Origin of the sequence: Brucella sp. TWI432, assembly GCF_039674445.1 — a bacterium.
GTDB classification, from domain to species: domain Bacteria; phylum Pseudomonadota; class Alphaproteobacteria; order Rhizobiales; family Rhizobiaceae; genus Brucella; species Brucella chromiisoli.
In genome coordinates this window covers 1-49067 of record NZ_JBDJNL010000022.1, presented here as the reverse complement: position 1 = coordinate 49067, position 49067 = coordinate 1, and the positions used below count along the sequence as shown (strand labels likewise).

Below are 49067 nucleotides of genomic sequence, written 5' to 3'. Positions count from 1 at the left end.
AAAACGCCGCTTGAACCACCAGGCCAAAGCGGCTTAAATCAACCCCCAAACCGAGCCGGAAACTCCAATCTTCAAAAGCACAAATAGTCTCAAATCATTCGACGACGGACAGTCCGCCAAGGTTGAACCCTGTGCCAGAAGATATACGACAAAGAGTAGAAGAACGGGACAGGTTGGGAATCAATTCAAACGGGCCGGAGCATTACTGGAAATGATGTTATACGGCCTAGGCAGCCAGGTGGTGACTATATAATCACCTTAGGACGTCGTTTTTAATCAATCTGGGAGGGCGTTATGTTTGAAAACGGGTGATGCCTTAATTTGACAAGCATCGTACCCCTCGCCTTGGCGATAAAAGCTATAGATTGTTTATGGTTTGTAAGCTGACCGCGTCGCTGGAATGGGGCGTTTGTCCCTGTGGGCGTTCGGTGCATGAATACCATTTCTGTTTCAGAGTTCCGCAGCATTGGCTTGTAGTGTTGTGACTTGCTGCGAATTTGGGACAAGCCGCAGCCTTTCAAACACAATTCCGCTCGTCGTCACTGGATATCGAAGCAAAAGTTTAAGGTTACAAGCTGGACAGAATATGAAGCAGGTCTTCGACAGCGTGGCTGTGTTACGTTTTGGATCAGTGAAGCCACTATAGTCGGGCCGACTGCGCCCCGGCGCAAGACGCGCCCTGAACAACGTTGTCCCGAGCCATTGTGTTGCGAAGTCCTGAGCCTCTTTTATACTTTCAATGATGTGCTGGTCGAGCCATTCGTGTCGAACAGTTCGGTTACCGCTTGTCACTTCATTGAGAATGACACTCGCAGGCCGCTGTTCTTCAGATTGGCATTACCCGGTGCCACGCCAACGAGTTTCGATGTACCAAGCTCGCCATTGTGACTGTTGAGGATCAGACCGGGCTTGCCGGCATTAAAGTTGCCCTATTTATTATACGACAGTCCCTATCCGCTGGGCGTCACAATATCAACGAGTGGAACACCGCTTGGTGCAGCTCCTATGCCGGACTGATTGCCAATCGGTGCATTGACATCAGGTGTCAGTTGCCGTGATTGCAGTAAGACAGGCTGAAAGACCAACAACCCGCTAAGTAGGCTGCCAACGCCTTTGCTGGCAAATGTGGCAGGATCAAACCAGCGATGTATCCACTTGGTTCCCTTGGGAAAAGCGGATACATGCGAGAAATATTGGCGGCATGCAAAATTCCTCGTGGCCAACCCTGCCTAATAATAACAATTAGATGATTGAAATTATTCTACTTGGCTCTAAGAATGACAAATGCTTCTCCGCCATTTGGGTCATGCATAAAAATCAAAGGAACTCCTTGAATTTCTGCTGTAAAAGGAACCTTGCTTCCGGACATGCCTTTTCCTGTAACCGATGAGACAGTCGCAATAAAGGCCTTACGCAAAGCCAATCTGTTTCCAGAGTATTTGGCTGTCGTCACGGCACATTCGTGGTTGGGCTTTATCTGAGCAGAAAGGGAATTGTCTGCAGACATTCCCGCTTTGCCTTCGCCAAGCTCAATAAAATCCTGAACACCAAAACGCCTAGCAACTGCCACAGCGTTGGAGAATGAGGGGGCAGTATCCAGACATATCGCTTTGAAAGCTTTTAGTCCGGCATAATCCTGAAGCTCTTCCTTTTGAGATGCATTTGCTGGCGCGCCCGAAGAACCAACTGAATTGCACCCCGTTAGACTAGAAGCAATGAGTGCAACCAATGTAAATTGGAAAAACTTCTGAAGAATTAAAGTATATTTTTTTAATATATTTTTCATTTTTCGCATCCTCTTGTGATCTCGAAGCTATTGAAGAAACATTGCATGATTAAACTCTCAAACATCACCTTTTAATCCCTGGATTTTACGGACTGCCCGCTGCCGGGATTGTCGAGTTTTTTGTAAACTTCGGTCAGTTGGGATTTTGGTGCCGCACATTTCTTGGTGCGAGCAATGTCTTCGAGAACCTTGTTGCGATTGCGCAGCGCATCAATCTCCACCTTCTCAGGTGACTTCGGATCCATGAAAAACAATGCGGGAAGGAAGAATACGCCTGCGGCTCCCAGAACGATATTCTTGCCCTGCGCCTGACTGCGTTCTTTCAGCGTAACCGTTATCTGCCGCTCATTTGCAGCAAACTCGCGGGAAATCCCCGCACAATCAAAAGCGCTATCGGTCGGATTGGTTATTGCTATAGGTTTTGCTTCACGACCACCACAGCCTGCAAGGACGACAGATGTTCCAAGCAATGCAAATAACACAGCACGTTTCATTTTGGACTTCCTGATCTAGCATATAATTTTATTGATTAATAAATTTGCTGGCTGATACGTCACTGAGGCGTCAGCCAGACTTTTACTCCCTGCGTGAAGTAAGCAGCTAGCTTCTCCACAAGATGCTGCTGGCTCTTTGTGGTCGCTGCATTCACAGCCATGGCAATAGGAATAGCCAAACCACCTCCCTTGTAGCCAATATCTGCACCACGACTTTTCGGATTAAACGCTATCAGTTGGCGCGTGCGTGCATCTTCCAACCTGACTTCTGCTTCAACAGTGCTATCTGTAGACCTAAGTACGCGCCCTTGCTCGGACGCAAGATCAAGATGGGTGACAGTGACGATCAATCGAGCCGGGCGAGTTCCACCTGGATAGCCGATAAGCTCTCGCTTCAGTTCTGAAATAAGAGCGGCCCGTACCATCTCTGCCTGCCGATCAACCGTCAGTCCATTCATAAGAGGCACCGTACTGACGACTTTGGGTTCAAGCTGCACTTGTACTTCCGATACGCGGATACCTTGCAAAGCAGCTATCAATTGCGGATCACGCTTTGTCGTGACACACCCAGCAACAACAATGCTCAATGCGACCACAGTCATGGTCGCAACAAAAAGCCGTTTAAGTTTATTAATCGTAATTGCCTCAAAATTTGCCATAGTTCCCCCTGATCACACATCACCACTGCTGCGATGTGCTGACGAAAAACAAATCCTTGCCGTTGGTATCGGCCGTACTCTTGATGATGGGTGAATAGCCGATATCGGCATTAATATTGCCATCCGCCAGACGCGTTGCCACAGTCCAACCAGAACCATCGCCACCTTCAATTCTAAATCGCGCCTGTTCAAAACATGGTCATAATCAACGCTCGCTTAGGGCCGCAATTCGCTGAGCCGCTTGGTCAGGAGTTCACTGCCCTTCCAAGGCAACGTGCGCCATGTGATCTCATTGCGGGTGAAGAGGCCGTTAGTTGCCATTCCGCGAGAGCCTTGGTGACGCCCTTCAACAAAAATTTGAGATTGATGTTCTGGCCGTTCATCAGGCGCAGCCGCGCCTCACCTGCAGACCCTTTTTGCAAAGCACTCAGCATTTTCTGATCAAGCTTTTGCTGCGCCCAGCATCCAGCATGATTGCAATTGCGGTAAGGGATCGTGACGACATTTTTGCTATTGGCAGCAAAACCGAAACCAATTGGCAGCACAGCATTCAACGGCACAAGTGCGGTCAATAACAGCTCATTGCCGGAACGCTTCTTGCCGGCTTCGGATGCGGTCTTCGCAATAGCCAGTCTGAGAGCTTTCCCGTCAGCGGCTTTGACTTCAGCGAAACGATAAAACCTTCCATCAAAACGCTTTGACTCAATGGCAGGCGCTTCCTTTTTATCCATGGAGACAGCTGCTTCCTGCGCCTGTACGGGAACGAAGCTCGATATTAAAATTACTACAGCGCCACCCAAGGGAGCCCAATTCATACCAAATTGCATTTCAATACGCCCCCGATTGAACTATGCATACGTTGGTTGCCGAATTGTCAGATGTTTCTCGCGCCCCACACGCAAAACAACAACCTTGCAACCAGAATAATATGATGCCGGATGCGCAATTTCCCCCAACATGTCAAGACGCATCAGAGATATTAACAGGCAGGCTAAACTTTTGTCTAAGAAAGCAGGGGCGTTCGAAGCCCATAAAGCAGCCAGTAAGTGATAATGGCTGTATCAATATGACACGCGTTCCCAATCGTTTAGTCTCAAAATGTCTAGCTATTCGATGCGCACAGCGGCCGCGACAGCGCTGCATGGGTTGATGCTGTCGCCGGAATGCGAGGTAAATACTTCTGACAGATGATCTTTACTTCAGTGGCTGGGGTGTCGTGGGTGCGGGGCAGGCAAAAATGGATTGGGATTTTGCTGGAACACTCGGATACCAGTTCAAGGACAATCTATCTGCCGTTGCAGGTTATCGCGCGCTCGGTGTCGACTATAGTCAAGATAGTTTCGTTTATGATGTGATTCAAAAAGGGCTGATGCTTGGGCTGGCAGTGCATTTCTAATCTGGTATCGAGATTAGAATGAACCATTGAAATCGAAGTCAAACCAACCGTTTATTGACCGCTTTTTATTTATCGGCTGAAAAGCCGTCATTCTCCTTCCGGGACACGCCTCTAATAAAAGTATTTCCCAGCAAACCCGTGCAGCCGTCCCAAGCTTTCAACAGCGTTCAAAGTTCACGCGACCCGAACATTCTCATAAGGCATTGACCTTAAAAGGACCATGCCCCGGCAAGGATGCAGCACATATTTGACAAGGAGGCGTAATTAAAGGGCAGACCAGTTCCTTCCAGCCCAGACAAACCGCCTCAACCACGTTAATCATGGTTTTTTTTGTTTGAGCTCATTCTCATAGCTTAAAGGTCGATAAGTGTTTTAATCGCGTCAGCAACTAACGATAAAGCCGGCCCAAGTGGGTCTACCAGATCAAAATGATCAATGTCCGCAGGTTCCATTAAACGGATGATGTCTCCGCAAGCGCGCGCTTTCTCAGCGTAGACTCGGGTCATTTCCCGTCGCCAATCGTCTTCCAGTGTTCCTGCGATCAATATTTGCGGGATTTTAAACGGCAAGAGACATGCAGGGGACGTTTCTGTGAAAAGCTCAGCAACCTGGCTAGAATGAATCCCTAGCAAATCATGGATATCCGTTCTGCTTCCCCTCGTGAGAGAATGTTCAAGGTCATTCACACCGCCGAGTGAAACGACCCCTTTTAGAGCTATTGGATCAGCAGAAAAAGTCAGTGAATTTAATGGTAAATTGCCCCTCCCCGCCAACCACAGAGCAAGATGACCACCGGTGGAATGGCCTACAGCAATAACCTTATTGATGTTCAAGGCGTATTTAAGTGCGAGATTTCGCAGGTGGTCGGCAGCCAAGCCGACATCTTGGAATGTTCCCGGATATCCACCATTCCGGTTGCCGAGGCGCCGGAACTCGATGTCCCAAGTGGCAACTCCAGTTTCAGTCAGCGCCTCGACGAAAGGCGTTGCGTAATCCTTGCTCCAATCTGCCAGCCATCCGCCGCCGTGCACAAAGATTACAACTGGAAAGCCGCCAGCTGGGGGTGTTTTTTTTGGCAGTCGGAGGTCAGCAAACTGCACCGGGCTTGCTTCTCCATAACGGATCCGGGCGTCCGGAATTTTCCTCGGAAGCGAAGCAGCCAAGAGGTGAGGATGCGGATGGCGAGCAACTGGACGAGAGGTCATTCATCACCTTTTGGCCTAGGGTCGGCGTTAGACGCGTAAAAGCGAACGCGCCGTCGGTGGAAAGAAATTGGTCGAAAGCGAAGCTCTCAAAGAGCACCTTTGTTCGACCGATAACGCGCGAGCCAGTGAGCATACGGGGCGGGCAACGTCCAGGCGGGGTTTTCTTCTCCTAGCGCCATCGCGAGTTGATAGGGGTAGTGAGGGTTCGCAAGCATAGCGCGGGCCATCATGACCACATCAATTTGATCGTCCGCTATTGCTTTTTCGGCATCGCCCGGTGCATCTAGAACCCAAGCCGAGCCGACAGCAATACCTGCTTCGGAGCGTATACGCGAAGCGAACGGAACCAGAAATGCCGGTCCCCATGGCACCTTGCCCACCGGAGCAGAGAAGCCCATGCTCGTGCTTAGAAGATCGAGACCGCCCTGCTTAAACTGCTTTATAAGGCTGATTGACTGAGCGAGCATTTCCTCGTCATGACCATCAAATTCCACGATACCGAAACGCACGGTAAGTGGCAGGTTTTCGGGCCAGACATCGCGAACGGCTGCTAATGTCTCAATAAGGAAACGATTTCTTCCGGCCTGATCTCCACCATAGGCATCTGTCCGCTGGTTTGAATAGGCCGAGTAGAAACTGGAGGCCAGATAGCCGTGCGCGAAGTGAAGTTCGAGCCATTCAAAACCCGCCTCCTTCGCACGCCTTGCAGCAGATACAAAATCCGCTTTAACGCGTTCAATATCCGAAATTGACATCTCTTTCGGCACTTTGGAGAGACCACCACCGAAGGCAATCGGAGATGGTGCGATTGTCTCCCAGCCACGAGGATCGTCAGTTGGAATATGATCGTCACCTTCCCATGGAAGGTTGGCGCTTGCCTTGCGACCCGCATGTCCGATCTGTATCCCGGGAACAGCGCCTGCCGCCTTGATCAGAGCCGCGACCTTTGCCATGCCTTCGGTCTGCTCGTCTTTCCAAAGTCCGGTGCAGCCGGGCGTGATGCGCCCTTCCGGCGATACGGCAGTTGCCTCGACGATGACGAGACCGGCCCCACCACGAGCAAGACTCGCGTAATGTGCAAAATGCCAGTCGTTCACAAAGCCATCGCGTGCCTGATACTGACACATAGGAGCAACGGCGATACGATTGCGCAGGCTGACGTCTTTTAGTTGAAATGCAGAAAATAAAGCTGACACTGTCTTTGACCTTGAGTTCTGCGTGGGCGGTTCCCACGCAGATATGCATAGAGGACAAAGCCCCTGCTTATCACAGAGACTTGCTCCTCGATTTCCGAATTAAGATGAACTTGCCATCAACCCCGTTGAGTTATGCAAGTTTGGCGGCGATTTTCGCCACATGAGCGCCCTGGAACCTAGCGGCTTCCAGTTCAACCTGAGACGGCATGCGCGATCCGTCGCCATCGGTGATCGTCGAAGCTCCATAAGGAGATCCACCCTTCACCTCTTCGACACCCATTTGCCCCTGAAACGCGTATGGCAAGCCTACAACCACCATACCATGGTGAAGCAGCGTTGGTATGAAGCTGAGTATGGTCGATTCCTGTCCGCCGTGTTGGGTCGCGGAAGATGTAAATACCGAGCCTACTTTACCAACGAGCTTACCTTGCGCCCATAGACCACCAGTCTGATCCCAGAAATTACGCATCTGCGAGGCGACTGTTCCAAAGCGCGTACCCGCGCCAACGATGATGGCGTCGTACTCAACCAGTTCCTGGACGGATGCGATCGGGGCTTCCTGGTCAAGTTTGAAATGAGAGGCTTTTGCCACGTCATCAGGAACGAGCTCCGGAACTCTCTTCACAACAGCTTCTGAACCTGCCGAGCGAATACCCTCAGCTACTGCGTAAGCCATCGTTTCAATATGGCCATATGCGGAATAATAAAGAACCAAAACCTTCGACATTGGATTTCCTTTTAAATTGGTAGCGATCAGCGAGGATACAGCACTTTCTGACGATTTATAGCGCTTAAATAGAAACACAGCGTTCAATATTTCATACTCGACGGTTTAGTTAATAATTTCTATACTGGTGAGTACGTTAATTTTTTGAGGACGCCATGCCTGACATAATAGTGCTCATTCTGGAAAATCCCGTCACATTGATTGTCGCCAGAATTCTTCTAACGCTTCTCTTCTGGATGGCTGGGTTATTCGGGGTGTTTAATTTCCCCCTGGTGCTAAAGGAGATGGAAGACGCGGGGCTTAGGTTTCCAAGGACCTGCGCAGTCGCGATGATCATCTGCCAATTGCTCGGATCAGCCTTGATTATCACAAATGTCTATGGTCTAGGATGGCTTGGAGCCGGTGCGCTGGGTGTTTTCACGCTTTTGTCAATTCCTCTCGGACATCCATTCTGGAAGTTCGAGGAGCCCAAAAAGACGCATGAGTTCCAGATCGCACTTGAGCATGTGACCGTTGTGGGCGGTTTGCTGATGGCCGCGATACTCTCCTATTAACGGGATAAAAGCTGGAAATGAAACGCAGTATGAGCAAGCCCAACAGGCAAAGAGGTCGTCCAAAAGACCAGACGAAGCTCACGGCTTTGTTGAATGCTGCGCGTGATTTGTTTCTGGCAAAGGGCCTTGATGTTACGCTTGACGAAATAGCTGGGCTTGCGAATGTATCAAAGGCAACCATTTATTCTCACGTGGCGAGCAAGGAAGACCTCATCGAGGCCGTAATCCGACGAGAGTCGGACCGTACCATCACAGATGAGGAATTCCGAGCTGCCCAAAACCTTCCGATCAAGGAAGCTTTGCTTGCCTTCGGATTGCGCTATGTCAATTTCATCAACGGACGCGAGCTTTATGGATGGGACAGGTTGATTGCCTCTGCATCGGCCGCCCATCCTGAACTTCCTCGCAGGTTTTTTGATATTGGTCCGGGGCGTGGGCAGGAACTGCTTACAAACATTATAGCAAAAGCGTGCTCCCGAAATGAACTATTAGCCATAGAACCTGCAGTCGCTGCGGACAATTTGGCAGGGCTGTGGCTGGGATTTGTCAACCTCGAGATCAAGCTCGGAGTGCGTGAACCGTTGAGTAAGGAAGAGATCAGTCTAAGAGTGTCACACGGCGTCGAGCTGTTTCTCAAACTTTACGGGAACGCGGGCGCAATTGAGCGCTTTTCAGCATTTAAAGTCTGATCACATAGTCCTTACGCGTTGTTTCAATCACTTCCCATGTCCCTTTGAAGCCCGGACGGATAACGAAGCGGTCGCCAGCGATGACTTCGCGGCTCTCCCCGCCCTCTTCTGTGACAATCGAGCGGCCAGACAGGATATAGCAATATTCCCACTCATCATATTCGATGCGCCATTTTCCCGGCGAGCTTTCCCATATGCCGGCAAAGAGTTTGCCATCGGCACTTTCCTCGAAATTCCACGTCAGAAATCGCGGATCGCCCAAAAGAACGCGCTCCGGCAACGGAGCGCTTTCTTCTGGTTCCACACCATCAATATCAAAGCTGAGGAACCGGCTCATCGCATCAGACCTTGGCAAGCGCCTGTTCGATATCAGCGATAATATCATCGGCGTCTTCAATACCAATCGACAGACGAACAACATCCGGGCCAGCACCGGCGGCCACTTTCTGCTCGTCCGTCAACTGACGGTGCGTTGTGGAAGCCGGGCGAATAACCAGCGAACGTGTGTCGCCAATATTGGCCAGAAGTGAAAACAGCTCCAGACTATCGACAAACTTGACGCCAGCTTCATAACCGCTCTTGAGGCCAAAGGTAAAAACAGAACCCGCGCCCTTCGGCGAATATTTTTGTGCAAGTGCGTGATACTTGTCATGCGGGAGTCCTGCATAATTCACCCAGGACACTTTTTCATGGCCATGCAGCCATGTAGCGACCTTCAATGCATTATCCGAATGACGCTGCATACGCAGTGGCAGCGTTTCAACGCCTGTCAGGATCTGGAAGGCATTGAATGGAGAAATGGCCGGGCCGAAATCGCGCAGACCCAGAACGCGCGCGGCAATCGCAAAAGAGATATTGCCAAAGGTCTTATGCAATTCAAGACCTGCATAATCGGGACGCGGTTCGGTCAGAAGCGGATAATTGCCCGACTTGGCCCAATCGAATGTACCAGCATCCACCAGAATACCGCCCATCGAATTGCCATGGCCGCCAATGAACTTGGTCAGCGAATGCACGACAATATCTGCGCCATGTTCAATCGGGCGCACAAGATAAGGTGAAGCCAGCGTATTATCGACAATCAGTGGCAGACCATGCTTGTGGGCGATTTCCGCAATCGCTTCAATGTCAACGACGATACCACCCGGATTGGCGAAGCTTTCAATAAAGATTGCACGCGTGCGATCATCAATCTGCTTTGCGAAATCGGCAGGATTGGTTGCGTCAGCCCAGCGAACCTGCCAGCCGAATGACTTAAATGATTGGCCAAACTGATTGATTGAGCCGCCGTAAAGTTGGCGCGCGGCAACAAAATTGTCACCCGGCTGAAGCAGGGTGTGAAACACTAATAGCTGCGCAGCATGTCCCGAAGCGGTTGCAACTGCCGCTGTGCCGCCTTCAAGCGCTGCAATTCGCTCTTCCAGAACCGCTGTGGTCGGGTTTGTGATGCGCGTGTAAATATTGCCAAACGCCTGAAGACCAAACAAAGATGCTGCATGATCGGCATCATCGAACACAAAGGACGTTGTTTGATAGATCGGCGTGGCACGCGCACCGGTGGTTGGATCAGGCTTTGCACCTGCATGAACGGCGAGTGTTTCGATACCGGGTGAGCGCTTAGACATGAGTTCCTCCTGACAGCCTATGCCAAATAATATGACCGGACGTTAGGCTTTGCTTGAAAGAAAGCAAAGGAAGAATTTGCGCCAAGCGATACAAATACAGAAATTAATTCCGTGGTTTAGGATTAACCAATGAGACGCGGGTATTCGATCGCAGGGCAGCGATCCATAACGACTTTTATACCAGCAGCCTGAGCCTTCTTTGCTGCTTCTTCATGCACCACATCAAGCTGCGTCCAAAGAACCGTTGGCCGATGCTTCAGAGACATCATTTCATCCACAATACCGGGGAGCGCTTCCGACGCGCGGAACACATCCACCATGTCAACCGGTTCGTTGATGTCGGCAAGCTCTGCTACGACTTGCTGCCCGTGGATGGTTTTCCCCACCTGCCCCGGATTAACCGGAATGACGTGATAGCCACGGTTCAGCAGAAACTTCATGACGCCATTGCTTGGCCGCTCGGGCTTTGGGGATGCACCCAGCAACGCAATCGTTTTGACGGACTGAAGAATATCACGAATTTCGTTATCTGAAGATATCTGCATAGCGCGCCTCCAATATCATTCCGGCGTTTATTGTAAGCATACAGAAACACAGGCTTGCAAGAGCAGCCACACTCCCCCTATTCATTATTATAAGGGAGAGAAGATGAGCGACACCACCACATACCAAACGGACTTCAGTCCCGTCATGAGCATTGAAGATTTACAGGCTTTCATGAAGCGCGAATTTCCGCAGCTTGATGAAAGTTTTAAGATCTTCGCGGTCAATGAGGGTGCTGCGACCATGCACCTGCACGCCAATGATCAGCACTTGCGTCCCGGCGGCACTGTTTCCGGCCCGTCTCTCTTTGCTCTCGCAGATGTGGCGGCTTATGCAGCGATATTGGCGCATATCGGACCTGTAGCGCTGGCAGTGACCACAAACCTTAACATCAATTTTCTGCGCAAAGCCGATCCGGGCACTGTGCAAGCCGTGGCGCGAATTCTGAAGCTCGGCAAGCGTTTGGCTGTTCTGGATGTAAGCCTTACAAGCGGTGAAACAAATGACCTCATTGCCCATGCAACGGCAACTTATTCCATTCCACCACGGTAAAAACATAGGGTATTATAATACCTAATGCATAAGTCATTGATTTTAATTTATTTTTACGAAAACCATGCAAAAGAAGCTCTTGACGGCCAGGTAAAACCTGTGTATCGACCCGCCCAGCACATATGGGAGTCTACTTTCATATGCTGTTACGGTTGACGGTCATTACGACTGGTAAGACCAACACAAGCAACAAGAAAAGCCCGGATCGCAAGATCAGGGATTAAGTCAAGGAAGACTTCAATGGCAACTTTTTCTCAGAAGCCAGCCGAAGTGGTGAAGAAGTGGATTCTGATCGACGCAGAAGGTCTCGTCGTCGGTCGTCTCGCATCGCTCGTCGCCAATCGCCTGCGCGGTAAGCACAAAGCAACTTTCACCCCGCACGTTGACGATGGCGACAATGTCATCATCATCAATGCCGACAAGGTTGTTCTGACCGGCAAGAAGTACACCGACAAGGTTTACTACTGGCACACTGGTCACCCAGGTGGCATCAAGGAGCGTACTGCTCGCCAGATTCTCGAAGGCCGTTTCCCGGAACGCGTTCTTGAAAAGGCTATCGAGCGCATGATCCCACGTGGTCCGCTCGGCCGTCGCCAGATGAAGAACCTGCGCGTTTATGCAGGTGCAGAACATCAGCATGAAGCTCAGCAGCCCGAAGTCCTCGACGTCGCAGCGCTGAACCGCAAGAACAAAGGGAATGCATAATCATGGCTGAGCAGCTCAACTCGCTCGAAGAACTCGGCAGCATCGCATCTGCATCTGCAGAAGCCGCTCCAGTTCACGTCCAGAAGATCGACGCTCAGGGCCGCGCTTATGCTACCGGCAAGCGTAAAGACGCGATCGCTCGCGTCTGGGTCAAGCCAGGCTCTGGCAAGATCACAGTCAATGGCAAAGAATTCGCCGCATATTTCGCACGTCCGGTTCTGCAGATGATTTTGCAGCAGCCAATCGTTGCGTCAAACCGCGCTGGTCAGTTCGATGTCATCGCTACCGTTGTTGGTGGTGGTCTTTCCGGTCAGGCCGGTGCTGTTCGTCACGGCATTTCCAAGGCACTCACCTACTACGAACCAGGCCTTCGCACGGTTCTCAAGAAGGGTGGCTTCCTTACCCGTGACAGCCGCGTTGTTGAACGTAAGAAGTACGGTAAGGCTAAGGCTCGCCGTAGCTTCCAGTTCTCGAAGCGTTAATATTTATCGCTTTGGAATTACAGAAAAGCGGGCCTTCGGGTCCGCTTTTTTGCTATTGGTCGCCCGAATATAAAACTGGAATCAGTCAATGTCTTCGCAGCGCTTCGCCAACACACCCCAACCTCCCTACTTCGTTGTTTCATTCTCGTCGCAGCGTTTTCGCGATGATGATGGTTACGGCGAAATGGCCGACCGCATGGTCGAGCTTGCCGCACAGCAGTCCGGATATCTGGGTATTGAAAGTGCGCGCGATATGGAAGGCTTTGGCATCACCAACTCATTCTGGGCTGATGATGACAGCATCCGCGCATGGAAACGCGACGTCGATCATCTTGTGGCGCAAAAGCTGGGCCGTCAGAAGTGGTACGAAACTTATTGCGTTCGTATTGCCCGTGTAGAACGTGCTTACGGGTTTGAAGCGAAAACCGCATAAAGCAATCTCCCCTTTTGCCTCGTGAAGCGCTAAGAGAGTTGAGATGCCATACGGGAGCCGGCTATGCCCTCTAAAACGATTGACCATGCTTTCACCGCTCGCAGCCTGACAAGCGCTGCCACCGACCCCACCCATGCGGGTGTGCTGTCGTTTATGCGGCGTCTTTACAGCAAGTCGCTAAAAGGTGCTGAAGCTGTTGTCTGGGGCATTCCCTTCGATGCTGCGGTTTCAAATCGCCCCGGTGCGCGCTTTGGTCCGCAGGCCATCCGGCGTGCATCAGCGATTTTCGACAATGATCCGCAATATCCTTTTGAACGCGACCTGTTCGAAAATCTTGCTGTCATCGACTATGGCGACTGCCTGCTCGATTACGGCAATCATTACAAAACGCCCGCAACGATTGAGCGGGAAGCCGCGAAAATCCTCAAATCCGATGCGTTTTTGCTCACCCTTGGCGGTGATCATTTTATCACCTGGCCGCTACTCAAGGCCCATGCAGCAAAATATGGTTCGCTGGCGCTCGTTCAGTTCGATGCACATCAAGATACGTGGTTTGACGATGGCAAACGCATTGATCACGGCTCTTTCGTCGCGCGTGCCGTTCGTGACGGAATTATCGATCCGGACCTTTCGATCCAAATCGGCATACGCACACATGCGCCAGAAGATTGCGGTATCAAGATCATCTATGGCCACGAAGTCGAGGATATGTCGGCGCAGGCTATTGCCGATGAAATTCTCAAGCGCACCGCTGGCAAGAAGACTTATCTGACTTTCGACATTGATTGTCTTGATCCGGCCTTTGCGCCCGGAACCGGCACACCTGTTGCGGGTGGCCCGTCTTCGGCAAAGATGCTTTCCGTACTTCGCAAGCTCACGGCACTTGATTTTGTGGGTGCAGATGTTGTTGAGGTTGCACCGGCTTATGATCATGCTGATATAACGGCAATCGCAGGAGCGACCATTGCAATGTATTATCTTGGGCTTCTGGCTGAACAAAAGGCACGACGACGATAAACAAAGCTCAGAAACTGATTCAAGAAGCTCTAAAATCGATTCCGAATATTGGCGTAAATTACTGAAATCTAAAGGCAAAGCGCATGAAACCGAAAATCTTCATCGACGGCGAACACGGCACAACCGGTCTGCAAATCCGCAGCCGCCTTGCCGAACGCGACGATCTTGAAGTGATTTCCATCCCGGAAGCCGAGCGACGCAACAAGGATTTGCGCGCCGACTATCTGCGTGCTGCCGATATTGCGATCCTCTGCCTGCCGGATGATGCTTCAAAAGAAGCTGTTGCGCTGCTTGAAGGTCATAACTCGACGCGTGTCATTGATACCTCGACTGCACATCGTATCCATGCCGACTGGGCCTATGGCTTTGCAGAGCTTGCAAAAGGACAGCGTGAACGCATTGCAGAAGCCCGTCTTGTCGCCAATCCCGGCTGCTATCCAACCGGTGCAATTGCGCTGGTGCGTCCATTGCGCGATGCGGGTCTGCTGGCGGCCGACTATCCGATCAGCGTCAACGCGGTTTCCGGCTATACGGGCGGCGGCAAACAGATGATCGCGCAGATGGAAGACAAGAGCCATCCAGAGCATCTGACGGCCAATAACTTCCTTTATGGCTTATCCTTGCACCACAAGCATGTGCCGGAACTTCAGCTGCATAGTCGTCTGGATCGTCGTCCGATTTTCAGCCCAAGCGTTGGCCGTTTTCCGCAGGGTATGATCGTTCAGGTTCCACTGTTCGTGACAGAGCTTGAAGGCAAGCCATCGCTTAAGGATGTTCATGCGGCTTTGAGCGCACATTATGCCGGTCAGAATATTGTGGACGTGGTTTCGCTTGAAGAAAGCAGCAGGCTTTCACGTATCGATGCGGAAGAGCTTGCGGGCCAGGACGGTATGAAGCTGTTCGTGTTCGGCACCGAAGGCGACAATCAGGTCAATCTCGTGGCACTGCTTGACAATCTTGGCAAGGGTGCATCGGGTGCAGCCGTTCAGAACATGAACCTGATGCTCGGCAAATAATCCGAACATGAAATGAAAAGCCCGGCTTTAATTTAAGCCGGGCTTTTTTTATTCCTGATACGCACCCTTGGTTGCGCGCCAGTGAGCAACAGCAAAGGCCAATACCATAAGTGCGACGAACTGGTGCGTCAGCCCCAGATCAAGCGGGACACTCATCAGAAGCGTTACAATACCAATCGCGGCCTGCACCAGAATGAGGCCCAGCAAAACGATTGCGCGGCGGGCATGCGTGGTTCCGGCTGCATTTTTCCCGACTTGAACCAAGTGCAGAATGGCAAGGACCACAACCGTATATGCAAACATACGATGCACAAACTGGACGGTCTTTGGATTTTCAAACAGATTGATCCACCATGGTGACTGAATAAACAAGTCTGACGGAATGATCGAACCATCCATCAATGGCCATGTGTTGTAGGTCAGACCGGCATGAAGGCCAGCAACCAGACCGCCCAGATAAATCTGCACCAAGACGGCAAAGACAAGCCATCCGGCAAAGCACTGGATCGCCCGCTTGGCCGGGCGTTCGGTATATTTTGCCAGACCGCGCGCGATATAAAACACGGCTGTGATGATGATACAGGCGGTTGTCAGATGGATTGCAAGGCGATACTGGCTCACACTGGTGCGCTCGCTTAAGCCCGATGCCACCATCCACCAGCCAATCGCGCCCTGAAAGCCGCCCAATGCGAGTAGACCGAGCATACGATATTTCAGCGTGGTATTAAGGCGTCCAGTCAGCCAGAAAAATGCGAGTGGAATGGCAACCAGAAAGCCCACGAAGCGCGCAAGCATACGATGTGCCCATTCCCACCAGAAAATGGACTGGAATGCTTCCAGTGACATGCCCTTGTTGATCTGCTGATATTGCGGAATCTGGCGATATTTATCGAATTCCTCCAGCCATTCTGCATGATTGAGCGGTGGAATAACGCCATGAATGGGTTTCCATTCGGTGATCGACAGACCCGAGCCAGTCATGCGGGTTGCACCGCCAACCATGACAATCGCAATCAGCACGACGAAAACCGCATAAAGCCAATAACGGATCAGCCTGCGATTGTTCTCATCGCTTTGTCGAACGGAAACTGCCGTCATGCCATCTCATCCTTAAATTTCAGATCAGGGATACATGCCGCATAGGCGATAGCGTTACAAGACAAGTTCTCGCGACATGCCGACGCGTTTTCGCTTCCTTTGCACCTGCTCACGAGCTAGTGATGACAAATAAAGAGGAGAATGACATGCCCGTTCGGCTGAAAAAACTCATAGGCACGTTTCTGCTGGTCGCCCTTGTGATCGTCTATGCAGTTTTTGCAACAATCATCGCCGTCGCGCAGCTCGCAGAGTCACCCGCGTGGGTTCATCTGCTCTATTTCCTGTTCACAGGCGTTCTCTGGGTGGTGCCTGCCATGGGGATCATCTGGTGGATGGCGCAGCCCCCACGACCAAAGCGCCATTGATTGATAACCGGGACGAAAAAGCAGCCTTCGGCACCGAAAATGCGGCTATACGAAGGAATAATGCGATCTTGGCGTGAAATCAGGTTCGGGAGGCCGCATCCCAATATCTGAGCCGACTGCCTGACGAGAATTATCCATCATAATAATCACATCCTCATAGCCATCCTGATCCATATCAAGGGCTGCGATAATCACGCTGTTATCGTCCGGTTCGACAATATTCATGATGACCACTGCCGGACCATCGGCTATGCGGCGTATCTGGCGTGATGTGGATGGGCCACATTCAATCACCACAAAATCATAGACCGTTTCGAGTGCGTCCAGAATATATGGCAGCCGATCTGCGGACCGCATGGCGTTTTCCGGCCTGACCCTGCCAAGCGGCATGATATGCGCCTGAGAATAATGATCCGCATGGATGACATCGTTGAAGCGGCACTCACCGGCAAGAAGCTCGGTAATTCCAGCGCGATTGTTGCCATCAAGCATAACCAGACCAAGCGTGCCATGGGCGGTCATATCGATCAGAATCGCACGCTTGCCGCGATCTGCAATTTCTCGCACAAGTTTCACCGTTGCAGCCGATGCATTGTCACCTTCGGGTGAAACAGCGATAACACGCTTCAACGTGCCTGCCATAAGGCGATCGGCAACGAATTTCACACTATGTGGATTTTCATCCGCGATAACCGAAGTGCCTGACATGAGAGGCGAAGTCCACCGCTGCACTGGCTGATCCTCCGAAGCAGGAGCAAACGCCATGCCGGTTGCAACCGCAATCACCGGCATGGCAACTTCTTCGACCGTTGCAAAACGACGCTCATCAGCGCTCACCCGAGCACGGGCGTTCAACACTTCACGAAACAGAACGAAGGCCGAGAGCAAAAGCAGCCCCACAACAAAGGTTGCGCTAACAATCGGTAAGGTTTTGGGAGTGTAAGGCGCGGCAGGCACATCAGCGCGGGCTAATATCCGAGCATATGGCGAGGCACCATTGCTGCGCGCGTGTGCCGCGGCTTCGCGATAGCGCGTCTGATAGGTTTCAAGAAGCTGACGCTGGGTGGCCGCTTCAAGCTCAAGAGCGCGACGTTCCACTTTCTGCGTCCCGGCTTGCGCTTCCTGCGCCCTAAGCCGATTTAACGTAGCTGTGAGTTCATCTTCATGCAGTTTTGCAGCATTTATCTCATCGTTGAGGCTTGCAAGCAGTTTGCGTTCTTCCGCCTTGATCTGATGCTCAACATCAACAAGCTGCGATCTCAGGGCTTTAATACGTGGATGCTCCTCAAGCAGCGTCAAAGAGAGATCAGCAATCTGTGAATTGAGTTCAATACGACGTTCTGCCAGCCGTTGCATCGTGCCCGACGTAACATCAACAGGCAAAGCATCACCATCAACCCCGGACGCAATCGCCTGACGCACAGCCTCGGCGCGTGCTTCCAATGCCGCGCGATCAGCGCGCAAATGTGTGAGTTGGCTTCTCACTTCTACGATTTTCTCGGGCGCAATCGAACTGTTGGCCTGCGCTGCCAGCGGCACTTTTGCAGCCCGATAAGCCGCAATCTTTGCTTCTGAAGCGTGGACCTTGCCGCGCAAGCCCTCAATCTCCTGCGCAAGCCAACCCCTTGCGTCATCATAGGATTCGAGCCTTGCTGTATCATGCAGCGCGATATATGCCTCAGCTACAGCGTTGGCGATCTCTGCGGCTTTGTTTGCATTTGAAGACGCATATTGCACAATGATCGCACTTGATCCGGTATCGCTGAAAACCTGCAAGTTCTGACGCAGCTTTTGCAAAACACGTTCGTCCGGCGACTGGTCAGCCGGATCATCGTGCATGCCAAGAAGAATCAACACGCGTGTCCAAGGCTTTATATTTGTTGCGGTAAATGCCGCTTCTTCAGCAAGACCGAGCCTGTCAGAGACCTGTTTGAGCAAGGCACCGGAAGTGAGAACCTCGACCTGAGTTTTCATCCCTTCCGGATCCATGAGCAGCCGCTTGGTCGTTGTTTCACCATTAAGACGCGCAACCCCCGGCTCGCGTGATTCAATCTGTATACGGGCTTGAGCGCGGTAGTCAGGCACAATGAGAAAGCAAACAATCCACGCCAGAATGGCAAGAGCGATCGCACCACCAAAGATCAACAGCCAATTGCGGCGCAAGCTCGCAAAAAGCGCACCAATATCAATGTCTATATGTTTCGACAGGCCATCAATCAGGGACATTTCGGTACTCCGCCCGATACCCGTCTTTGCAGTATCGCGCAATCATCCTCGCCTATTCACAGGAATGAGGCCTATTTCTTTTCTAAAAGTAAACGAACAAGGTAACCAGAGCGTTAAACCGCGAGGTTAGTGGTCTCTGTTTGTAGGCATGTCCTTAACCTGAAACCGGCTCCCGTTTTTGGCAGTTATGCTTTGGAATTCCCCCTGCTTACGACAAGTTTTTTTCACCACAAGTGAGGTTCTTTACCAGCCATTAACGCTAATCAATCGATAACATCATTCACAGCATTTGGATCTTTTGACCCGAATCTGTGATGGGGCAATGCTTTTCGGAAGAAACCGAGGCGAAAATGACGATGCAGAAAACTCATAGACAGCGCGGAGGCCAAATGGCTCTTGTTGCGCTCGGCCTTGCGGCGATGATGCTTTCCGCATGTTCAAGCTATCGCCCTGCCCCGCCAGCCTTTCATGCCGCGCTAACCGAACCCTATCTGCTCAATGCCGGTGATCGTGTGCGCATTACAGTGTTTGAACAAGCAAGCCTGACCAATAATTACAGTGTCGATCAGTCCGGTTATATCGCATTTCCGCTTGTTGGCAGCGTTCCGGCGAGCGGCAAGACCGTCAAGCAGCTTGAAGGAATTATCGCGTCAAAACTGCGCGGTGGTTATTTGCGCGATCCTGATGTGAGCGTTGAAGTTGACCGCTATCGTCCGATCTTCATCATGGGTGAAGTGGGCGGCTCGGGCCAATATTCCTACGTCCCGGGGATGACGGTGCAAAAGGCAATTGCGGCGGCGGGCGGTTTTTCGCCACGCGCCAATCAGGAAAATGTCGATATCACCCGCACAATCAACGAAAAGGTTATTACGGGGCGCGTGTTGATCACTGATCCGGTCCTGCCCGGCGACACAATTTATGTGCGCGAGCGTCTGTTCTGATGGCGATCAATGTCTGATGACGCACGCTTACCGATCACCCACTGTTTTCGCAAATCCGCGGGTCGCTTGCTCCGCCGTGACTGCGATCTCATCGACAAACAGCAATATATCGGCATCGGTGACGTTCGAGCCGCCGACAAAGCCCATCGCATCATCAAGAAATTGCAGCCGGACACCCTGCACGGACGAGGCGCCCAAGGCGGCGTTTTTACCTGCCTGTCCGGCTCAGCTCTACGGGTTTTTAAGTCTCGCGTAGCCCGTATCCATTCACCCCTAGGCGGCCGCCTGCACTTCGACAAAAAACGCCGTAGCCCAGCTGCGTTTTTAATCGAAAAATTGCTGGCATCGCCATGTGGTCGCCCATTCTATAGAATTGGTTTACCGTCTGGCACGATCCTGACACTCTCAGAGCGATCGTGCATTTTTAATCAGTATTTCCTTAGGATTTACGGCTAAATATGCGCAGGCGCTTGGGACCTTGGGAGCAAAACTTTGCGGAATACTGATATGACTTCTCCAGTTGATCCGGAAAAAAACAAGCCCGATCAGCAGGACCGTTCCGGGTCGCAGGAACAGGTCGAGCTCAATCCTATGGCGCGCCAGATGGCTGAGCAATATGCGCGTGACCCACTGTCTCCGAGCATGTTCAGCGGTGTCATACGTCTTATTGAATTCGCGATCATTCTTATAACAGGTATCGTCAGTCTTGCTTCCTATGTCAGCTTCAGCACGCCGCATATCGCCTATTATTTCCTCGTTATGATCGTCAGCGGCGCACTGTTTGTGCTGCTTATGGAAATGAACAATGGATACCAGATCCATATTCTGCGTAGTCCAAGCCGCCATCTGAAACGGGTTTTCATGACATGGGCGACAATATTGGGGCTTGTGGCCGTTACGGGCTTCCTGTTCAAGGTTTCTTCCGACTTCTCGCGTGCGTGGTTCCTGATCTGGGCGCTGAGTGGGCTGATTATCCTCATGATCTCGCGCCTGTTCGTCTCATGGCGTATTCGCCGCTGGGCGCGCAACGGCATTATGGAGCGGCGCGCAGTCATTGTCGGTGGTGGCCCCAATGCCGAAGCGCTGATCCGTTCGCTGGAACAACAAGCCGATAATGATATCCGTATTTGCGGCATTTTTGATGACCGCGATGACAAGCGATCCCCGCCGGTGGTTGCAGGCTATCCCAAGCTTGGCAATATCAAGGAATTGATCGAATTTGCACGTATAGCGCATATCGACATGCTTATTGTGTCGCTGCCTATCAGCGCTGAAGAGCGCATTCTTACGATCCTGAACAAGCTCTGGGTTCTGCCCGTCGATATACGCTTGTCGGCGCTCAACAGTCACATCCGGTTTCGACCGCGCGCCTATTCCTATATTGGCACCGTGCCGATGCTCGATATTTTCGACAAGCCGATCAATGACTGGGATTCGGTCGCCAAGCGCATTTTTGATATCGTATTCAGCCTGCTTGGCATTATCTTTCTTTCTCCCATCATGCTTGCAACAGCGATTGCCATCAAGCTGGACAGCAAAGGCCCCGTGCTTTTCAAGCAAAAGCGCCATGGCTTTAACAATGAAATTATCAATGTCTGGAAATTCCGCTCAATGTATACTGAGCAAACCGATGCGACTGCACGCAATGCTGTGAGCAGAAACGATCCGCGCGTAACGCGGGTGGGTAGATTTATTCGCAAGGCATCCATTGATGAATTACCGCAGTTCTTCAATTCACTGTCCGGTTCGCTATCACTCGTCGGCCCGCGTCCGCATGCGGTCGCAGCGCATTCGCACAATGTGCTTTTTAATGAAGTTGTCGATGGGTATTTCGCCCGCCATCGTGTGAAACCGGGCGTAACAGGCTGGGCACAGATCAATGGCTGGCGCGGTGAAATCGATAATGAAGACAAGATCAGGATGCGCACAGAATTTGATCTCTACTACATCGAAAACTGGTCCCTCTGGTTCGATCTGAAAATCCTGTTTCTCACACCGGTCAGACTTCTCAATACGGAAAACGCCTATTGAGCGCGGCAATTAGAGCATTTCCTGTTTGGATTGAGCCATTGGAAATGCTCTAATTATTTGTCTGTTTTCACGCATTACCCCGCGCAAAACCGCTACGCACTTTTGCTGGAAATGCCTTTCCCTGCTTTCACGCATTATCCCGCGCAAAACCGCTTCGCACTTTTGCTGGAAATGCTCTATTACCGGCGCCGTGGGCGCGCTATATCATGGGCAAATCAGGAAAACTTACTGAATTCTATAACGAAATCACGAACACCGGAGGCCAGAAACTGCACGGCTACACAAGTCAGCAGAAAGCCCATAATTTTCGTTACAGCCTGCATCCCATGCTCACCTAACGCTTTCTCAATCCAGCTTGCAGATGAGAGGGCGACATATGCAATGCCAACGACAATCGCGATGCCAATGGCGATGATAATGTATCCCAGAACGTTATGATCCGTCGGAACCTGAGATGAAAAACTCATCACGACAGCAATTGAGCCCGGACCTGCAAGGCTCGGCATTGCCAGAGGTGAAAACGAGTAATCCAGATCAGCTTTCTTAATATCGACCGGAGCCGCATCCACTTCGGATGATGTGTCCTCGCCTGAAAAAATCATGCGAAGCGCCAGGATCATGATGATAATGCCACCCGCGACACGAATCCCCGGCATAGATATGCTAAAAAGCGAGATAATTCCGTTCCCCAGCAGCATGAACACGATAAGGATCGAAAATGCATAAATGCAGGCTTTTCGTGCTTGCGCTCGCTTATTCTCTGCACTCATTCGCTTTGTCAGCGACATATATATCGGAATTGTCGTCAGAGGATTCATAATAGGCAGCAAGCCAATCACGACAATCGATACATATTTTATGATTTCAACCAATAAGCTCATTTAAGAAGCCTTACATATAAACCGTTTATTGAACAGCGAATTGATGAATTTTTATAACAAGATAGCCATCAATGACATCCGCCATTTTTCAATTTTATTGTGAGCACACAAGTATGATTGAAACACACATGAAAATAAGTTCTAATTACGTTGTTTCAAAAAGCAGGAAATTTTTAAAGTCAGTCTTTAAAAAGAAAGCCAAATATACTTCATCAAAAGGATCGTTAAACACCCCCTTTGCACGATCCTCATCAATTGCATAAAAGTTAAACTGCCCCTGTTACGACAGGGGCATTTTTATTCAACCCGACCGAAGATCAGACTAAGACATACTTGCATTATTAAAGGAAAATGGTCGGAGCGGCGGGATTCGAACCCACGACCCCTTGACCCCCAGTCGGGTAGGCGTTTCAAATAAATAAATAAAAACAATTAATTACACAGACCCAGTTTACTTTTTCGTAATATCACGGCCTAAAACAATCAATATGTTACGTGTCAAGCTGTAAACCAAAAAGGGGCCTCAACTCCCCTTCTTCTGCCCTGAGTCTATCCTTTGAAGGATATCGCGGAAATCTTCACTTCTGTACATGATGTGGAAAGTAATCCGGTGGCATTTCGTTAACTATCAACGGCGCTTTCGCCCTTAGCAATCCAGTGTTGCACAATTGCACTAGCATTCTCATGGCTAAAACGCTTGATTGCAGACTGACTAAAATTTAGGCTAAGGGGTATAAAATGCGTATCATACTAGCAGTTGCAGCCAGCGCAATGCTTTCATCAGCTGCTTTTGCAGCCGATGCTATTGTATATGAAGAGCCAGCTGCTGTTGTCGTTGCTGAACCAACTTTCAGCTGGAGCGGCGTATACGTCGGTGCACACGCCGGTTATGGCTGGGGTAAAACTGAGGATGTTTACAATCCTGTAGCGCCTGAAAAGAAACTGCATGGTGGATTTGGTGGTGTTCAGGCTGGCTATAATTGGCAGCTTGATAACAACGTAGTGCTTGGCGCTGAAGCTGATGTATCTTTCGGCTCTATTAAAAGAAACTGGTACGACAACGCGCAGTACAGCACTTATTACACCAAGGATAAGATTGGTACGCACGGTACCGTTCGCGCCCGCCTCGGCTACGCAGCGGACCGCTTCTTGCCATATGTCACAGGTGGTGTCGCATGGGCTGATCTGAAACATTCAGTCGGCTGTTCTGATAAGAACGGTTTAGACCCGATCCTATTCCCTGCGGGTAGCACTTCTTGCCGTTCTGGAACCGCTCGTCCTAACTTCGAAAATTCGTCATCAAAGGTTTCGGTTGGTTATAGCATCGGCGCTGGCGTCGAATATGCTGTGACAAACAACTGGACACTTAAGACGGAATATCTGTATTCCAACTATGGCAAGAAGACCGTCACTATTACTGACCCGAACTTTCCGAATGCATCGGGTGAACGCCGGTTCAAAACAGATGTTAGTGAAATTCGTGTTGGTGTGAACTACAAGTTCTAAACATTTTTAGAAAAACATCAGAAGCCGCCCAGTCCATTCGGGCGGCTTTTTTTGTTGACTGCATTCAAAAAGACTTCAAACCACCACCGACGACGAAGGCAACAAAGGCTGCGACTAGTCCGCCAATAATCATCCAGTTGATGCGAGATAGCGAAGACAAGATGCTTTTTACCGAGCCTTCCAGCCCCGAAAAGCGCGTATCAATGCGCGCTTCCATCGCCACCCATCTTTCATCATTACGAGCGCTTTCTATCTCTCGCTGACGCTGCCAAGTCTCTAGCGTGGCAAGCCGCTGATTAGTGGTCTGTGTCGCTTGTTCCAGCCCGACGACGCGGGCGCGAAGGTCTGCTTCTGTCTCTGGCATTGGTGAACTCACTGACCCTTGCCCCTCTTATTTCGCATCATGCTTTGCGCATTCGTCTTTCGACCAGACGCCACCGGCGCAGCCTCGGACGATTGTGCGGTCGATCTTTCGCTGATCCGCGTCAGTTGCGCCGCGCGCGCCGAGCAAATCAGTTCCAAGAACGCTACGGACGCCGCTCACATTTGCCGGTCCTGAATGTCCACACCCCGCCAGCGTCAATGCACTCATCATAATTGAGCACAGCACCAAGGGCTTTCTCAGTCGCTTCATTGTTCTGTCTTTCGATTTTGGTTTCGGTGATTGACTTGCCGTCACGCTTGCCGGCCACATACCCAGCGGCCAGACACAAAAAAACCGCCAGAACAGCGGCGGCGGTCATCTTCAACCAGTTCGGGATTAAGGCCCAGATCATGACCGGGTTTTCCTATAAATGCCCCAGAGAGCTAAACCAACGATGACAGCTGCTATCGCAACGCGAACCCACTGACCGCTTGATAGCTCGTCCTGCTGGTTGGAAATGGTGCTGACAATCTCAGGGATGACAGGGCCAACGGTTGCAGCCGCACCAGCAGCGCCAGCGCCGCCTATAGTAGCCACATCAGTTTTGTTCGCCTTCGTGGTGGCTGTGACCGTGTTTGACGATACGAAAGCACCCTTAGCCCATAGACCAGCCTCGGCAGCACGGCGGTTGACAAGGCCCTGAACCTTCTTGCCGCCAGCATTAACCCACTTTGCCAGTTCACCCGGCACTGCGTCATAATCACCTTTGTTGAGCTTTTTGAGCAGCGTGGATTTATGCAGCGCACCGGTATTGAAGTCGAACGACACAAGGACCGCAAACTGATTGTCAGTCAGAGGCACCTTGACCAGACGCTCAACACGCGATTCGAACTTTGCAAGATCGGCTTTCAGAATGCGCTCGGCTTCATTGCCACCAATCGCCATGCCCGGCGTGACCTTTGGAGCGCCTGCCGCGCTTGTGTGGCCGTAGCCGATGGTTAGAACTGAAGCTACGTCACGATAAGCTGTTGTTCTTAGGCCTTCCCACTGTTTGATGAGCGAAAGCCCCGCCGCGTTAATGCGTCGTGTCATTGTGTTTTCCTATTTTTGTGAGATGATGGATTGCGCTTTGATGCCCCCGCATCATGCAAAGCGCGGCCTCGGTATGTACCCCCGTGCTGCCGGGGCTTTTCTTTATTTCCTTTCGGCAATAAAAAACCGCCTTGCGGCGGTGCGGTCGGGTGGGTTGGTGGTGGTGACTTATGGGGCTAAAAGTTCGGAGGCTCGCGCTGCTCCGAATAGATCATGCGCTATCTGCTCAAGCAGCGGCCAAAGCTCATGATCTGATCGGAAGGTCGTGGCGTTGTTGAAAATCTGGACGGTGCGAACCGATTGCGTTTTCATCACCTCGGCCACTTGCTCGGCTTCTGTTTCCGTCAGACGCTCCCAGAGGGTGACGGCAGGGATAACCACGACGACCGGCTGAGGTTCAGGCGCAACGTATGCAGCGATAGGTCCGTACTTACCGGCATTAGCATTTTCCCAGATCAGCAAGCCATGTGCAGTATCAGCATTAACCACTGCCGTGAAAGGTATAAAACCGCTTCCAGTTAACTCGCTAAAATGAACGTCAGCAGTAAACTGTGTGTTCTCTTGATTGTCCCACACTGGGTTGCGCACATCAATAACTGTCCGAACTGCGTTATTACCTTCCGAAGTAGCAACTTCGTTTGTCATTATGCAATCCTCTTCCAAAGACTTAAACGCGCTTGGTTGCTGGCGACCCCTGCTCCAGACATAAGTCGCCATGAACCTTGAGGCGGTGACCCCCAATCGCCACCCGTTCCATCTGTGCGACTGAGGTTTGCGCCTGGTGTTTCAACGCCGGGAGCTGCAACCGTGCTGCCACCCCAACGAAGAAATGCATATGACCCAACCCAATCAGCCCCTAACAATGCTACGGCCTCTTGAACCGATCTACCGCCTACAGTGTTAGCATTAGTGGCATTATTTGCATTGTTGGACCAATTGGCACTGGCTGCATAGCTTACGCTTTTATTTGCATCTGCCGTGTTGTCGACGTTTCCAAGCCCAACATCACCTTTTGTGAGGGAAACGGCCCCTGTTTTTCCGGCAACAGATGTAACCGTATTAACCTGCGCTCCAGCAGCAATTCCGTTTATTTTGGCTTTATCAGTTGATGACATAAGGCCATTCGCAGACGTGCTGGCTATCGCTGTTGAGGGAGCACCTATATTATCGCGGGCTTGCGTCTGCTGCGGAGAAGTAAGTGTCTGAGGCGCGTAAGAAACAGCAGTTGCTGCGGCTACCGTTTGCCATGCCACGTCACCATCAGCTCCGCTATTTTTTGTGAGAACTTGACCCGTTGCCCCGCCCGGTGCCTGAATAGCGGTATCCGCCTTGGAGCCTTGAGACGACGTGGCAAACGATGAGGCACTTTGATAAGCAGCGCTGCCTAGACCGGACGGCTGTACCGCTGTATCAGCTTTACCGCCCTGCAAAGCTGTTGCGAATGCCGTTGAATCTTGCGCAGCTGCCGTTCCAAGTGTCGGACGATTGATCAAGTCAGGATAGCTCCCGGAAATGGCAACTGGAGCTAGGTCGCTAGGCTGTACTGCATTATCAGCGTTTTGACCCTGAGAGGCGGTTGCAAAATCTTCAATGTTTTTTGTCGATGCCGTGCCAAGTGCAGCAGGAACTACGGCTTTATCCGTTGAAACTCCGGCCAAAACATCATCTTTGGTCGCCTGCGGGATTTCAAAAGTATGGGTATGATAAGGAACGGCCATTCTTAGCCCTCCAATGTTTCAATACGGGTTTTGAGAGACGCTATTTCATCAGTCAAAGGCTTGATGAGGTCAGCGAGTGCGATATGGACAAACCGATTATTGGCAAACAAAACAACGCGGATTTTGCCGGGATCGACTGAACCAGATACCGAGAATGGAAGAACTGTGTCAGCCATGGTGTCACGTCTTAATCGCGTAGAATGCGGATAGGTTCACAGGGCGCGATTCATTGCCGCCCGACGAGGAAGATGTGCCACTGAACGAATGAGAATGATCGCCAGAGTAGGACGTTTGCGCGTTTAAAGATGCGCGCGCAGTTCCATTGCTGTGTGTGATACCGGTTCCGATGCTCTGCCCGCCCACATTAGCGTCAAGATATTCATGGCGATGATTCCCGCCAGATGCTGTCGTTCCAGATACTGAATGACTGTGTGACTGATTTTGATTATCTTGCCAGCTTGCAAATGCTCGACCCCCATCCACGCCCCGCCCGTCATCCCATCCGCGAATAAACACGCCGCGATAATCTGGAAGTGCGAATGTTGTTGATCCATCCCCTGCCCCATATCGCGTTCCAATGGCAGAAAACAGCGCCGCATGGGTCGTTCGTGAGACAGTTTGACCATTACAATACAAATACCCGTTGGGGATTATTGGCGCTGCAAGGCAAATTACAGCACCTGTAGGAACATATTGCTGATCGGTTGGGTTGAGCAGAAACCAGCCGCCTGATCCATCGCCCAAACTCGAACTGTATACGAGGTCGTAAATGCCTCCCATCCTAATCTGACCGGCAACGAGTGGAAGTACACCAGACGTTGTGATTGTGAAAATCGTCTTAGAGCCAATTGAATTGACGTTGAGAGACGCTGAACCTGTGTTTGTATTTGCGGCTCTTATTGTGAGGCGGATACCATCAACATAAGACGAGAATGGACTTTTTGCATTGAATGTCAGAACATTCGCTGTGCCTTGAGTTGCTGTTATGCCGCCAAGGTCAGAAACTAATTCCCTCATCCGCTGCATCATAGAGCGAGCCGAGTTGTTCACCGTCGAAGGTGGCTGTCCTTCCTGCCAGTTGATATTATCATCAGAATTAGCATTAGATGCAGCCAGAAGTGACCAGTCATAAATACTGCTCATTAGCGCACCTGCTTTCCATTGTTCAAAAGCTGCAAAACATATCCGGCCAATGCATCGCCTGAATTGCTGCCGTATTGGGGCTGCGCGCTCTGTCCGCTCATACCCGGCGCAGCACCGCCGCCACCACCTCCACCTGCGCCGAGCATCTTGCCGATGCCCTGCACGTCTTGCATTGCCTTGCCGAATCCTGTCAGCCCATTTATTGAACCGTTTGCCAATCCGCTTGTTAAGCCACCCGCAAGACCACTAGATGCGGCACCAGTAGCAGCACCACCAAGTAAACCCATACCGAGACTAACCATTTGATACCTTCTTTCCTAAAAGGGCTTGAACATAATTGGCCAAAGCTGTTGCTTGCTGGCCCGAAGGCCCTTGAACCGGCGCAAGCTGCATTGCAGGAGCCTGCGGAGCCTGTTGCTGCCCACCGCCGGCTGACATTGAACCGAACATCTGACCCACGCCGTCGAGGTAATTGCCGTTTTTGATCTGATCGACACCAGCCATGAAGCTCGGCTGTTGCTGTTGAGGCGGTGGGGCAAATGCTCCCATAATACCGCCCTGCGACTGCGATCCGATGTTTATTGGCTCACCCATTCCCGGGGCTGGCGTTCCTGATGCCTGAGGCGGGGATGCTTGCTGTGACGCGACTTGGCTTGAAATTGAACGTCTGTAGCCAAGAAGCTGAGACGGGTCGTAGTTTGCATAACTAACCGCGTTGCCTTGATTGCCGCCGAGCACGCGGATTTTGCCGTCCAGGGTCATGCTGTCAAAGAATCCGACATGTCCAAAAGGGCCGTTCGGATCACCACGGGTAAACACAGCTAGATCGCCGCGCTGCGGTTCCTGAACGCCCTCACCCCACTTTAGGAAAGATCGAGCCATATTCGATCCGGTTCCTTGCTGCCCTGCTTGCGATAGCGAAGCGTTCACAAATGCAGCGCACCACGCGGTAGTTTTTGGGTCTAGGTTTACCCCGCCGTTCTTCATGTATTCCATGAGGTCAGCGCGATCTGGAGCCTCATTCTTCCCCAGCTTCGTCAGAGCAAAATCATAAGGTGATGTTGCCATTGCTTTCTCCATAGAAAAAGCCGCCCCAAGTGGAGCGGCTCTGATCGATTGAACTTTAGTATGAATCGCTAATGTTGAAAGACTCGGCTTGATTGGTTGAGTTAACAACGGAGGGCTAATTTATGACCGCGACTGATGAAACTCAGCAGCAATCTGATCTAAACGCTCTAGCGTCGGGGGTAGCTGTCCTTGCGACTTGCATCGTAAAAACTCTTGACGAAACAAACGCTGGATTTCAGCAAAGGTTTTTAGAGAATTTAACCACCGCTTATCAGCAGCGGAGACATGAGGCTGACCTACGTGAACTTGAACTTCTGTCATGGACGAGGCAACTCCTTACTGGCTTTAGCCCTGTGTCAGGCCAAGGCGATCCGTTCTTTAAAGATTAAATTGAATGCGGTATGGTGCGCTTGGCGATAGTTAAGGGGTTGGGATGAAGTCGATTGCAGTCATTGCATGCATACTGGCTGTTGCTGGGTGCCAAACTAAACCAATTGAAGCTATGAATTATGCCGAGCTACAAACACTCGGGAAACAGATTGGCGTTAAGTGCGCCAAACAAGGTCTAAAGCCTAACACACAAGCATTCCAACAATGCGTATCGATTGAAGCTAATGCAGAGAATTACAACCGCGCTCGAAATGCGCATATGGTTCAGCAGTATATTGAGCTGCAGAAAGCCTCAGCAGCTAATCGAGCCACATGCGTTCAAACCGGCAACATGGTACAGTGCTATTAAGGGTTTCGATGTCGATAAAACAAGAAGCCGCGATAGTTGGTGCGGTTGCAACTCTTATAGGCGGCGGCGCGCTTGCTTGGTGGCTGAGCAGCCTAAGAGAAACATGGTCGCTCGGATCAGCTGCTATACTTGGCGGAACTATCGTGGCCGTTTGTCTAATATTTGGGTGGTGGCTGGATAGGCAAGACGCGGGGAAATAAATCTACGGATCGCTTCTGACGTTGCCAGTGTCGTAGCGTCAGTTTGATTGAGCTGATTGATTGCATTGTATGCCGATTGCCCCGGCCCACCCTGACGGGTCAAAATCTCCGCAATCTGCGAATAGATTTTATCCGCCTTGGAACGCAGAACATCGTCGGTGTTTCCTGTTGCTGCCTGCGTTGCCTTCTGTAAGGTGTTCTTCACTTCACCACGAGCAAGTGACCCGATAACCCCCGGCTGCGTGTAATCTTTCACACGCTCATCCATGGCCTGACGCGCATATGTCTTTGAGTTCTGCGTGACACCAGCACGAAGTTCGAACGACTTCGTTGCGCGATCAAGCTCTTTAAATAGGTTCTGGCTTTTTTCAGGTCCGATTGTCAGCAGAACCTTTTCGCGGCTTGATGTGCTGGAAAGGTCTTTCAGTGCTTTAATCGCTTCGCGAGCATCAATGTCACCATCAGAAACTGCACGCGTGACGTTTGCAATCCGGTCATCAATGGCTTGACGGATATTCTTCACAAGCTCAGCCTTTTCAGCCTTAGGAAGGCCGGTAAGAAACTGCTGCACTTCCTGACGTTTAACGCCGCTGCCCATCATGTCGTAACCGAATTGAGCGGCCTTTACCTTTCCAATTTCAGTCCCGGCTACATCGAGAGCCTGCCCATACTCCGGTACCAATGACTTAAGGCGGGACCGAATGTCTTTCGACAGATTGCCATATGCGCGGCCCATCTGCGTTGTTCCGCCAAGCTTGCCCATACCGTCAGCCTGATCTGCAATCTCGTTTAGACCGCGAGTAATATAGTCGAGCCGGCGCACGTCTGGCAGTCGTTCAAGGACGACAGAACCATCATCGGCCATCTTTGCAAGGATCTGCTGCGACGGTGGCGCACCCTCAACCCGCATAAGATTGTTTGCAGCATCGATTGCGCTTTTGGGAACCCTATTTTTGATCATTTGCTCAATCTCAATACCCTTGGTTGAGGCATAGTTGATTGGCTTCGTGTAGGCTTGATTATAGAGGCCCGATAGAGCCGCACGTCCTGATGAATTTGCAGTGCCTGGCATCGCCATTGTTGGCGCTCCGAATGCGTCATCCATCGCAGATGTTATAGCTGCGCTATCACGCGATACCCGCTGAGAGATTGCATCACGCGCAACTCGTGCGCCCGAACCACTACGTTGAATGGTCTGGTCAAGCAGGCTTTGAGCAGTTGGACCAGCATCTACAAGCATGGCTTCCTGACCCGCGCGCGCCATATTCTGCCGCCCGACTGCGCCGAGTGTATTATCGGCTTCCAGAACATCACCAATCACACGCAATGCTTCTGGTGTAGCGCCAGCCTGCGACGCGATTGGATTGGCAAGGCGAGAATTCCGGAATGCCTCGTAAGCTTTGGATGCACCGGCTCCAATCGCAGGCATAGCCGCGCCGAGGCTACCACCAATTACCGCACCCCATCCCGCATTTGTCGCGCGATCAGATAAACCTTGACCTTCTCCAGCGCCATAAACGGCTCCGCTGATTAATCCGTCTCCAGTTCCCGCCGCAATCCTGCCCATCAGAGGCGCAGAGGCAAAACGAGTTGAGAGCATGGCAGGAGCCGCCGATGCGGCGACAGCGACACTACCGCCAACTTTGCCAACGGTTGAGGCAATAGGAGAGCGTTCTTCGCGACGACGCTGCAATTCCTCATTCAGCGCCATCTGACGGTTGTATTCCTGCGAGTAATTAAAGCCGTCACCTTTGACCGCATTAATTCCTGCTCGTGCGAGGCCAGTCATAGCTGACACGGCTTCATCACCGAAAGGGATTCCGCCTAGAATGCCGTCGCTGGAATCGCTAAGAGCGTTCGGACCGCGCAAAGCCTCGTATTGATCGGCTTGCTGCTGCACGCTGAAATCGCCAAGATCAGTTGATGCTGCGCGCTCCTGATCGAGTGCTTGATACTTTTCCCACGGAGCAGCTGAGCCTGTTGTGGCTTTCGTTTGGTATTTTTCCCAAGGACCGGCCATCAGTTCACCTTCTCCCAATTCTGTGGGTTTGCTGGGTCGCCACCTTTAAAGCGGTAGCCGTCTTCTACCTGTCCAACCTGTGCACCGGCCTGAGTTGCCGATGCATTGACGGTCTGGGTGTTGGCGAGAGGGTTTTCCAGCTGTGCGAGCCTTTGACGTCCTTGTGTTGGCGTCAGTTCTCGGTTTGCAACCTTTGCCGCAATATCACCCTGCGCTGCTGTGTATTTGGCAATACCACGCATCGTATCAATGATGATCTGGTTGCCTCCGGGAGCGTTTATGATGCGTGGCATAGACTGTTTGAACAGTTCAAGGTCAGCATCAGACATCGGTCCAGAGTCTGCTGGACGCTGGGCAGGCACGAGCTGATTGATAAGTGCTTGTGCAGCCTGCAAATCGTCAACCTCTGGGCCGAGTTTAAGACCATAGTTAGCAGCCAATAGCTTGAAATTAGCGCCTGCACCTGTTGGCGTTGAGTTCAGCAATCCTTCCAGACGGTCAATCTTCATCATAGTGGATCGAGAGTTTGCGCCGTCCTCCAAGAGTGTGCCGAACATATCGGCGCCTTTTTCATCCAGCTTCTTATAGAAGTCTTTGCCTTCACCGTCGCCAATGTTGACATTGGTCTGGGCTGAACCCGCCTTTTTCATATCGATTTGATACTGAGCAAAACTTCCTTGATAGCCCTGACCTTTGGCGAAGTTATATTCTTGTATGTCACTGGTAGGCTTAATCTGCGGATTGCGCAGGTTTTCAACCTCAAGACCAAGCTTCTGCAATTCGAGCATAGCTTTCGGATCGCCGCCCTTGCGCATGTTTTGCAGCACCTGAAAGGTCGCCTGCGGGCTTTGTGCCAATAGTTGCGCTTCACCTTCTGGAATGCCGCGAGAAGTCAGATATTTGACTGTCTGGTTTTCCTGCTTGCGCTCTTGCACGGCGCCAAGGCCACCACCGATCGCAGACAGCAATCCGTTACCTCGGCCTAAACCTTGTAGGAATGCTGAGACGGTCCCCATGTCAAGGCCGCCACCAACCGATTGAGGCTTGGTCTGCGCTTGGCCAGACTGCTGCGGCTGCAAAAGGCTGAGTGAAGCCTGATAGTCCTGTGGCGTAATTGGCGGAGCATTCGCGTCAGGCTGTGGCGGGAAATAGTTCATATCGCCCTGCGGAACCTGCATTGTTTGCTGTGGCTGCGGCTGCGGAATCCCCGCCGTCGCTGTCGGGTCAATCTGCTGTGGCTGCTGCTGACCAGTCATAAGCATATTCTGCGGCATGACCGGCATTTGAGCAGTGAGCATGTTTGGCAGGCCATTAAAGCGATAATCAAACATTATGCGGCCTCCATATCAAAACCGAGCTGTGAATAATCAACACGGTAAAGACCATCTTCGCCTTGCGTGACTGCGCCCGGCTTGTCCGTGAGCAAATCCTGAGCCATGACGCCGCGCCAACGCTTAGTCATGCCGCGATAATTCCACTCATAAAGCTTGAAGCCGTTACGCTCTCCAACAGCCACAATGTTTTCCTTTGTGCGAATGTCAGAAAGCAGGTTGAAGCCTTTTGAGCTACTTTTCTGGCTCCCGGTTGTGGTGCCGTAGTTTCCTGCCGCTCCTGCTGCGGCTGATTGCAAGAGGCCTAGACGCGTCCATCCCTGATTATCTGTTTCCGCGAACTTATCGCGTTCAGCATCGAGTTTGTTCTGTGCGTTCTGGTCAAGCACCTGCCCGCCTGCAAGTTGGTTGCCTGCGGCGTTTGAATAGCCCTGATAGAGCGAGTTGAGGCCTGAGAGCTTGCCGAGATTGGCGCTATCAATCTGACTGTTAGCATTCATCATATTCGACACGTCGGTATTGTACTGATTTGCCATGGCGTTCGTTGCAACTTGCCCCAGCTGGTTAGACATAACGCCAGTGTGCGCGCCGGAGCCGTAGCGGCCAGCGCCTGACATGCTGGAATTGATCGTTGTAGCCGTGTTATTCAGCGTGTTTTGCAGCGCCTCATTGAAAGCGGTGTTGTTGCCGATCATTGAGCCATTAGCCATATTGGCAAGGTTGTTCGCGCTTGATGTGTCGCCAGTTGCCAGTTTATTGACAGCATCTGAATTGTACATACCAGCGGCACCAGTCAGCTTATTGACTGCGCCTGTCGTTGTTCCGTTCAGATCAGTGACACGTTGGCCCTGATAAACATTGCCGCCCTGCCCTGAATTATACAGGTTCAATGCATCCTTGGCAGAAGTCGTAAAGAGCGGCTTTGCCCACGATGGCGGTTCAGAAGTCTGAGTGCTCGATTGTTTGTTGCTACCAAAGCTCATTGCGCCAAATCCTTACGATAACGAAAAACCATCGGCTGAAAGCCGTGCTTTGCCAGTTGTTTCTGCCAGCCAATGCGCCCCATGGCCTGAATTTCTGTAATGCCTTGTGAGAGTGCGAATTTTTCCAATTCCGTCACCAGATCGGCCAGATAAACGCCGCCCTCGCCGCCCAGATCGCACAAGTGCAGGCGTTTTTTGCCTGTTGCCTCTGCGGTATAAATCTCGGTCGTAACAAAGGCTTTGAACACTTCATTCTCATCGAAAATGAGCCAAAGCTGGTTTTTCCCGCTCATAATCCCTGACATGAGGATTTCGACCGTCAGATCATCAGGGTATTTCTCACAGAGCCTGCGCATTGCTGCCGTCAGATCGCGGCCATAAGGTGCAATCTGGTCGATAGTCCAATCTTGCGTGTTGATGATTTTCATCGCCATCCCGCGTCCTCAAACGCCACGTCAAAGCCTGTCAGATGCGACCATTCTTCATCGGCAGGAATGCGGGTCTTAAATCTGTGAAAACGCGCTCTTGAGCGTTTATGAGCAATGCCAGTATTATATGACGGACTTGTTTCAGTGAGCCATTTGACAGGCTCATACTGATTGCGGCGCATCCGAACGCCAACGGACAAGAAAAGCTGGTCTGTATCAACAATCGGGTAGACGCGGCGCGTGCGTTGAATGCGCCCGTCCGTAGCGGCTATCTCCTGAGAGACGAGCGTAGCTTCCATATTACCAGCAGTAAACGAGCCGAGCCGCTTGTTTTTAAACGCTCCTAAGATTGGCGCTCCGCCCTGCCACGCCTTGCTATCAAGAGAAAAAGGCAGCGTATCAAGGTTGGTGCTTATCGAATCCAATCCCTCCAGCGTGTAGCCTGCGGTGTAGAACGGCACGATGTCGGTTGCTGAAATCTCGACCAGTGACCACTGCTGCACACCCCAATCATAAATCAGCATTTCGTTATAAGTGCCGACACCGTTGTAATCCATCGCCCAATAGATGCGAGTATAGAACGGATCGATTACGGCTGACATTTCAGAGAGATTTGAGGCCGCGATACGCGTGAAGACCGTTCTATCAACCTTCTCATACCCGATTGGAAGCAATTCGCCGCCGTCCGCACTGATCTGAAAGAAGCCACCCTCATCAGCGAAGAATGCATATGCACCACGGCAAGCAATCCCCCATGGAGATTTCGCGCCGCGCCTGTCTTGCGCCTTATGGAATGTGAAAATGATGTCTGAACCGGGAACGAACGTACCAGCATAAATTGCAGACTGTAGAAAAATGAGCGGGTTCGTCGCTTCTGTTGATCCTTGAACACGCCCACCGTCTGGAAAGTCTTGATAATCAGAATTGTTTGTGCCTGGTGTCCAAAACTCGCAGTTATTCAAGCCAGACCATTGCACACGATTTGGGTGATCGGGCAACATCATGAGGCAAACAAAATCACCCCAAATCTTGACCAAACCAGCACGCGGCGGATTTCCGCCTAAATCGCGAAATTTGGTATCAACACCTAACTGGTAAACCTGCGGGTCATCATTCTGATTAACCGCAATTACATACTCGCCAAACAGAGCGAACGACCAAGGAGCCTCGTTAGAGGCATGATACCCACCAGTTGCTTTGCTGATCTCATTCCATTCCAGCGTGGTATTATCCAGCAGGTAAAGCCCTGTCGTTGTTCCGCCGAACACATATACCGACTGATCAAGTGAACGAACTGCAAAAACGCCGAGAGGATCTTCGGGGAAAGCCTCAGTTAACGCGCTCCAGTTCTTCATAGGAATATAGCCGTTCGCTGACGGCAGCACATTCAGAAGAAGATCGGTGTATGCAGAATTGATGTCTGCAACGTCAGGCCGGTACTCGGCGGCGGGAATAGCAACCATCAGAATGCCGTCCCAATGATTTTACCGCGTCCATTGCGGCGCGATGTTTCAGCCGATAGCGCGCTGTCTTCCTCGTTGTAGTCGTTCAAAGATGCGCCTGCGAGCGTCGCATCTTTCAGATAGTCCTTATAGAGCTGGTACTTCGCACGCGCTTTGATCAGGTCAAAGGCCTCGGTAAACCAAGCATTGCTATCAGTCGAAGTCTGGATTTCAGCCAGTCGATATGGTCCAAGCTGCAAGCGGATAGTGTATTCTGTGTCGTTCGGAACTGGATAAATCCGAATGCGCTGACCGAAATACGTGAACATGTACGGCTCGCCACGCGATGCGGTATTGTCCGAAACAGTCTCTATGTCTTCCGGCATGACACGGCGCAGGGTTGTGCGCTGGCCGCTTGTATCTTCGCAATATGCTGCAACAACGCGCACAAGTGACGAAATATTGGCGTTATCGGCCTTATCGTACCATTCCCGGCCCGCAACTGTTTTGAACGTCACATCGCGGGTTTCGTTGAAGTAATAAACATTGCGCTCGCAGAACCGAATTGCCGAGAAAATGCAATTCTGTATCTGGGCTGTATATTCGCCGGTCGTGTCGTCAACTTCATCGGCAATGACCGTCATCATGTCGTAGAATGTCCGGTCCTGCGCGTCGAGAAGCGCCGGGATTGTGTTATTCGGGCCGGAAGTGGTTACAAGAATAGCCATTATTTACCCTTGCTTTTTTTGCCAGCCAGTTTCGGCGGTTCAGACTTTTCCGGCTTTGGCTTTGCATCACCAAAATCCAAGAGCGACCAATCGGTATCATCCATGGGGAACCTTGCGGAAAGGACGAGCCGAAGCCCGCCCCTCATCCGATTAAGCAGGAGCTGCGTAGGTGGAAACGACAATCACGCCGAAATCGGAATTGTTGTTGTTGAAGACGGTCTTCTTCATGCCGAGAATGGTCTGGGCAGAAACGCCGAGTTCACGCTGGTAATCGAAGGTTTCTTCGATGCGCTTGAACTTCTCCGGGGTGTTCTTCATGCCGAATGCAGCCACAGCAGACTGAGCACCAAGGAGAACAGCACGGCGAACGCTCGGAACTTCGGTCTGAGTGGTTGTGCCAGCCACACCAGTCGTCACATGCTCACTTTCACGAAGAATGACGTTATTGTAAACGCCAAGCGCGCCAGAGAAGATCGGGTTATCAGAGCCGCGCTTTTCAGCCGCTTTCTGAATGTCCAGCCACTGCCCCGTTGAGGTGTTCGTGCGCATGGAAGTAACCTGTGTTGGATGCAGATACATCACGTAGTGATTGCCACCATCAATACGAACAGGCCGGATTTTCGGGTTGGCAAGCTTTGCGCGCTCAACAGCTTTGTCGATGAGTTCAAGCTTGAAGGTATCAGTCGAAGTCAGTGCACCTGTTCCCGCTTCTGCTGTCGCAGTTCCTGCAAAAATCTGGCGGGTTGGAGCTGTGACCGCGTTGAAGCCGGTATGAACGCCACCAAGCGTAACGGTGCGGCCTTCAAACCCGATCGATGGCGCTGTGTAACCACAGACATGCAGGAAGAACATCAGCGACATGCGGTCAGCATACCAATCAACCAGACCGGCGTTTGCTTCTTCACGCATATCGAAAAGAACGCGCTGCGCATCGATAGTCTGCTCATTGCGAACACGAACAGCATGCGCAAGTTCGTTGATCATAATGGCGTCATTATAGGTGCTGAGTGCTTCTTCGTTGCCTTCCAGCATTGTGCCTTCGGACACACCGTCACCAATAAGCTGAGTGCGCAAGCCGAACGTGACCTTATCGCCTTTGCCCTTCTGCGTTTCATCCTTAAGCTGGATGATCGAATTGGTGCCAGTGCTCATCAAAGGAGCGATAGGAGTTGCTTTGGAAACTTCCTGTGCAAGCTTCTTAGCCCACAGTTTTACGGTCAGTGCGTTGTTTGACGCAATGGTAGTTGTAGCCATGGTGGCTCTCCAGTGAAACGTTGAAAAATCAAGGGGATTTGTCGCGGTGACGCTGCGAGCGAGGCGAAGCCGACTTTAACCCTCGGCGCGGGCTGATTGGCTATCGTGCAATCAAACGAAGATCGGTTTTAAGCCGTGACCTGGGCTTTAATGGCCACCGCTAAGCGCGATAGCCTTGCTTGGTAGGATTGTGACCAAGGTGCGTTTTGGCCCAGGTCACATGCCCTGTAGTATCTTGTTGAAACGCTTGGCGTTCGCTGGATTGGTCATCCAAGCGTCAAATTCATCCGCCGGCATTTCCAGAATGGCTTGCGCTGACAATGGATCAGCCATTGCATTGCCATTTGTCCCGGCGATGGTCTTTGATCCAGCCTGCGCTTCAATAATCTTATCGATCTTGCCAGCGGTTGGAGCGGGTGCGGCGGCCACATATCCATAGCCTTTAGCAATTTGATAGACGGCCTGCGCGGGGTCTTGGCCCGCCTGCTTTGCCTGAATGATGATCTGGCGAAGCTCTGCGTTAATCTGAGCGACACGCGCCTGCTGATTGCCGAAGTTTGGATCAACTGCCGCAAACGCCTGCAACTGATTGTCACGAAGCTGTGCAAGGAACCCTGTCGCCTGATCAAAATCCGGTATGGATGCCTTGGCCTGATTAACGCTGTTATCCCATGTTGACCATATAACTTGTTCTTGCTGCTGGCTCTGTTCGCGTTGCTGCTGTTCCTGCGCCTGCTTCTGCCGCTCAGCTTTATCAGCTTCGAACTGTTTACTCTGCCACAGAAGATGCCCGATAATGTCTTCATTGGGATCGGGTGGAGCTTCTTCCTTTGCTGCTTCCGGCTGCTTGCCAGATGCCAACAAAGTATTCCAGCGGTCTTCAAAGATTGCCAGCTTCTGCGCAAGTTCCGCTTTCTCGGCCTCGGCCTTCTTGCGTTCCTCACGTTCGGCATGGAACGCACCATGAGGCACAAATCGGCCCTTGTCGTCGCGCTCTTGCTGTTCTGGCTGTTCTTCTGTCTGCTGGGTTAAATCAGCGCCAGTGGGCTGTTCTTCGACTTCTGTGCCTGCCTCAGCTTCCAGCGTGCTTTCGTCGCCACCAGATGCGAAATAAGCTTCCTCAGCGGCGGTAAAGCCACTATTGTTTTCTGGCTCAACCGACATTGTAGGCATCCTTTTTTACAATTTTTATGGCTTGTCGCGCCCAAGATTTGGCCGAATTGGACCGGGCAATAATCCCGGAGGATGGGTTTAAGTGATCTATGCTAGGTGATCGCTTCCCTGACCCTGTGTAATCAATTGACCTATCAGACACGCCTGCAAATTTACGCTCCATGCTTCCCAGCAAGCACGCTCTTCCAGCCGCATCTCCCATAGTGAAAACACCTGGGAATGAGGTGATTTTCGTTTCCCCATCGGCATCTTCTATGCGTTTTATTCGATACAAGTGCGCGTCTTCTACGACATATCGAACTCTAGCCATTTTCCACCTATTTGCCCTTATCGTGGGCGAACGAAGCTAGTTGCGGACTAGCAGCCGAAGCCGTCTTTTGACGGGATTAGGTTCGTGCCTCGAAAATCAGCACGTCATCAAAAATAGCGTGTAAACAGATTGGCCAACGCTTCCCAAACTTTGGCCCAAAACTAATGTCAGCCGTTCGGATTCCACTGAGCCAAGTCTCCGCTGAAATTTTGCTACGGAGAGACACTATTTGACGCAAAGACAACGTTAGGCGCTTTGTACCGTTCTTAACGGTCAATTTTCCACGCCCACGATAATAACTATCGATTGGACGCCCTTCTAAATTAGGAAGATCAAATAAAGCACTCATGCATTTCCACGCCGTGTATTTGCGTTCTGCTGGCGAATGCTCGTCTGGGCTGCCTGATTAGCAGCCTTGACCATATCAATCTCTGCCTTTTGCTCGGCAGTTCGTAGTTCAAGTTCTGCTTTCTGCTGCTGCACAAACAGGTCAACAGCATCGGACTGCTGTTTAACAGCCGCCTGCTGCTGCTTAGCCTGAATGTCAGCCGCCTTGCCCTGCATATCGAGCTGATGCTTTTGCATTTCTGCCTGCATCTTAATTTCTTCCGGCGAAGGCTGTGGCGGTTGCTGTGCGGCTGCTTCCTGATCTTCCTTAGCCTTCTTCATCCACTTATCTACGAGCGTTGCTGGTAGTGGCGTGTATTTGGCAATCTCAAGGATCATGTCAGGCGTAATCACGTCCTTGAGCAGCGGTAACAACTGCTGCAAGATGCCCCATGTCCGCTCCTTCTCATTTGGCGAGCTTGGCGCGTCATCAATAATAATGTCGTACTGAACATCAGCAATGTTTTTACGCATCAGCGGAACATATTCGGCCTTTTCGTCTCCTACGATGCGGATCAGACGACCGTCTGCAAGATGGTTCTGGATCAGATAAAGCAGAATGCGGCCCTGCCGCTTGCGATACCGGCGCAGGCTGTTGAACAGCGAAGCCAGCAGATTGAGTGACGACTGACGGCGCTGGGCTTCCAAAACCCCAGCCTGGTCAACTTCACGCGTGCCGATGAACTCAGGAGATAGGCCCGTTACCTGATTGATTGCCTCTTTCGCCTCATTGAACAAAGCAAAGAAGCCAGTCGGAAACTGTGCCGTTGGTTTTGGCTGTATCTTTCCCGTAGCGAGTGTGTTCTTTTTCGCCCATGTGATGCTATCAGAGCGCGCCCAACTTTCCTCTGCCTGACGATCATCCTCAAAAGCATCGCGCTCGGCGATAATGCCACCTTTGGACTGGCTATTGAGCAGATGCATCACCTGCGAGAAGAATTTGTTGCTCCAGCGCTGCGGGTCTTTGGTTGGCCTTACGACACCATAGAACTGGCGTTTCAGCTTATCACGATAGCCAGTGATGCACTCCCAACCGAACATACCCTTCGGCACCATGGGGGCATCAACATCACCTATAATTCCGGTACCGATGAAAGCCCGCTTCACAACCTTGCGTGTCTGCTTGGCAACCTTAATGCCTGCGGCTTCAAATAGTTTCGCCTGCTCTTTCGCCACTTCCAGAATTTCGCCCGTTGTCGGGTCTTGCATACGGTAATACTGCTCAGGCTCCAGCCAGCGAGCCTCCACAATCGTGCGCAGATTTTTGCTGTCATCATCCGACGATTTGCCGTCATAGCTCGTTTCATCATTGTGATGCGTGCCGTCCACATTGCCAGACTTAGCCCATGATGCGTTCAACACTTCCGGGTCAACGTCAGGGAATAGAGCCATCCATTCAGATAGTGGCTTCTCATCGACGTAGAAAAGATGTTGCGCGTCTTCTAGATTTGGCTTTACTGCCGATGCATCCCAGACAAACTTGAGCGGGTCGAGACGCAACACGACCGGATCAAAGTCGGGATTGTTGCTGTCATCTAACCGCGTGTCAGTCCAACCCATCCCGCAAATGACATTATCCTCAAACGCATCGCTGTCTTCATCTTCCGCGTTGGCTTCATCACGGAACCATTCTGCCGCGTTAGTGAGAAGCTCGTTTGCTTCTGCCTTACCCACCTGACGCGGGATAAACCGCACCTCCCGGCGATTATTTATCTCAGCGCCGATGACGGCATTCACCAATGGCGCAACGCGATTGAAGGTCATAACGGGGCGCTTTTGCGCTCTCAGAGCCTGAATATCCTCATCAGCCCACTGGTCACCATTATAGAACGCATAATCTTCACGGGCCTGCTCGCGCCATTCAAGAACACGCGGCAAGTCAGCCTTAAACCAGCCCTTGAGCTTTTTCAGCAGGCTATCGTGGTCAAGGCGCGACGTGTCTTTACGCTCAGCTTCTGCTGAGGCGTTCAATTCATCTTCTGCCATTGATTAAACCTATCCTGCCATCCAACTTGTAGATGATGACGAACGGCCACCGTAGCGGCTCTGTCTGCCCTGAATGCGCGGCTGCTCATAATGAACTGCCATGAGGCCGAATGCGTCGGCACTGTGTGACGCCCAATCGTGGTTTGGTCCAAGACCTATGCCGCGCTGCTCGTCTTTCTTTTCGTGATACCAGCCCAGCGCATCGCGTCCGGCTTCTGTTGTGGATTCATTGAACCAAATCGAAGGGAACAGCCTGCGGACTGCTTCAATGCGCATCTTTGCCGCGCCCGCGCCTTGGTTTGGAACGACTTCGACTTCAAAGTCCGCTTCTTCAAGCGCACTTCTGAAACTTACGTCATGCACCTTGTCTTTTGTGTCACCATCATGCGGCAGCACACAAAGGGCTTTTCCATATCCATTATCGCGAAGCCATTGCACATGAACAGATAATGGCTGTCCCTGCGCTTCATAATGATCGAGAACGCGAATTTCCCGGCCAATGAACTGCACAATCCAGATTGCGGTTGCATCAGACTTGGCGCCAGTTCCTCCAATATCCCAATAAGCCCGGATCGTCATAAGCGGGTCTTTAGCGACCTTGCCAATGCGATGCTCACTCTTGGCTTCGTTTAACGATTTTGCGAAGTAAGCCCCAGCGATTGCCGTTCTAAACTCACCTTCCCAGACATGCCCGTATTGATCAGGTCGCTCACGCTGATCGGCCATACGGACGCGATCAAGAATGTCTGGGAACCATGGGTTGTCCTGCCAGTTCACCTCTGCAATCTTGTGCAAAGGGTTATCTGACTTGAAAAAACGCTGATTGGTTGCGCTGTCTTTGCGTTCCGGGTTCCATGTTACCCATAGTTCGCTGTCTTCTTCACGAAGCGTCGGGATCAATGTGGCCCATGCTGTCTCGGTGACAGGCTCCGCTTCTTCAACCCAGCACACCAGAATGCGCGATTTTGATTTCACGCTATTGATGTTGCGATCAAGACCGGCAAACTTATAAGCAATGCGCCCTGACTTGGTGCGCACATACTTTTCACCAATATCAAAATGCGGCAGCAACCAATCACAGCCACGAATTGCCGCCTTTACTTCCTCCAGCGAGCTTTCATCAAGTGAGTTCATGAACTGCCGACAGCATAGAATCATGCCGTTGCGCTCTTCCTGATCCCACATATAAGCCCGGATAGCAGACATGAGAGCAAATGAGCGCGTCTTGCCCGATCCTCGCCCACCATGTGCACCGCGAACGTCAGCTTTGCCGGTAAAAACCGGGATAAGCTTAGGCGGTAGCTCAATCCTCGCTGTCGTCATCTGGCGCTACCAATTCAATGCGCGTGACAGTCTGCAACGGATTATCTTCATCGCCCTTATGCTCGACACTTGAAAGCTTTGGATGCACAAAGGGAGCGGCCTTCTCTGCTGCCCACATCCTGTCCTTTGGGTCAGCTTTATTGTCGCGCAGAACATTCAGCATATATTCGAGTGGCGTCAGGCCATCAGTTGAAGCCTTATTCGCTATATCTCTCGTCTTTGCAGTAACAGCGCCAGCAGGACGGCCAGCACCTTCGCGCTTACCTCCGCGAGCCATGTTTGATTTCCTTTGATTAAATTCAATTAGCAAGGCTCATCGTCTGCACAATAAGACTTAGGCTTTGGAGCGCCATGAGGATGAGCGCCAGACTTATTGAGGCGATAGAAGAACCACACCACTGCAATGCATAGCGCAAACGCAGAGAGAGCGAGAAGCTTGGCGGTCATCAGCATGTGACTTTTGGCACAAGAGCCGGGTTAATCTCGTCAGCGACAAATTTCTTTACCGCATTATCGTATCGCTGATCCCATCCCTTGGGCTGGAATGGTGGCGTTGGAATGCCAAAGCTGCCCGGAGCGACCATCTTATCGATCTTACCAAGCTTTGCCTGCACCTTTCCCCACTGGTCAGCATTTGGGACGCCATCGGTGAATGCTTCGCTGAAACCTTCAAGCCATGCTTTGAATTCACTGAGTGTCATCGATGCTCATCCCTTACAAAGCCGATCTGATCCATCATGCGAATGATCGGAAAGCCGTCAGCGTCAATTATGCCTGTGTCTACCGGCTCTGGTTCATGCACTGTTTGTGACAGGCTATCGAGCGCATTGGCTTCATACCAATCCATGCGAGGGCGGCGGAGAGAGACATAGCGAGGCATTATGCTGAATTCTCCAATGACCTATAGACGATCAACCAATTCTTTGCTCCTATGGCGGCGCAAAGGAGGGCTTAAAATGGCTACTGAATACCCGGTTGGAACTCACGTTTTACTCTACCGAATGGGCGGAAGCTGGAGCGTTATTTCCTGCTATCCCGTAGGGTTTGCAGTTCCTAGCGACGCTATGAAATTTGATCTAAGGACTAAGGATTCATTTGAGGAAGCATATGCACACATTTTGCAGTTTCATCTGGATCCTACGCTAACAGGTGGCTACGACCCGGAAAAGGATGAAACGAGTGAATCTGGTGAGATACCCGATGGGGCTATTATTGATCTTGAAAGAGATAGAAACTCTTGGAAAGCCATAATCAGGTATCCACTGGGCGGGATGAGCTTCAGGGCAGCACCCTACCGATCCATCAAAGAAGCTCTTGACGGAATTTCGATGAATTCGGTGCTTTAAACTTAAGAGAGGCGGCCCACCCCGCCTCTCATTCTGTTCTGGCCCTCCTGTCACTGCATCCCTCGTTGCAGGAGCGTTACCGGATGCACGGCACCAGAAACTAAAAAAGCGGCCCGAAAGCCGCTGTAACTAGGCGCAATTCTGCACCTTAAAATGTGATGTCATTTATTCGGTGATTTGCTCTTTCTGTCAAGCATGAAATGCCTGTGAAGCGCATTGCACACAAGTCGTGCACTTCCGAGTAGATGAGACATCATTTCACCCTTGATGATGATGTGTTGAAGACCGGCCCACAGGTTTTCTGTCCGGTTTTCATCCTGCGCATCTTGGATTGCTTGATTGGCCTTGGTGATTGCGCCTTTGACGCGCTGGCACCACTGCTCGTACGCTTCCGGGTCTGAGCTATCAACGCAACCATGAGCCTCGTAATATGCGCCGGGAGATTGAAGCGATTTGCTGTAATCGTTCCTGAGTTCCAGATAACGCAAGGCCGCCTCATATTGATCTTGGCTTAAACCGTCCACTCTCCCCATCATGGCAAGCCGACCGAGCAAAGTTGATGACAAAGGGTCTATCGCCTGCGCTTTGGTCAAATTATGCATCCTCATCCGCGCTTCTAGCGCAACCTTTGCAGGCGGTTCTTTTGCCCTTGATATGCGGCCATTTGCTTCGCGCAACTCACCCTCCTTCTTTGGCCTTCCCCTACCTCGTTTTGCTCTCAGCTTTTCCGCCTTGCTATACGCCGCCATAGTGTTTCCTCATCGCCTGGGGTTATCTGAATTTCGGATGGGTGATTGCCGCTAAAATCATTTCCATCGCGATTTGCTTGTGATCGTGCTGCGAGCGTCCAATGTCGACATATGCCTTTAAGCCCGATGGGAGGTGCGTAACCTGAACGCCACTAGGCATACCCACATGCTGCCCACCTTTCTGGTGGATGCCGTGGATTGGGTAGACCTCGAATTTCAACTGATCAGCGGGGATTTCCATCGCCCTCTCCTATGCCGCTTGCTCGATGCCGCGCAGCTTGTTTCGTGCCTTGTCTAAAAGCTTCACAACCTCCGCCTCTGTCTTTCCCAAAATCCTTGCTATCTCCACTGTGTCGTAGCCTTTGCGGAAAAGCCGGTAGGCCTGTGCTGGACATGAATTTCCGTTAAGAACTTTCTTCTGGCTTCCAATGCGCTTGATAAGTGCTGGAGCGTAGCCTTTGTGTTTTCCCATAGGGTGATGAGTTGAAAGCATCATGCAGCCTTCCCTGATTTTTTGAGGCGCGCCAGTGTGGCGTCTCTGCCGTGCTGCTTGATGAAACGCGCTGCTTCCTCTCTGCTATCGAAGTCAAAGCGGTTCTTTGCGTGAATGATTGTTGTGTGGTCACGGCCACCTAGAAGCTTTCCAAGTTGTGGAAGGCTCTGGTCAGGGCGAAACGCCCATGCGCAAAGGATTGCATAGTGGCGCAGATCAGTCATGGCGCGCATACGGCGATGACCTAGAATGTCTTGTGCCGTGTACTTGGTGCCTGCTACTGCATGAATGACGATGTCTTTGACAGGTGAGCGCGCGCCTAGAATTATCTCGACTGCTCGGAAGCTGGAGACGATCGCCACAGATTTTGCAATGGCTTCCAGCTTCTCAGCTGCTTCGCGCTCTGCTTCTTCCTTCGCAGCGGCCTGAGCCTCCAGCATCAAACGCTCTTGCCGTTTTCGCTCTGCATTGCGCTGCGCTATGATACGCGCCGCACCCTGATTTGTACGGGTTGCTGAAACTGCGAACATTATGCGGCCTCCACACTCAGTGGGCCGTAAACCGTCCCGGTTTTTGCGACCCATAGCGAACCGACAGGATATTCATGCTTTGCACGGTGCACCCATGAGCCATGATCGATCCCAACGGCGATAATTTTGCGGCCTTTGGTATTGTCTATTTTGCTGGCCTTGCGATGATGCTCTGCTGCTTCCCTGCGCGCTGCCTCTACCTCACGGACATAAGCCATGCTGTCGAGGATCGGCTTCATGACGCGCTCGCACTCACGGCGGAGTTCTGGCGGCGAAGGCATGAAACCATGCTGTAGCTCTGAATGGCCCTGAATGATGTTCTGGACAGCCATTTCTAAGCTGTGACGAGAAACACCGTGAAGCGCCCGGAAATAGACTTCCTTGAACAACTTACGGTCACTTTGAACCCGCGCCTGCAATGCGGAGAGGATGTACATTGCCTTCGAAATATCCTCCTCCGTGACCAACATCGAGTATGCTTGATTGGTGGCTATCTGGTTCATCTCGTAAAATTCCTCTCTCAATCAGTTCGTCTCGCCAAATGTCAGTCGCGCTCTCACCACGTCGGTACGGCGGATCTGATCGATGCGCGGAGAATTTCGGATCGGCTTCATCGAGCCAACACTGGCCGTTGAGCCACGTCGAAGCGTGTTTGGTGAATTCGGGGTTTTCGCCTTGGCGGCTGGCGGCATAGCGACGAATGCCAGCCATGATCGTTTCCAGATCGTTTTGCTTTCGAGCAGCACGGAAGGCCTTGAGAGCCTGACCCTTGCCGACACGGCGGGGATAGGCTGGCCAAAACTGCTGTTCAAATTCGCTTTCGAAATCGGGTTTGACCGGAACATCTGAACGAAGTGAAGATGTATTATCTGTATCTGTATCTGTATCTGTATGGTTGAACGCCTGTTGAACGTCCGTTGAAGTCAGTCTTTGTTTTTGTTGCCTTTTTTCGGCACTTGCTTTTCCTGCCTTGGAATTAATTTTCAACTTGTGCGCACGACTTGAAATTTCAGCTTCGGCGCGATGATTGGAAATCATGCCGTCGACAAGCTCCAGCTTTCCAAGTTCGATGAGCTTTTCGACTGTCTTAACGAACGTCGATTCACGCATGCCGCAATAGGTTGCGAGACGCATGACGTGGTATTCGACGGGGCCGTTTTCTTCATAGATGCGGCAAAGCATCATCGTGTAGACGCCGACTTCCTGAGCCGATAGACCACGAACGCCATGCATGAAATCTGACGGGTAAAAATCGAAATACGGGATCCGGTCTTTGCTCATGACGCTAACGCCTCCTCGGCACGCTGCAAGATGACGACACATTCCTCTTTCAAACCGGCATCCCACGTCATTGTGAGGCGTTCACAGAGGCTGTCGTTCTTGATGACCTTGTAATGCTGGAGAACGTCGAGAAGCGCTTTCATGCGGTTGTCGAGGTCCATGCGCTTATGCGGACGCTTCAAAGCAACTGATATGCTGAAAGGCCCGTCGATGAACTCGTTCTTGCGGTTGAGGAAGAAGCCGCAGTCTTTGCGCCACTTCGCGTATTCAGGCGAAAGGCGACGAGACTTGCCCCAGCCGACATAAATATCCCAGACAGACGGAGGGAACGGCAGCGCGAGCCTGATCATGCTGCACCTCCGAATAACTCGCCCTGTCGAGCGTCTTTGCGGTCGAGCATGCGCAGAACGGTTTCGCCACGATGCTCTTTATCCCAGACGAACCAGGCATTGAGCATTGGCGGTGCGCCCTGACCGGTGAAATCAATCTTCCAGCGCATTAGGTAGACGCGCGCCGGAGGGAATCGGCCCCAGAAGGACGCAAGGCCACCTGCCCCCGGCCATGACCAGTTGAGCAGTAGCGCCATGTAATCAACGTCAAGTGTATCAAGCGCGTGGTACAGCCAGCGTGCTTTGCCATTGCCCCATCCGCATTGATCGAATGGAGGATTCGTTACGATGGCAGGCGCTGGCGATACGGGAAAATCATAGAAAGACCGAATATCCGCATCACAGCCTGTCAATCGGCGTTTAAACGGGACCCCTTATCGGCGTCCAAAAAGTACCCCTCCTTTAGGTTGCAAGGTTTAGCGTGCGCGGGCCCGGAACTTTAAATTTAGTGCAGGGTCTGCGC

61 protein-coding genes and 3 pseudogenes are annotated in these 49067 nt (G+C 51.5%); 17 read left to right on the top strand and 47 right to left on the bottom strand.

The genetic code is table 11. The features are described 5' to 3' along the window. Window positions 1-495 precede the first annotated feature (495 nt). A pseudogene (locus ABE527_RS19190) lies at window positions 496-687 on the top strand (IS5/IS1182 family transposase); the annotation flags it as partial. A gap of 3 nt (window positions 688-690) precedes the next feature. Here the strand turns inward: ABE527_RS19190 and ABE527_RS19185 are convergent. The 6 genes and pseudogenes from ABE527_RS19185 to ABE527_RS19160 all read right to left on the bottom strand — a co-directional run. After that, window positions 691-780, bottom strand: a pseudogene (locus ABE527_RS19185) (integrase core domain-containing protein); the annotation flags it as partial. A 481-nt stretch (window positions 781-1261) separates the two neighbouring features. Further along, complete coding sequence (locus ABE527_RS19180; RefSeq protein ID WP_499697980.1) at window positions 1262-1786, bottom strand: hypothetical protein; 525 nt, start codon at window positions 1784-1786, stop codon at window positions 1262-1264. Between the two features lie 71 nt (window positions 1787-1857). Beyond that, window positions 1858-2280 (bottom strand): hypothetical protein, encoded by a 423-nt coding sequence (locus tag ABE527_RS19175; protein ID WP_265983473.1) that lies wholly within the window; start codon window positions 2278-2280, stop codon window positions 1858-1860. Between the two features lie 59 nt (window positions 2281-2339). Then, window positions 2340-2939, bottom strand: coding sequence for a hypothetical protein (locus tag ABE527_RS19170; protein WP_265983472.1), 600 nt, complete (start codon window positions 2937-2939; stop codon window positions 2340-2342). 19 nt (window positions 2940-2958) lie between these two features. Further along, complete coding sequence (locus ABE527_RS19165) at window positions 2959-3081, bottom strand: hypothetical protein (RefSeq protein WP_265983471.1); 123 nt, start codon at window positions 3079-3081, stop codon at window positions 2959-2961. A gap of 103 nt (window positions 3082-3184) precedes the next feature. Then, window positions 3185-3670 carry an invasion associated locus B family protein gene (locus ABE527_RS19160; protein WP_499697979.1) on the bottom strand — a complete coding sequence of 162 codons (486 nt, stop codon included), beginning with the start codon at window positions 3668-3670 and terminating at the stop codon, window positions 3185-3187. Window positions 3671-4069: 399 nt separating this feature from the next. Between ABE527_RS19160 and ABE527_RS19155 the strand changes: the two are divergent. Next, window positions 4070-4335: pseudogene (locus tag ABE527_RS19155) on the top strand (hypothetical protein); the annotation flags it as partial. A 353-nt stretch (window positions 4336-4688) separates the two neighbouring features. Here ABE527_RS19155 and ABE527_RS19150 read toward each other — a convergent pair. From ABE527_RS19150 to wrbA, 3 genes are all read right to left on the bottom strand, one after another. Next, the gene (locus tag ABE527_RS19150; protein WP_265983469.1) at window positions 4689-5540 is read right to left on the bottom strand and encodes an alpha/beta hydrolase; all 852 of its coding nucleotides are present in this window, start codon (window positions 5538-5540) and stop codon (window positions 4689-4691) included. Window positions 5541-5626: 86 nt separating this feature from the next. Then, a complete protein-coding gene (locus ABE527_RS19145; protein ID WP_265983468.1) occupies window positions 5627-6736 on the bottom strand; it encodes an NADH:flavin oxidoreductase/NADH oxidase in 1110 nt (369 codons plus the stop codon). Between the two features lie 130 nt (window positions 6737-6866). Next, window positions 6867-7463, bottom strand: coding sequence for an NAD(P)H:quinone oxidoreductase type IV (gene wrbA / locus ABE527_RS19140; RefSeq protein WP_265983467.1), 597 nt, complete (start codon window positions 7461-7463; stop codon window positions 6867-6869). 155 nt (window positions 7464-7618) lie between these two features. Here wrbA and ABE527_RS19135 point away from each other — a divergent pair, with 155 nt between their 5' ends. Both ABE527_RS19135 and ABE527_RS19130 read left to right on the top strand, forming a co-directional pair. After that, window positions 7619-8017 (top strand): DoxX family protein, encoded by a 399-nt coding sequence (locus ABE527_RS19135; RefSeq protein ID WP_499697978.1) that lies wholly within the window; start codon window positions 7619-7621, stop codon window positions 8015-8017. Between the two features lie 29 nt (window positions 8018-8046). Further along, the gene (locus ABE527_RS19130; RefSeq protein ID WP_499694217.1) at window positions 8047-8706 is read left to right on the top strand and encodes a TetR/AcrR family transcriptional regulator; all 660 of its coding nucleotides are present in this window, start codon (window positions 8047-8049) and stop codon (window positions 8704-8706) included. Here ABE527_RS19130 and ABE527_RS19125 read toward each other — a convergent pair. From ABE527_RS19125 to ABE527_RS19115, 3 genes are all read right to left on the bottom strand, one after another. Beyond that, a complete protein-coding gene (locus ABE527_RS19125) occupies window positions 8696-9043 on the bottom strand; it encodes a cupin domain-containing protein (RefSeq protein WP_265983463.1) in 348 nt (115 codons plus the stop codon). The two genes, ABE527_RS19130 and ABE527_RS19125, sit on opposite strands and share 11 nt — an antisense overlap. Window positions 9044-9047: 4 nt before the next feature. Continuing rightward, complete coding sequence (locus tag ABE527_RS19120) at window positions 9048-10331, bottom strand: O-acetylhomoserine aminocarboxypropyltransferase (protein WP_499697977.1); 1284 nt, start codon at window positions 10329-10331, stop codon at window positions 9048-9050. Window positions 10332-10453: 122 nt separating this feature from the next. Next, complete coding sequence (locus tag ABE527_RS19115) at window positions 10454-10876, bottom strand: CoA-binding protein (RefSeq protein WP_265983461.1); 423 nt, start codon at window positions 10874-10876, stop codon at window positions 10454-10456. Window positions 10877-10979: 103 nt separating this feature from the next. On the opposite strand from ABE527_RS19115, the gene ABE527_RS19110 reads away from it, so the two are divergent. The 6 genes from ABE527_RS19110 (at window position 10980) to argC (ending at window position 15079) form a co-directional block, all read left to right on the top strand. Beyond that, window positions 10980-11426 carry a PaaI family thioesterase gene (locus tag ABE527_RS19110; RefSeq protein WP_265983460.1) on the top strand — a complete coding sequence of 149 codons (447 nt, stop codon included), beginning with the start codon at window positions 10980-10982 and terminating at the stop codon, window positions 11424-11426. Window positions 11427-11666: 240 nt separating this feature from the next. After that, window positions 11667-12131, top strand: a complete 465-nt coding sequence (gene rplM / locus ABE527_RS19105; protein ID WP_007874511.1) for a 50S ribosomal protein L13 — start codon at window positions 11667-11669, stop codon at window positions 12129-12131. A 2-nt stretch (window positions 12132-12133) separates the two neighbouring features. Next, window positions 12134-12613, top strand: coding sequence for a 30S ribosomal protein S9 (rpsI, locus tag ABE527_RS19100; protein ID WP_094506946.1), 480 nt, complete (start codon window positions 12134-12136; stop codon window positions 12611-12613). An 88-nt stretch (window positions 12614-12701) separates the two neighbouring features. Continuing rightward, entirely contained in the window at window positions 12702-13046 is a 345-nt protein-coding gene (locus ABE527_RS19095) for an antibiotic biosynthesis monooxygenase family protein (protein ID WP_499694220.1), read from the top strand. Between the two features lie 63 nt (window positions 13047-13109). Beyond that, on the top strand, window positions 13110-14063 hold the full coding sequence (gene speB / locus ABE527_RS19090; RefSeq protein ID WP_499697976.1) for an agmatinase: 954 nt from the start codon (window positions 13110-13112) through the stop codon (window positions 14061-14063). A gap of 83 nt (window positions 14064-14146) precedes the next feature. Further along, window positions 14147-15079, top strand: coding sequence for an N-acetyl-gamma-glutamyl-phosphate reductase (argC, locus tag ABE527_RS19085; protein WP_499697975.1), 933 nt, complete (start codon window positions 14147-14149; stop codon window positions 15077-15079). A gap of 48 nt (window positions 15080-15127) precedes the next feature. On the opposite strand, the gene ABE527_RS19080 is transcribed toward argC, so the two are convergent. Further along, the gene (locus ABE527_RS19080; protein WP_499697974.1) at window positions 15128-16177 is read right to left on the bottom strand and encodes a COX15/CtaA family protein; all 1050 of its coding nucleotides are present in this window, start codon (window positions 16175-16177) and stop codon (window positions 15128-15130) included. A gap of 146 nt (window positions 16178-16323) precedes the next feature. On the opposite strand from ABE527_RS19080, the gene ABE527_RS19075 reads away from it, so the two are divergent. Beyond that, on the top strand, window positions 16324-16542 hold the full coding sequence (locus ABE527_RS19075; protein WP_499694224.1) for a DUF2842 domain-containing protein: 219 nt from the start codon (window positions 16324-16326) through the stop codon (window positions 16540-16542). Window positions 16543-16587: 45 nt separating this feature from the next. Here the strand turns inward: ABE527_RS19075 and ABE527_RS19070 are convergent, their stop codons facing one another. Continuing rightward, window positions 16588-18768 (bottom strand): GumC family protein, encoded by a 2181-nt coding sequence (locus tag ABE527_RS19070; RefSeq protein ID WP_499697973.1) that lies wholly within the window; start codon window positions 18766-18768, stop codon window positions 16588-16590. Between the two features lie 356 nt (window positions 18769-19124). Here ABE527_RS19070 and ABE527_RS19065 point away from each other — a divergent pair, with 356 nt between their 5' ends. Further along, the gene (locus ABE527_RS19065) at window positions 19125-19709 is read left to right on the top strand and encodes a polysaccharide biosynthesis/export family protein (RefSeq protein ID WP_323054531.1); all 585 of its coding nucleotides are present in this window, start codon (window positions 19125-19127) and stop codon (window positions 19707-19709) included. Between the two features lie 27 nt (window positions 19710-19736). Here the strand turns inward: ABE527_RS19065 and ABE527_RS19060 are convergent, their stop codons facing one another. Next, complete coding sequence (locus ABE527_RS19060; RefSeq protein ID WP_499697972.1) at window positions 19737-19892, bottom strand: hypothetical protein; 156 nt, start codon at window positions 19890-19892, stop codon at window positions 19737-19739. Between the two features lie 324 nt (window positions 19893-20216). Here ABE527_RS19060 and ABE527_RS19055 point away from each other — a divergent pair, with 324 nt between their 5' ends. Beyond that, window positions 20217-21740, top strand: a complete 1524-nt coding sequence (locus ABE527_RS19055; protein ID WP_499697971.1) for an undecaprenyl-phosphate glucose phosphotransferase — start codon at window positions 20217-20219, stop codon at window positions 21738-21740. A gap of 215 nt (window positions 21741-21955) precedes the next feature. On the opposite strand, the gene ABE527_RS19050 is transcribed toward ABE527_RS19055, so the two are convergent. Next, window positions 21956-22621, bottom strand: a complete 666-nt coding sequence (locus tag ABE527_RS19050) for a MarC family NAAT transporter (protein ID WP_265983443.1) — start codon at window positions 22619-22621, stop codon at window positions 21956-21958. A 738-nt stretch (window positions 22622-23359) separates the two neighbouring features. Here ABE527_RS19050 and ABE527_RS19045 point away from each other — a divergent pair. After that, complete coding sequence (locus tag ABE527_RS19045) at window positions 23360-24127, top strand: outer membrane protein (RefSeq protein ID WP_499694228.1); 768 nt, start codon at window positions 23360-23362, stop codon at window positions 24125-24127. A gap of 64 nt (window positions 24128-24191) precedes the next feature. Here ABE527_RS19045 and ABE527_RS19040 read toward each other — a convergent pair whose 3' ends face one another. The 10 genes from ABE527_RS19040 to ABE527_RS18995 form a co-directional block, all read right to left on the bottom strand. Further along, the gene (locus ABE527_RS19040; RefSeq protein ID WP_499694229.1) at window positions 24192-24491 is read right to left on the bottom strand and encodes a hypothetical protein; all 300 of its coding nucleotides are present in this window, start codon (window positions 24489-24491) and stop codon (window positions 24192-24194) included. Window positions 24492-24518: 27 nt separating this feature from the next. Beyond that, a complete protein-coding gene (locus ABE527_RS19035) occupies window positions 24519-24761 on the bottom strand; it encodes a lipoprotein (RefSeq protein ID WP_499694246.1) in 243 nt (80 codons plus the stop codon). After that, a complete protein-coding gene (locus ABE527_RS19030; RefSeq protein WP_499694230.1) occupies window positions 24655-24903 on the bottom strand; it encodes a hypothetical protein in 249 nt (82 codons plus the stop codon). Before ABE527_RS19030 ends, ABE527_RS19035 begins: the two co-directional genes overlap by 107 nt. Next, window positions 24900-25583, bottom strand: coding sequence for a lysozyme (locus tag ABE527_RS19025; RefSeq protein WP_499697970.1), 684 nt, complete (start codon window positions 25581-25583; stop codon window positions 24900-24902). Before ABE527_RS19025 ends, ABE527_RS19030 begins: the two co-directional genes overlap by 4 nt. Before the next feature lie 168 nt (window positions 25584-25751). After that, on the bottom strand, window positions 25752-26228 hold the full coding sequence (locus ABE527_RS19020; protein ID WP_499697969.1) for a hypothetical protein: 477 nt from the start codon (window positions 26226-26228) through the stop codon (window positions 25752-25754). Then, the gene (locus tag ABE527_RS19015; RefSeq protein WP_499697968.1) at window positions 26228-27301 is read right to left on the bottom strand and encodes a hypothetical protein; all 1074 of its coding nucleotides are present in this window, start codon (window positions 27299-27301) and stop codon (window positions 26228-26230) included. The genes ABE527_RS19020 and ABE527_RS19015 overlap by 1 nt, the downstream gene beginning before the upstream one ends. Window positions 27302-27303: 2 nt before the next feature. Continuing rightward, window positions 27304-27477 (bottom strand): hypothetical protein, encoded by a 174-nt coding sequence (locus ABE527_RS19010; protein ID WP_499697967.1) that lies wholly within the window; start codon window positions 27475-27477, stop codon window positions 27304-27306. 4 nt (window positions 27478-27481) lie between these two features. Then, a complete protein-coding gene (gene bgtC, locus ABE527_RS19005) occupies window positions 27482-28444 on the bottom strand; it encodes a gene transfer agent tail collar protein BgtC (protein WP_499697966.1) in 963 nt (320 codons plus the stop codon). After that, window positions 28444-28746 (bottom strand): hypothetical protein, encoded by a 303-nt coding sequence (locus ABE527_RS19000; protein ID WP_499697965.1) that lies wholly within the window; start codon window positions 28744-28746, stop codon window positions 28444-28446. Before ABE527_RS19000 ends, bgtC begins: the two co-directional genes overlap by 1 nt. Then, complete coding sequence (locus ABE527_RS18995; RefSeq protein WP_499697964.1) at window positions 28739-29512, bottom strand: TIGR02594 family protein; 774 nt, start codon at window positions 29510-29512, stop codon at window positions 28739-28741. Before ABE527_RS18995 ends, ABE527_RS19000 begins: the two co-directional genes overlap by 8 nt. Before the next feature lie 122 nt (window positions 29513-29634). On the opposite strand from ABE527_RS18995, the gene ABE527_RS18990 reads away from it, so the two are divergent. Together ABE527_RS18990 and ABE527_RS18985 are read left to right on the top strand one after the other, a co-directional pair. After that, the gene (locus tag ABE527_RS18990; RefSeq protein WP_499697963.1) at window positions 29635-29901 is read left to right on the top strand and encodes a hypothetical protein; all 267 of its coding nucleotides are present in this window, start codon (window positions 29635-29637) and stop codon (window positions 29899-29901) included. 44 nt (window positions 29902-29945) lie between these two features. Further along, the gene (locus ABE527_RS18985; RefSeq protein WP_499697962.1) at window positions 29946-30251 is read left to right on the top strand and encodes a hypothetical protein; all 306 of its coding nucleotides are present in this window, start codon (window positions 29946-29948) and stop codon (window positions 30249-30251) included. 138 nt (window positions 30252-30389) lie between these two features. On the opposite strand, the gene ABE527_RS18980 is transcribed toward ABE527_RS18985, so the two are convergent. The 13 genes from ABE527_RS18980 to ABE527_RS18920 form a co-directional block, all read right to left on the bottom strand. Beyond that, on the bottom strand, window positions 30390-32471 hold the full coding sequence (locus ABE527_RS18980) for a hypothetical protein (protein WP_499697961.1): 2082 nt from the start codon (window positions 32469-32471) through the stop codon (window positions 30390-30392). After that, on the bottom strand, window positions 32471-33802 hold the full coding sequence (locus tag ABE527_RS18975; RefSeq protein WP_499697960.1) for a hypothetical protein: 1332 nt from the start codon (window positions 33800-33802) through the stop codon (window positions 32471-32473). Before ABE527_RS18975 ends, ABE527_RS18980 begins: the two co-directional genes overlap by 1 nt. Beyond that, a complete protein-coding gene (bgtD, locus tag ABE527_RS18970; RefSeq protein WP_499697959.1) occupies window positions 33802-34785 on the bottom strand; it encodes a BaGTA-type gene transfer agent maturation protease BgtD in 984 nt (327 codons plus the stop codon). Before bgtD ends, ABE527_RS18975 begins: the two co-directional genes overlap by 1 nt. Continuing rightward, on the bottom strand, window positions 34782-35219 hold the full coding sequence (locus ABE527_RS18965; protein ID WP_499697958.1) for a hypothetical protein: 438 nt from the start codon (window positions 35217-35219) through the stop codon (window positions 34782-34784). The genes bgtD and ABE527_RS18965 overlap by 4 nt, the downstream gene beginning before the upstream one ends. Continuing rightward, window positions 35210-36676, bottom strand: coding sequence for a gene transfer agent protein BgtE (gene bgtE, locus ABE527_RS18960; protein WP_499697957.1), 1467 nt, complete (start codon window positions 36674-36676; stop codon window positions 35210-35212). The genes ABE527_RS18965 and bgtE overlap by 10 nt, the downstream gene beginning before the upstream one ends. Continuing rightward, window positions 36676-37383 (bottom strand): phage adaptor protein, encoded by a 708-nt coding sequence (locus tag ABE527_RS18955; protein WP_499697956.1) that lies wholly within the window; start codon window positions 37381-37383, stop codon window positions 36676-36678. The genes bgtE and ABE527_RS18955 overlap by 1 nt, the downstream gene beginning before the upstream one ends. A gap of 150 nt (window positions 37384-37533) precedes the next feature. Further along, complete coding sequence (bgtG, locus tag ABE527_RS18950) at window positions 37534-38637, bottom strand: BaGTA-type gene transfer agent major capsid protein (protein ID WP_499697955.1); 1104 nt, start codon at window positions 38635-38637, stop codon at window positions 37534-37536. A gap of 216 nt (window positions 38638-38853) precedes the next feature. Beyond that, a complete protein-coding gene (locus ABE527_RS18945; RefSeq protein ID WP_499697954.1) occupies window positions 38854-39801 on the bottom strand; it encodes a hypothetical protein in 948 nt (315 codons plus the stop codon). 664 nt (window positions 39802-40465) lie between these two features. Then, window positions 40466-42493 carry a portal protein gene (locus ABE527_RS18940; protein ID WP_499697953.1) on the bottom strand — a complete coding sequence of 676 codons (2028 nt, stop codon included), beginning with the start codon at window positions 42491-42493 and terminating at the stop codon, window positions 40466-40468. A gap of 9 nt (window positions 42494-42502) precedes the next feature. Then, complete coding sequence (locus ABE527_RS18935) at window positions 42503-43816, bottom strand: PBSX family phage terminase large subunit (protein WP_499697952.1); 1314 nt, start codon at window positions 43814-43816, stop codon at window positions 42503-42505. Then, on the bottom strand, window positions 43797-44093 hold the full coding sequence (locus tag ABE527_RS18930; protein ID WP_499697951.1) for a hypothetical protein: 297 nt from the start codon (window positions 44091-44093) through the stop codon (window positions 43797-43799). The genes ABE527_RS18935 and ABE527_RS18930 overlap by 20 nt, the downstream gene beginning before the upstream one ends. 169 nt (window positions 44094-44262) lie before the next feature. Next, window positions 44263-44517: a hypothetical protein gene (locus tag ABE527_RS18925; RefSeq protein ID WP_499697950.1), complete on the bottom strand. Its 255-nt coding sequence runs from the start codon at window positions 44515-44517 to the stop codon at window positions 44263-44265. After that, a complete protein-coding gene (locus ABE527_RS18920) occupies window positions 44514-44696 on the bottom strand; it encodes a hypothetical protein (RefSeq protein WP_499697949.1) in 183 nt (60 codons plus the stop codon). The genes ABE527_RS18925 and ABE527_RS18920 overlap by 4 nt, the downstream gene beginning before the upstream one ends. A 76-nt stretch (window positions 44697-44772) precedes the next feature. Here ABE527_RS18920 and ABE527_RS18915 point away from each other — a divergent pair, with 76 nt between their 5' ends. Continuing rightward, on the top strand, window positions 44773-45162 hold the full coding sequence (locus ABE527_RS18915; RefSeq protein WP_499697948.1) for a hypothetical protein: 390 nt from the start codon (window positions 44773-44775) through the stop codon (window positions 45160-45162). A gap of 161 nt (window positions 45163-45323) precedes the next feature. On the opposite strand, the gene ABE527_RS18910 is transcribed toward ABE527_RS18915, so the two are convergent. The 8 genes from ABE527_RS18910 to ABE527_RS18875 form a co-directional block, all read right to left on the bottom strand. Next, window positions 45324-45911 carry a hypothetical protein gene (locus tag ABE527_RS18910; RefSeq protein ID WP_499697947.1) on the bottom strand — a complete coding sequence of 196 codons (588 nt, stop codon included), beginning with the start codon at window positions 45909-45911 and terminating at the stop codon, window positions 45324-45326. Between the two features lie 22 nt (window positions 45912-45933). After that, on the bottom strand, window positions 45934-46152 hold the full coding sequence (locus tag ABE527_RS18905) for a hypothetical protein (RefSeq protein WP_499697946.1): 219 nt from the start codon (window positions 46150-46152) through the stop codon (window positions 45934-45936). A 9-nt stretch (window positions 46153-46161) separates the two neighbouring features. Further along, window positions 46162-46407 (bottom strand): hypothetical protein, encoded by a 246-nt coding sequence (locus ABE527_RS18900; RefSeq protein WP_499697945.1) that lies wholly within the window; start codon window positions 46405-46407, stop codon window positions 46162-46164. Continuing rightward, entirely contained in the window at window positions 46404-46934 is a 531-nt protein-coding gene (locus ABE527_RS18895; RefSeq protein ID WP_499697944.1) for a helix-turn-helix domain-containing protein, read from the bottom strand. Before ABE527_RS18895 ends, ABE527_RS18900 begins: the two co-directional genes overlap by 4 nt. Further along, window positions 46934-47266: a hypothetical protein gene (locus ABE527_RS18890; protein ID WP_265987204.1), complete on the bottom strand. Its 333-nt coding sequence runs from the start codon at window positions 47264-47266 to the stop codon at window positions 46934-46936. Before ABE527_RS18890 ends, ABE527_RS18895 begins: the two co-directional genes overlap by 1 nt. 64 nt (window positions 47267-47330) lie before the next feature. Beyond that, on the bottom strand, window positions 47331-48215 hold the full coding sequence (locus ABE527_RS18885; RefSeq protein WP_499697943.1) for a YdaU family protein: 885 nt from the start codon (window positions 48213-48215) through the stop codon (window positions 47331-47333). Further along, the gene (locus ABE527_RS18880) at window positions 48212-48565 is read right to left on the bottom strand and encodes a RusA family crossover junction endodeoxyribonuclease (protein WP_499697942.1); all 354 of its coding nucleotides are present in this window, start codon (window positions 48563-48565) and stop codon (window positions 48212-48214) included. Before ABE527_RS18880 ends, ABE527_RS18885 begins: the two co-directional genes overlap by 4 nt. Next, the gene (locus tag ABE527_RS18875; RefSeq protein WP_499697941.1) at window positions 48562-48957 is read right to left on the bottom strand and encodes a hypothetical protein; all 396 of its coding nucleotides are present in this window, start codon (window positions 48955-48957) and stop codon (window positions 48562-48564) included. The genes ABE527_RS18880 and ABE527_RS18875 overlap by 4 nt, the downstream gene beginning before the upstream one ends. Between the last annotated feature and the right edge of the window lie 110 nt (window positions 48958-49067).

What these genes read in the sequence shown, in the direction of transcription:
- bgtD (WP_499697959.1), bottom strand. Translation starts at nt 34,785, where the DNA reads ATGAGCTTTGGTAGCAACAAACAATCGAGCACTCAGACTTCTGAACCG.
- ABE527_RS19110 (WP_265983460.1), top strand. Translation starts at nt 10,980, where the DNA reads ATGAGCGACACCACCACATACCAAACGGACTTCAGTCCCGTCATGAGC.
- ABE527_RS19175 (WP_265983473.1), bottom strand. Translation starts at nt 2,280, where the DNA reads ATGAAACGTGCTGTGTTATTTGCATTGCTTGGAACATCTGTCGTCCTT.
- ABE527_RS19030 (WP_499694230.1), bottom strand. Translation starts at nt 24,903, where the DNA reads ATGATCTGGGCCTTAATCCCGAACTGGTTGAAGATGACCGCCGCCGCT.
- ABE527_RS19125 (WP_265983463.1), bottom strand. Translation starts at nt 9,043, where the DNA reads ATGAGCCGGTTCCTCAGCTTTGATATTGATGGTGTGGAACCAGAAGAA.
- wrbA (WP_265983467.1), bottom strand. Translation starts at nt 7,463, where the DNA reads ATGTCGAAGGTTTTGGTTCTTTATTATTCCGCATATGGCCATATTGAA.
- rplM (WP_007874511.1), top strand. Translation starts at nt 11,667, where the DNA reads ATGGCAACTTTTTCTCAGAAGCCAGCCGAAGTGGTGAAGAAGTGGATT.
- ABE527_RS18930 (WP_499697951.1), bottom strand. Translation starts at nt 44,093, where the DNA reads ATGGCTCGCGGAGGTAAGCGCGAAGGTGCTGGCCGTCCTGCTGGCGCT.
- ABE527_RS19025 (WP_499697970.1), bottom strand. Translation starts at nt 25,583, where the DNA reads ATGACACGACGCATTAACGCGGCGGGGCTTTCGCTCATCAAACAGTGG.
- ABE527_RS18910 (WP_499697947.1), bottom strand. Translation starts at nt 45,911, where the DNA reads ATGGCGGCGTATAGCAAGGCGGAAAAGCTGAGAGCAAAACGAGGTAGG.
- ABE527_RS19150 (WP_265983469.1), bottom strand. Translation starts at nt 5,540, where the DNA reads ATGACCTCTCGTCCAGTTGCTCGCCATCCGCATCCTCACCTCTTGGCT.
- ABE527_RS18990 (WP_499697963.1), top strand. Translation starts at nt 29,635, where the DNA reads ATGACCGCGACTGATGAAACTCAGCAGCAATCTGATCTAAACGCTCTA.
- bgtE (WP_499697957.1), bottom strand. Translation starts at nt 36,676, where the DNA reads ATGGTTGCTATTCCCGCCGCCGAGTACCGGCCTGACGTTGCAGACATC.
- ABE527_RS19080 (WP_499697974.1), bottom strand. Translation starts at nt 16,177, where the DNA reads ATGACGGCAGTTTCCGTTCGACAAAGCGATGAGAACAATCGCAGGCTG.
- ABE527_RS18895 (WP_499697944.1), bottom strand. Translation starts at nt 46,934, where the DNA reads ATGTTCGCAGTTTCAGCAACCCGTACAAATCAGGGTGCGGCGCGTATC.
- ABE527_RS18925 (WP_499697950.1), bottom strand. Translation starts at nt 44,517, where the DNA reads ATGACACTCAGTGAATTCAAAGCATGGCTTGAAGGTTTCAGCGAAGCA.
- ABE527_RS18995 (WP_499697964.1), bottom strand. Translation starts at nt 29,512, where the DNA reads ATGGCAACATCACCTTATGATTTTGCTCTGACGAAGCTGGGGAAGAAT.
- ABE527_RS19035 (WP_499694246.1), bottom strand. Translation starts at nt 24,761, where the DNA reads ATGAAGCGACTGAGAAAGCCCTTGGTGCTGTGCTCAATTATGATGAGT.
- ABE527_RS18935 (WP_499697952.1), bottom strand. Translation starts at nt 43,816, where the DNA reads ATGACGACAGCGAGGATTGAGCTACCGCCTAAGCTTATCCCGGTTTTT.
- ABE527_RS19000 (WP_499697965.1), bottom strand. Translation starts at nt 28,746, where the DNA reads ATGGTTAGTCTCGGTATGGGTTTACTTGGTGGTGCTGCTACTGGTGCC.
- ABE527_RS19120 (WP_499697977.1), bottom strand. Translation starts at nt 10,331, where the DNA reads ATGTCTAAGCGCTCACCCGGTATCGAAACACTCGCCGTTCATGCAGGT.
- ABE527_RS19010 (WP_499697967.1), bottom strand. Translation starts at nt 27,477, where the DNA reads ATGGCTGACACAGTTCTTCCATTCTCGGTATCTGGTTCAGTCGATCCC.
- ABE527_RS19115 (WP_265983461.1), bottom strand. Translation starts at nt 10,876, where the DNA reads ATGCAGATATCTTCAGATAACGAAATTCGTGATATTCTTCAGTCCGTC.
- argC (WP_499697975.1), top strand. Translation starts at nt 14,147, where the DNA reads ATGAAACCGAAAATCTTCATCGACGGCGAACACGGCACAACCGGTCTG.
- speB (WP_499697976.1), top strand. Translation starts at nt 13,110, where the DNA reads ATGCCCTCTAAAACGATTGACCATGCTTTCACCGCTCGCAGCCTGACA.
- ABE527_RS18880 (WP_499697942.1), bottom strand. Translation starts at nt 48,565, where the DNA reads ATGATCAGGCTCGCGCTGCCGTTCCCTCCGTCTGTCTGGGATATTTAT.
- ABE527_RS19050 (WP_265983443.1), bottom strand. Translation starts at nt 22,621, where the DNA reads ATGAGCTTATTGGTTGAAATCATAAAATATGTATCGATTGTCGTGATT.
- ABE527_RS19065 (WP_323054531.1), top strand. Translation starts at nt 19,125, where the DNA reads ATGCAGAAAACTCATAGACAGCGCGGAGGCCAAATGGCTCTTGTTGCG.
- ABE527_RS18940 (WP_499697953.1), bottom strand. Translation starts at nt 42,493, where the DNA reads ATGGCAGAAGATGAATTGAACGCCTCAGCAGAAGCTGAGCGTAAAGAC.
- ABE527_RS19160 (WP_499697979.1), bottom strand. Translation starts at nt 3,670, where the DNA reads ATGGATAAAAAGGAAGCGCCTGCCATTGAGTCAAAGCGTTTTGATGGA.
- rpsI (WP_094506946.1), top strand. Translation starts at nt 12,134, where the DNA reads ATGGCTGAGCAGCTCAACTCGCTCGAAGAACTCGGCAGCATCGCATCT.
- ABE527_RS19135 (WP_499697978.1), top strand. Translation starts at nt 7,619, where the DNA reads ATGCCTGACATAATAGTGCTCATTCTGGAAAATCCCGTCACATTGATT.
- ABE527_RS18900 (WP_499697945.1), bottom strand. Translation starts at nt 46,407, where the DNA reads ATGATGCTTTCAACTCATCACCCTATGGGAAAACACAAAGGCTACGCT.
- ABE527_RS19170 (WP_265983472.1), bottom strand. Translation starts at nt 2,939, where the DNA reads ATGGCAAATTTTGAGGCAATTACGATTAATAAACTTAAACGGCTTTTT.
- ABE527_RS18965 (WP_499697958.1), bottom strand. Translation starts at nt 35,219, where the DNA reads ATGGCGATGAAAATCATCAACACGCAAGATTGGACTATCGACCAGATT.
- ABE527_RS18920 (WP_499697949.1), bottom strand. Translation starts at nt 44,696, where the DNA reads ATGCCTCGCTATGTCTCTCTCCGCCGCCCTCGCATGGATTGGTATGAA.
- bgtG (WP_499697955.1), bottom strand. Translation starts at nt 38,637, where the DNA reads ATGGCTACAACTACCATTGCGTCAAACAACGCACTGACCGTAAAACTG.
- ABE527_RS18885 (WP_499697943.1), bottom strand. Translation starts at nt 48,215, where the DNA reads ATGAGCAAAGACCGGATCCCGTATTTCGATTTTTACCCGTCAGATTTC.
- ABE527_RS18985 (WP_499697962.1), top strand. Translation starts at nt 29,946, where the DNA reads ATGAAGTCGATTGCAGTCATTGCATGCATACTGGCTGTTGCTGGGTGC.
- bgtC (WP_499697966.1), bottom strand. Translation starts at nt 28,444, where the DNA reads ATGAGCAGTATTTATGACTGGTCACTTCTGGCTGCATCTAATGCTAAT.
- ABE527_RS18890 (WP_265987204.1), bottom strand. Translation starts at nt 47,266, where the DNA reads ATGGCTGTCCAGAACATCATTCAGGGCCATTCAGAGCTACAGCATGGT.
- ABE527_RS18955 (WP_499697956.1), bottom strand. Translation starts at nt 37,383, where the DNA reads ATGGCTATTCTTGTAACCACTTCCGGCCCGAATAACACAATCCCGGCG.
- ABE527_RS19055 (WP_499697971.1), top strand. Translation starts at nt 20,217, where the DNA reads ATGACTTCTCCAGTTGATCCGGAAAAAAACAAGCCCGATCAGCAGGAC.
- ABE527_RS19130 (WP_499694217.1), top strand. Translation starts at nt 8,047, where the DNA reads ATGAGCAAGCCCAACAGGCAAAGAGGTCGTCCAAAAGACCAGACGAAG.
- ABE527_RS19045 (WP_499694228.1), top strand. Translation starts at nt 23,360, where the DNA reads ATGCGTATCATACTAGCAGTTGCAGCCAGCGCAATGCTTTCATCAGCT.
- ABE527_RS19040 (WP_499694229.1), bottom strand. Translation starts at nt 24,491, where the DNA reads ATGCCAGAGACAGAAGCAGACCTTCGCGCCCGCGTCGTCGGGCTGGAA.
- ABE527_RS19095 (WP_499694220.1), top strand. Translation starts at nt 12,702, where the DNA reads ATGTCTTCGCAGCGCTTCGCCAACACACCCCAACCTCCCTACTTCGTT.
- ABE527_RS19015 (WP_499697968.1), bottom strand. Translation starts at nt 27,301, where the DNA reads ATGGCCGTTCCTTATCATACCCATACTTTTGAAATCCCGCAGGCGACC.
- ABE527_RS19070 (WP_499697973.1), bottom strand. Translation starts at nt 18,768, where the DNA reads ATGTCCCTGATTGATGGCCTGTCGAAACATATAGACATTGATATTGGT.
- ABE527_RS18945 (WP_499697954.1), bottom strand. Translation starts at nt 39,801, where the DNA reads ATGTCGGTTGAGCCAGAAAACAATAGTGGCTTTACCGCCGCTGAGGAA.
- ABE527_RS18980 (WP_499697961.1), bottom strand. Translation starts at nt 32,471, where the DNA reads ATGGCCGGTCCTTGGGAAAAATACCAAACGAAAGCCACAACAGGCTCA.
- ABE527_RS19020 (WP_499697969.1), bottom strand. Translation starts at nt 26,228, where the DNA reads ATGACAAACGAAGTTGCTACTTCGGAAGGTAATAACGCAGTTCGGACA.
- ABE527_RS19180 (WP_499697980.1), bottom strand. Translation starts at nt 1,786, where the DNA reads ATGAAAAATATATTAAAAAAATATACTTTAATTCTTCAGAAGTTTTTC.
- ABE527_RS18905 (WP_499697946.1), bottom strand. Translation starts at nt 46,152, where the DNA reads ATGGAAATCCCCGCTGATCAGTTGAAATTCGAGGTCTACCCAATCCAC.
- ABE527_RS18915 (WP_499697948.1), top strand. Translation starts at nt 44,773, where the DNA reads ATGGCTACTGAATACCCGGTTGGAACTCACGTTTTACTCTACCGAATG.
- ABE527_RS19075 (WP_499694224.1), top strand. Translation starts at nt 16,324, where the DNA reads ATGCCCGTTCGGCTGAAAAAACTCATAGGCACGTTTCTGCTGGTCGCC.
- ABE527_RS18975 (WP_499697960.1), bottom strand. Translation starts at nt 33,802, where the DNA reads ATGTTTGATTATCGCTTTAATGGCCTGCCAAACATGCTCACTGCTCAA.